The organism is Eubacterium sp. AB3007 (assembly GCF_000688015.1).
Taxonomy (GTDB): domain Bacteria; phylum Bacillota; class Clostridia; order Peptostreptococcales; family Anaerovoracaceae; genus Aminicella.
In genome coordinates this window covers 1,036,909-1,094,579 of record NZ_JIAD01000001.1, presented here as the reverse complement: position 1 = coordinate 1,094,579, position 57,671 = coordinate 1,036,909, and the positions used below count along the sequence as shown (strand labels likewise).

Genomic DNA, 57,671 nt, shown 5'->3' with positions numbered 1-57,671 from the left:
ATTATCAGAAGCTTGCAGATTTACTATTTCCTGAGATCGAGAAAACCCCGGAGGACTACGAGGCGATGTACCCGCCCAGAGATCTGCCGAAGGGGGCCATGGTGACGAGACTTGGCCCGAGTCCCACCGGATTTATTCATTTGGGAAACCTGTACGGGGCCTTCGTGGATGAGCGGTTGGCTCATCAGTCTGGAGGTGTATTCTTTCTTCGCATAGAGGACACCGATGACAAGCGTTATGTAGAGGGCGCTGTGGAGACGGTCATCGATTCGCTGAAGTTCTTCGATATCAACTTCGACGAGGGCGCTACCCGAGATGGAGATGTGGGTGCTTACGGTGACTATACACAAAGCCATCGCGGCGAGATCTATCGCTGTTTTGCCAAGAAGCTGGTGGCAGAAGGGAAGGCCTATCCTTGCTTCCTGGGGGAGGAAGAGATTGGAGAGATCCGCGCCCGCCAGGAGGAGGAAAAGGTGACTCCGGGAATCTACGGTCCCTATGCGGCCTGCCGGGAGTGGACGCTGGATCAGGTGCGAGAAGCGCTGGAAGCCGGAAAACCCTATGTGGTACGCCTGAAGTCAGAGGGCAAAGAGGCTGTGACAGAGGGGGAAGGAGAAGAGTCCAAGACCATTGTCCGCAAGATCTGTGTGGAGGATGCGATCCGAGGCAAGTTGTATATGCCTGAGAATTTCATGGACATCGTACTGCTGAAGACCACCGGCATTCCCACTTATCACTTTGCCCATGTGGTGGATGATCATCTAATGCGGACTACCCATGTGGTGCGTGGCGCAGAGTGGCTCTCTACGCTGCCAGTGCATGTGGAACTGTTTGAGAAGCTGGGATGGGAGCCACCTGTCTATTGTCACACAGCGCAGCTGATGAAACTGGATGAGAACGGAAACAAGCGGAAGCTCTCCAAGAGAGAGGATCCGGAGTTGTCGCTGGATTACTACCGGCATCAGGGGTACCATCCGGCAGCGGTACGGGAATATCTGCTGACCATCCTGAACTCGGACTTCGAAGAGTGGAGAATGGCGAACCCGGAGGCAGACATCGACGAGTTCCAGTTCACCACCCGTAAGATGAGCAATTCAGGCGCTCTGTTTGATCTGAACAAGTTGAACGATATCAGCAAGGACGTGCTCCTGAAGATCTCTGCAGAGGAGCTGTATGACTTCCTGCGGGACTGGGCCGCCGAATGCGCGCCGGAATACATGCCCATGTTTGAGGATCGTGCCTATATGGTGAAGATCCTTGATCTTGGACGGGCAGACAAGAAACCCAGAAAGGATCTGATCTACGCCAGACAGATCGTGGACTTTGTCAGTTATTTCTTTGACGAATTCTACCGGACGGAGGATGACATGCCGGCTGAGGTGCCGGAGGAAGACATCCCAAAGATCCTGGATGCGTATATGGCGACGTACGATCACAGCGATGATCAGAGTCAGTGGTTCGACAAGATCCGGACCATCGCCACAGACCTGGGATATGCCGCCAAACCGAAGGATTTCAAAAAACATCCGGAGGACTACAAGGGTCACGTGGGGCATGTCAGCACCGTGATCCGCATCACATTGATGGGCAGGGCCCAATCACCGGACGTATGGACCATCCAGCAGATCATGGGCGAAGAGATGGTTCGCAGGAGATTTGGTCGATAAGCGTGAGGGTGTGTCAAAAAGAACCGTCCCCTTTGACACACTTTGAGGGATTCTTATGAGAAAAGCTCTGATTGAACTGAAAAACATTACCAAAACCTTCGAGGATGGGAATACCGTCCTCGATGATTTTAGCTTGCGGATAAATGAGAACGAGTTTATCACCCTGCTGGGGCCATCTGGCTGTGGCAAGACCACCACGCTTCGGATCGTGGGCGGTTTTGAGCGGCCAGACAGCGGCAGGGTGTTTTTTGAAGGGAGGGACATCACCGATATGCCTCCAAACAAGCGGCCCATCAACACCGTTTTCCAGAAATACGCCCTGTTCCCACACATGAATGTGGGAGACAACATCGCTTTTGGGCTCAGGGTCAGTGGCAAGAGCGAGTCTTTCATTCGGGACAAGGTAAGGGAAACACTGAAGATGGTGAATCTGTCCGGGTTTCAGAAACGCAGGATCTCCTCTCTTTCCGGTGGCCAACAGCAGCGAGTAGCCATGGCACGGGCTATCGTCAACGAGCCGAAGCTGCTTCTACTGGATGAGCCTTTGGGTGCACTGGACCTGAAACTCCGGGAAGAAATGGCCTACGAACTGATCCGATTGAAGAACGAGCTGGGGATCACCTTCCTCTACGTGACTCACGATCAGGAGGAGGCATTGACCATGAGCGACAAGGTGGTGGTGATGAACGGTGGATACATCCAGCAGATGGGCACACCGGAGGAGATCTACAACGAGCCCCAGAACGCTTTTGTGGCAGACTTCATCGGGGACAGCAATATTATCGATGGAGTGATGGTGAGAGACCGGGAAGTGCGGCTTTGTGGCCGGGTCTTCCCCTGTGTGGACGAGGGATTCGGCCAGGAGAACCCGGTCGATGTGGTAGTGAGGCCGGAGGATGTGATCATCGGCATGCCAGGCGAAGGGGCGCTGGATGGAGTGGTATCCCACAACGTGTTCATCGGCGTCCACTACGAGATGGAGATCCAGGCCGGCGGATTTGAATGGCTGGTGCAGAACACTGTCAGTTATGTGCCCGGCACCCGTGTGAGCATCGACGTGCTTCCGGAAAACATACAGATTATGCACAAACCCACCAGAGCGGAAGAGGAGGCTATGTACAAGGATGTCTAGGAAGTTTCTGGCGGCCCCCTTCCTGGTATGGATGCTGGGCGGGACGCTGATCCCCTTGTGCCTGATCATGTACTACGGGTTCACGGACCGGGAGGGACAGTTCACACTGCGAAACATTACAGCCATTGCGGAGCCTGTACACGCAGAGGCTCTGGCCCTGGCGTTGCTTCTGGCGCTGGCCAGTACAATCATCTGCTTTCTGATCGCCTTTCCTCTGGCGCTGATTCTGAAGGACAGCCGGCTTGGGAAGGCGGGTTTTATGGTGTTTATTTTCATCCTTCCCATGTGGATGAACTTCCTGCTGCGCACCATGGCCTGGCAGGTCATTCTGGAGAAGGAGGGGCTGTTCGACACGGCTTTGTCCTTCATTGGACTCTCCATGCCACAGATCATCAACACACCGGCCGCCGTGGTCTTGGGTATGGTGTACGATTTTCTGCCCTTCATGATCCTTCCCATCTACAACGCGTTGATGAAACTGGACGACAGCATCATCGAGGCGGCTTATGACCTGGGGGCGGAGAAACCGGTGGTGCTCGGCCGCATCGTTCTGCCGCTGATCGTGCCCGGCATCGCCAGCGGTGTGACCATGGTGTTTGTGCCGTCGCTGACCACCTTTGTGATCTCCAACATCCTGGGAGGAGGCAAGATCTATCTCATCGGCAACATCATTGAGCAGGAGTTCACCACCAGTGCCAACTGGAACCTGGGCTCCGGCCTGTCCCTGGTGATGATGGTGTTTGTTCTGGGCAGCATGGCCATCCTTAGCGCCCTGGACAAGAGTGGAGAGGGGGTGAGCCTGTGAAAGCGATCCGAACCATCTACCTCATGCTGGTCATGCTTTTCCTGTACCTGCCCATCCTGACACTGATGGTGTTTTCCTTCAATGAGAGCAAGTCCATGTTCAAGTGGAGCGGCTTTTCTCTGAAATGGTACGGGGAGATGTTTCGAGACGGACAGATCCTGTCTGCCATCGGAAACACCTTCCTCATCGCACTGCTGTCGGCGGCCATCGCTGTGGTGATCGGGGTGCTGGCCTGCATCGGCATCGATGCCATGAGCCGACAGAGCCGGAATCTCATCATGGGTCTGAACAACATTCCGCTGCTAAACGCGGACATCGTCACTGGCATTTCTCTGATGCTTACCTTTATCGCCTTCGGTTTCTATCTGAACCTGGGGACGGTGTTGCTGGCGCATATCACCTTCAACATTCCCTATGTGATTCTGTCGGTGATGCCGCGGATCCGGCAGTTGGGCCCCAGCAGTTACGAAGCGGCGCTGGATCTGGGCGCCTCTCCGGCCTACGCCTTCCGCAAGGTGATCATCCCGGAGATTCGTCCAGGGATCATTTCCGGGTTTCTGCTGGCATTCACCATGTCGGTGGACGATTTTGTGGTGACCCATTTCACAAGGGGCGCCGGCATCAACACCATCTCCACCCTGATCTACAGCCAGGTGAAGGTGGGTATACGTCCCACGCTGTTCGCTTTGTCCACCGTAATCTTTCTGACTGTGCTTGTGGTGCTGGTGATCGTGAATATTGCGTCGGATAGAGAGCCTAACGAGGAGGAATTTTTCCATGAGATCGCACAGGGGTAAGAAAGCATTGGTCCTGGCGTTGGCGCTTTTGGCAGCGCTGTTTATCACGCTGCTTACGGCCTGCGACCACAGCGACGAGAAGGAGGTCCGCGTCTACTGCTACGGGGATTACATGGATCCTGCGGTGATCGATGGCTTTGAGAAGGAGACCGGCATCAAGGTTATCCTGGACACCTACGACACGGTGGAAGAGATGTACCCAGTGATCAAAAACCGAGCCGGTGTCTACGATGTGCTCTGTCCGTCGGATTACATGGTGGAACGAATGATCGCGGAGGATCTCCTGGCGCCTTTGCACAAAGCCAATCTCCCGCATTTGAAAAACATTGGAAAACGATACCTGACCATGGCGTCCCAGAGTTACGACCCGGGAAATCGCTATGCGGTTCCCTACCAGTGGGGTACCATGGGAATCATGTATAACTCCAAGGCTCTTGCTGGCAGAGAGCCCTCCTCCTGGAATGACCTGTGGGATCCATCCTACAGCGGGAGCATCCTTATGCAGGACAGCATGCGGGATACCATGGGGGCCAGCCTGAAGGCCCAGGGGCTATCCATCAACAGCACCCGAAAGAAGGACCTGAACGCGGCAGCTGAGTACCTGATCCGCCAGAAACCGCTGGTCTACAAGTACGCCAACGACTCCGCCCGGGATCTGCTCATCGGAAATTCCGCGAATCTGGGGGTGGTCTGGAATGGGGAGGTCCTGTACAGTCAGGAACTGAACCGGGATCTGGACTTTGTGATCCCGAAGGAGGGGACGGAGGTGTTCATCGACAACTGGGTGATCCCCGCGGGCGCCTTTCATCCTGAGAACGCGGAGAAGTTCATCGACTATATGTGCCGCGGTGACGTGGCCTATACCAACTACGAGTACCTGACCTACAGTACCCCCAACGAGGCAGCGCGGGCCATGCTCCCAAAGTCACTCCAAAACAGCCCGGTGCTCTTTCCCTCGGATGAGCTGTTGGCCCGCTCCGAGGTGCTCCGGGACCTGGGGCCCGAAGGGAACGATCTGGTGACAAAGTACTGGAAGAAGTTCAAGGCAGAATAAAAACGGGGGTGCCTCAAAAAAAGCACCCCTTGCAGCATGACGTGCGCGCTAAAGGAGCTGCCCTCAGCGTCCTGCAACGCTTTGTGCAACAGCCCTCAGATCTGGTTCCTTCCGAAAGAGACAGACTACACTTTTCCGGCTTGAGCAGGATTTTGTAGTAGGTTTATGAGCGACCTGCTACAAAAACAGTAAGTCTGATGAATCTTGTAGTAGATTATTGTCCGATTTACTTCAAAATCATCAAGTCTCGCGAATCTTGTAGTAGGTCCCAGCAGGAGATTTCCAATAGATGGAAGATCTCGGCTGTTATCAGTGGGAAAACGACTACAAAAACGCCGGTCTCCCATGAAAGTGTAGTCGCCTCCTCGAAAACCTACTACAAAATACCGTCCCGGAGCTTTTTTTGTAGTCCTCAGTTTGGAGGGCGATGTCTATCGGCCAGCGGCCAACTAGCCGCCGGCGGCCTGCAAGCCTCCCCGTGCGTCCCAAAGAAAAAGGGCTGCTGCCCTCAGCGTTCTTCAACGCTGAGGGCAGCAGCCTCCGTTTAAATTGCGCGCTATTTCACCAGCACATTCCCGGTCATCTCCTCCGGGATCGGGATATCCATCAGCGTCAGCATGGTGGGGGCCAGGTCGGCCAGTTTGCCACCTGCTGCCAATTCCCGAGGCGTATCGGAGATGTAGACCAGGGGGACCTGGTTCAGGGAGTGAGCAGTGACCACGTTGTTGTCGTGGTCAAGCATCACGTCCGCGTTGCCGTGGTCCGCGGTGAGGAGCACCTGGCCGCCCTGAGCCAGGACTGCATTCACCACGCGGGGCACGCAGTCGTTCAGGGTCTCGATCGCCTTGATGGCAGCCTCCATCACTCCGGTGTGACCGACCATGTCCGCGTTCGCAAAGTTCAGAATGATCATATCGTACTTGCCGGTCTCAATCTGCTCCACCACCTTGTCGGTGACACCATAGGCGCTCATCTCCGGTTGCAGGTCGTAGGTGGCCACCTTGGGGGAGGGCACCAGAATCCGGTCTTCACCGGGGTTAGGCTCCTCCACGCCGCCGTTGAAGAAGAAGGTGACGTGCGCGTACTTCTCTGTCTCCGCGATGCGCAGCTGCGAGAGTCCCAGACTGGAGATATATTCCCCCAGGGTGTTCTTGTAGGATTCAGGCGGGTAGGCGATCTCCACGCCCGGCATGGTGGCATCGTAGGTGGTCATGCAGATGTAGCACAGATCATCCGCCACCTTCTCCCGCTCAAACCCGTCAAAGTCCTTGTCCACGAAGGTGCGGGTGATCTCTCTGGCGCGATCCGGCCGGAAATTGAACATGATCACGGAGTCACCATTGTTCACGGTCGCCGGGTTACCGGCATCGTCCAGGATCACGGTGGGTTTCACGAACTCGTCGTTCTCGTCCCGGTCATAGGCGGCGGCCAGCGCTTCCGCGGCGGTGGCTGCAGTATATCCCTTCCCCAGGGTCAGGGCATCGTAGGCCAGCTGAACTCTCTCCCAACGCTTGTCACGGTCCATGGCGTAGTAGCGCCCCGCGATGGAAGCGAGCCGTCCGATCCCGATGGTTGTCAGTTTCTCTTCCAACTGCTGGATATAGGTGCCGGCACAGCGAGGCGGCACGTCACGGCCATCCAGAAATCCGTGCACAAAGATCTTCTCCACGCCCTTGCCTGCTGCCATATCGAGCAGAGCGAACAGGTGGTTGATGTGGCTATGGACACCGCCATCGGACAGAAGACCCCACAAGTGCAGGGCACCACCGGTTGCCTTGACGTGGTCGATAGCATGGTTCAGCCGCTCGTTCTCAAGCATGTTGCCGCTTTCCGCATCCTTGGTGATGCGAGTCAGTTCCTGATAGACGATGCGGCCAGCGCCGATGTTCAGATGGCCTACCTCCGAGTTGCCCATCTGGCCATCCGGAAGGCCCACCGCCTCTCCGCAGGCATCAATACGGGTCATAGGGTATTTGGAAAAGATCTCATCCAGTGCAGGCTTGTTGGCCTGGGCGATGGCGTTGCCAAAGGTCTCGTCATTCATTCCAAATCCGTCCATGATCAAAAGCATGGTCGGTCGCTTGTTATTCATAATGATCATCTCCTTATTATGCACACGGTCTCGTGTCAGAGTATTCATCCCAATCATACCACAGGATTCTGAAATCAGCAATGTTACATGAATGAATTCTGTGTTAAAATAACGAGAGGAAGGAGTCAATATGAACTGGACAGAGAAACAGAGAGAAACCATCGAAACCAGAGGGAAGAACATTCTGGTGGCGGCCGCAGCCGGGTCTGGAAAGACAGCGGTATTGGTGGAACGTATACGGCGCATGGCCATGGAAGAGGGGATTCCGCTGGACAGCATGTTGATCGTCACCTTCACAAGAGCCGCTGCTGCTGAAATGAAGGAGAAGATCCGCCGCTCCCTGAAAGCAAAGCTGGAAGAGGATCCTTCCGCCAGAGAGCAGCTCGAACGGCTTTCCAGAGCACAGATCAGCACCTTCCACTCCTTCTCCCTGGACGTGGTAAGGCACTTCTTCTTCCTGACAGATCTGGAGCCAGACATCAGCATCTGTGATGACACCAAGAGCAAGCTGATGAAAGAAGAAGCATTGGATGAGCTCTTCCAGGAGGCTTTTGCACGGGATGATGAGGCGTTCTACACCCTGCTGGATTGGTATGGGAACGAAAAGAACGATGGACGTGTGCGGGAGATCATAAGCTCTCTGTACGATACGCTGATGGCACTGCCATCCCCTTTCGAAACACTGGATGAGAAGATACAGGAACTCACTGATTACAGAAGGTCCGAAGGATGGGCATACAGGAAACAGATCATCCGAGGCAAGTTGGAGCGAGCTGCAGAGGCCAGCGAGAAGGCCTGGGAGGTTCTGGTCGAGGCGGGGTTGGATCGCCTGGCTGAGAAGTATGAGGATGAGAGGAAAACCTACCGTTGCATGGCTACAATGGCTGAGGCGGAGGATTACAGCGGGCTTGCCCGGCTGGCCGCGGAGTTCCCGCGTATGTCACTTCGGGGCAAGAAGGATGAAGAGGAGACCTGGAAGGAGGTCAAGCCATATTACGATGCTCGCAGAGAAGTGGCGAAAAAACTTCGGGGAGAGGTGACGAAGGGATTTCTGGGTGACGAAGAAACAGAACTGGCGGAGATCGCTTCTCTGGTGCCAGTGGCAAAGACACTTTGCCGTGTCCTGAAGGACTTCCACCTCAGGTTTAAAACCAGGAAGATGGAACAGAAACTGGTGGACTTTAACGACATCGAGCACTACTGCCTGGAGATCCTGCAGGATCCTGATGCCCGCAGATACTATAGAGAGAAACTACGGTATATCTTTGTGGACGAATACCAGGATACCAGCGTGATGCAGGAGGCGATCATCGATGCCATCTCCGGCAAGGACAATGTGTTCATGGTTGGTGATGTCAAACAAAGCATCTACAAGTTCCGACTGGCGGAGCCAGAGATCTTCCGAGAGAGGTACGAGAGGTATGGAGAAGGCGCGGAGGATGCGGTGCGCATCGATCTGAACCGCAACTTTCGATCCAAGCCGGTGATCCTTGACTGGATCAATGACCGGTTCACGCCCCTGATGGAAGGGTATGACGAGGCGGCCCGGCTGTATCCGGGAATCGACTGCCCTGAGGAATTCGCCTTTCGACCTGAGATACGGCTTCTGGCAGAGGAGGAAGAGTCCGAGAATCTGGATGAAGAGCTGCAGGAGATGCAGAAGGACGAGAAGGAAGCACATCTGGTCTGCAATATCATCGAGGAGAACCTGGGAAAACCATTTTTCGACAGCAAGGCTCCAGGAGGAGGATGTGTCCGTCCCATGGCGTACCGTGATATGGCGGTTCTTATGCGCTCCGTAGCGAACACCGGCCCGGTGTTCCAGGATGTGATGAGGCAGAGGGGGATCCCCGTGTTCGTAGACGATAACAAGGGATACTACGACACCATCGAGATAGGTGTGATGATGAACCTCCTTTCGGTCATCGATAACCGTTACAGAGATGTGCCTCTTCTCTCCGTGCTTCGCTCCGAGATTTTCGGGTTCAGCACGGAGGAGCTGGCGGATATTCGGTTGCGGTGTCCGGAGGGGAGTTACGCCGAGGCGTTTCTGCAGGTAGCCGGCGGGCAGGGAGATGCACTGGCAGAGAAAGCGGGCCGAGTGGCAGGGCTGCTGGAGCGCTGGAGGGGGCTGGCCAACACCATGCCGCTGCCGGACTATGTCTGGATGCTGCTGCGGGAGTCCGGATACTACATTTTGACAGGTACAATGCCGCGGGGAGATCTCAGGCAGGCCAATCTGCGCAGGCTGGTGGATCTCACCGTGGAGTTTGGAAAGACCGGACAGGCCTCCCTGTATGGCTTTGTGAAATATATCGATAGCGTTCGAAAGGACAAGAAGATCGACATCGGACAGGTGCGGCTTCTGTCGGAGAATGACGATGTGGTCAGGATGATGACCATCCACAAGAGTAAGGGGCTGGAGTTCCCCCTGGTGATCGTAGCGGGAATCTGCAAGCGCCTGCAGTACACTGACTCCAAGCAGAAGGTCCGCTTCCACAAGGACGTGGGACTGGGAATGTTTCTGGAAGATCCAGAACACCGGATGGAAAAGAAAACCCTGGCATACCGCCTGGTGTTGGAGAAACTGAAGGAAGAGGAACGGGAGGAGCACAAGCGCGTCCTTTATGTAGCCATGACAAGGGCGCGGGATCGTCTCTACCTGACCGGCGTGCCTGAGAGAGGCGCCGACCTGCTGGATGACAAGGAGGCGGGAAACCTGAGTGACACCACTTATCTGGGGATGATGCCCTCGGTGGAGGATGTGGTCTTTGTGGAGGCATCGGAGCTGTTGGAGCAGGAAAAGCCTGTGCCGGAGCATGATCCCGATCCGTTCCCGGAAGAAGGCCCGCTGGAAGGGGAACTCCGCAGCCGCCTCGCCTATCGGTATCCCTACGAGGAAAGTGCCAGGATCCGCTCCAAGTACTCGGTCAGCGCCCTGAACGCGCAGGCACACAGACCTGCCGCTTCCATGGAAGAACCGGAAGAGGAACTGCCCGATGCACTTGGAGAGTTCCACGAGCCCCCGGAGGAGATCCCCGTGCCGCATTTCCTGGCACCGAAACAGAAACTGACCGGTGCGGAACGAGGTACGATTTACCATAAGATCATGGAGACCATCGATTTCCAAGAGGTGGCAGAAGGCGGCGGCGAAGCGCTGGCCGCTTCCCTGGAGCGCATGGAGAAGGAGGAGATCCTGTTGCCGAATGAACGGAAGGCGGTGGATCCGATGCAGGTGCTGCGATTTTTTGATAGTCCCCTGGGGAAGCGATGCGTTCGGGCTGCGGCACAAGGGATGCTATACAGGGAACAAAGCTTTGTGCTCTCCATGGAAAGATGCGGCGAGCAGACCGGGGTGCAGGGCGTCATCGATGCGTTCTTCCTGGAGGGAGAGCAGATCGTGCTTCTGGACTACAAGACCAACCGTGTGGATCCGGAGAAGCCGTTTGAAGATGAGGCTGCCAGGATTGCTGAGATGTATAGGGAGCAGCAAGCAATTTACGCAGAGGCACTGGAGAAGGCCACCGGCCTTGCGGTAGCGGAGAAATGGCTCTACCTGTCCGCAGCTGGGAAAGCGATCAGGTTGTAGGTGCTAACGAAATAGAAACAGGGGATAGTTTTCCGTTAACAGGCAACGTGATCTGTGGTAAGATATAGGGTGATGAACGAAAGGAGACCAGTCATGGGGAATATACAGAAGGAGCTCGACTGGATCGAGCGTGCGATCGATGATTTCGCGGAGACATCCATCCGAGGCGGAGAGTACTGGCGCGCCTCCTATACCGAGGAAGACCGGATGGGGATCGAGATGCTCACCTCCTGGATGGAGGAGGCTGGCATGGAAGTGTATATGGACGATATATGCAATCTGTTCGGCAGGATCGAGGGAGAATCCGACGCCATTATCATGACCGGGTCCAACCGGGACACGGTCAAGCACGCCGGCAAATATGGGGGTGCTCTGGGCATCCTGTGCTCACTGGAAGCCGTGCGGGCCCTCTACGAGGAGTTCGGCAAACCGAAGAAATCTGTGGAAGTCGTGGCCACAGTAGAGGAAGAAGCCAGTCGTTTCAACCGGGGATATAACCTTGGGAGCCGTGGAATAGTGGGAGAACTGGTGGAGGAAGACCTCCGCTCAACGGACATGAACGGGATCACCCTGCGGGAAGCCATCGCAGACATGAGCGATTCTGCGGACATAGAGGGGGTGCCTGAGGGGAGAACAGATATCGAGCATTTCGTGGAGTTGTCTGCGGAGATGGGCGGTGTCATGGAGAAATCCCTCAAGAAGGTGGGACTCGTCCAGTCCATCGCTGGCAATATGATCGGAGAGATCGTGATCACCGGTGAGCAGAACCACGCAGGCACTACGCCTATGAGCATGCGGAGAGATCCGGTGCCCGTTGCGGCAAAACTCATTGACGAGATCACCAGCTGGGCTGAGGACAGAAATGACAGGGTGGTATGCACCTTCGGAAACATCGAGGTCTACCCTGGGAAACAGAACATCATCGCAGAGAAGGTGCGTATGACCTTTGACATCCGGTCCACCAATGCCTCGCTGCTGAGCGAGGCCAGGTCTATCATGAAAGACCATGAGAACGCTATGGGAGACATTAACGTTGAGGTGACCGTAACAGGCACCGATGATCCGGCGGATATGGATCTGGATGGGGTGCTGGTGATGCGGGACATCGCTGCTGCGCATGACATGAAGTACATGCGGATCGACAGCGGCGCCGGGCATGATGCCCAGGTGTTCGCCGATGTAACAAAGAGCAATATGATCTTTGTCCCCAGCGAGAAGGGAATCGCCCATTCTCCGTTGGAGTATACGTCCAGAGAGGATCTGGAGCAGGGCTATGTCCTGCTGAAGGAGTATTTGAAGAAACTAGCTTGGTAGAGGAGAGGCAGACAGGGAGATGTGCATGGAGGGAACGACATCCCACAAGTTAATCGACACAGGTGGGAACGTGCTGTTGCAGCGCGTTCCCATCCAGACATCCACGTGGACGAACGCGCTGGTGGATATCCGAAGAGGGATGGGGCGCATCCAGGCCGGAACCAGAGACATCATGGCGGAACAGGTGCCCATCGATACCTGCACTCTTTTCAATCTGTTATGTGATCTGCGGCAGTGGATAGGGGCACTGCTTGAGGGGATTCGATGGGTCTGTAAAGCCTCGGTCCCTGTGGAGAACGGCCTTTCGGAGGACCGCCGGTGGTTTCTCATGGTGTTGCTTCCGTTGCTGTGTACGGTACTGGTCTGCGTAGATCGTGAGATGGTCCCCCCGCCGGAGCAGGTGCCGGTTCAGATAGAGGAAAAGGCATCCCCTGCACAGGAGGGGACTTCATTTCGCATGCTTCCCCAAAATGTGCTGGGAGCGGTAAAGGTGACCAGCACAGCGGTGTATGCGGCAGCGGACAGAGAGAGTCCGCAGAGGCTTACTCTGGCCTTTGGAAACAAGGTGGATCCCGTGGACGCTTCGGGAGAATGGGTCAGCGTGAAGGCTGGCGAGACGGAAGGCTTTGTGCCCCGGGCGGATCTGGTGCTGTTCCATAGGGATCGAAAACGCATCGCGCTCACTTTTGACGATGGTCCTGCTGTGCAAGGCACAAAGCACGTTTTGGACGTGTTCCAGAAGAATGGGGCACGGGGCACGTTCTTCGTGATTGGAAACCGAATCGATGGAAGTACAGCCCATCTACTGAAACGAGCGAGCGCCTTGGGATGTGAGATAGGCAACCACTCCTGGGATCATGCGTATCTCCCAGGCCTGAAAAAGAAAAAGATCCAAAAGCAGCTAGCGACCACAGATGGGAAGATCCGACAGCTGATCGGTCATAACGCGACGGTGATCCGGCCACCGTACGGGGCCGTCGATCACAGAGTGAAAGCCATCGCGGGGAGACCGCTGATCCTATGGTCCATCGACACGCTGGACTGGAAATATCGCAGGACGGACCGGTTGATAAAATACGTCAGGAAGCATAAGCGTGATGGAGCAGTGGTCCTGATGCACGATATCCATCCCAGTACTGTGCGGGCAGTGGATGCGATCGTCTGGGATCTTCAAAGATCCGGCTATGAGCTGGTCACGATCACTGAGCTTGCGGCGATCCGAGGCGAGAAGTTCGGACCGGGGACGGTATATATAGGCAAGTAATGTACCATAGGAGGTGCGTGATGAACAACGACAGCAGAGTCACAGAGAATCTGTTAAAGGACGGAAGCACACTGGTGTTTCTGAAGAAACGCTATCTCTCCAAGGAGACGAAGGAGCAGCTGGACTGGGTGCTCTCCTGCATGAAAGATTCCATTCTCATCGTGCCCACATTGCCGGGCAGTGGCAAACCGGATATGCTGGAACGCGACGATGGAGCCAGATTTCTGCCGGTGTTTTCCAATATGGGGGAGATCCCGGCGGACTATGCGGATGAGTTCATCCTGAAGGAGATGGATATCGAGGCGTGTCTGGAACTGATGCGAGAGACGGAAGGATGCCGTGGACTAGCACTGGACGGCTTGACGGAGCCGCTGGTGCTGGAGAGTAATCTGGCCGAGTCCATACGTACAAAGCCTTCGCGCAAGGAGGAAGGATCCGTGTAGCGGGTCCTGTGTCAGGAAGAAAGCTGTGGCGGTTTGCCGCGGCTTTTTTTTGTGTTTCGAATGGGCGAAAGAAAGATTACTGACAATATTGTAAACAGATGGCGGGCCTTGTCCAGATTTCCAGAGGGTCCGGGGGCGCAAGGCTCGCGCGGGTACCCGAAGAGATCAGCTTCTTTGATATCTATTCGGCGGTGATGGAACAGGAGATGCTGGACTTTGTACGCGACTATAACGTGGACGCCAAGCCGGAGAAGATATTCTCTCTGGAGCAGGTGCCTGACGCCCATCGTTATCTGGAAAGCAGCGATAGCTACGGAAAGGTGGTCTGTGTGGTGGCCTCCTGCGTATGATGATGGAGCCGTCACTATCATTTCACCCCATCCTCCACATTGTGCCTTGACAAATCGGAGTCGGGTGGTATACTTATACAAGACAAGTGAATAGATCTTCAGGGCAGGGTGAAATTCCCTACCGGCGGTACAGCCCGCGAGCCGAGAGGCATGATCCGGTGAGATTCCGGAGCCGACAGTATAGTCTGGATGGGAGAAGATAGAATAGTTGAGAAACATATTGCTCTGGGATTTTTTGTTCCAGAGTTTTTGTTTCATAACGAGCGCCAGAGGATCCCCCGCTTCTATGGCGGCGGGTTCCACTTCCGCCTTTAAGAGTGTTTTTTCATACGCCCCGGAGAATGGTCTTCGGGGCGAAAGTGTTTTTTGGAGGTTGAGGCTGTGTTGTCAAAAGACGAAACATATATGCAGCGTGCCATTGAGATCGCAGCTCGCGGGGAGGGGCGTGTGAGTCCCAATCCCCTGGTGGGGGCGGTGATCGTAAAGAATGGGAGAGTCATCGGAGAGGGAGCACACGAACGCTGTGGGGATCTGCATGCGGAACGAAACGCACTGAAGGATTGCCAGGCGAGGGGGGAGGATCCTTTCGGGGCAACCATCTACGTGACACTGGAACCCTGCTGTCATCAGGGGCGGCAGCCGCCCTGTACGAGCGCTATTCTGGAGGCGGGGATCGCTCGAGTGGTGGTGGGAGCAGGAGATCCCAACCCGCAGGTGGCGGGGAAGGGGATCCGGATATTGAGAGACGCGGGCATAAAAGTGGAGACCGGATGTATGGAACATGAGTGCCGGCGTCTTGCCCGGATCTTTCTGCACTACGTAGAGACCGGGCACCCACTGGTGGTGCTGAAGTACGCCATGACCATGGATGGGAAGATCGCTGCCTATACAGGAGAATCCAAATGGATCACCGGGAAGAAGGCACGGGCCCATGTACACAGGGTACGGAATCGCTGCAAGGCGATCATGGTCGGACTGGGCACGGTGCTTGCCGATGATCCAATGCTGAACGCAAGGTTTGAGAGCGCAGTGGATCCCATCCGGATCGTCTGCGATTCCCATCTGCGCACACCTCTTGATGCCAAGGTGGTGACCACGGCAAGAGAGATCCCAACGATCCTGGCCACCTGTGAGAAGGACTCTTCCCGTCAGGCACCATACCTGGAAACCGGGTGCGAAGTGCTTTGTGTGGCGGAGAAGGGGGGCCGTGTGGATCTGGCGGATCTTGTGATGAAGTTGGGCCGCCGAGGTGTCGACTCGGTGCTGATTGAAGGCGGTGGGACATTGGCCTGGGCAGCAGCGGAGGCGGGTATCGTCGATCTGGTGTATGCCTACATCGCACCAAAGATCCTGGGCGGCAAGACCGCAAAGACCCCAGTGGAAGGCCAGGGGTTTTCGACACCAGGGATGGGCTTGCAACTGGCGGACGTGCGAGTGACCAGGCTGGGAGAGGACATTTTGATAGAAAGCGAGGTGTTGAAACGTGTTCACGGGAATCGTTGAAGAGGTCGGTACTGTGCGACAGATTCGGCGGGGCAGAGTATCTGCAGTGTTAACTATCGAAGCGACCCGGATCCTGGAGGACATCCACATCGGAGACAGCATCTGCGTCAACGGGGTGTGTCTGACTGTCGTCACCTTTGATCAGAGTGGATTTTCAGCAGACGTGATGCATGAGACGCTGGATCGTTCCTCACTGGCATCGCTTGCGCCGGGTGCTCATGTGAATTTGGAAAGAGCGATGGCGGCAGATGGCCGGTTTGGCGGCCACATCGTCGCCGGACACATAGATGGGACGGCCAGGATACTTGCGGTCGAGAAAGATGACAATGCCATCCGGTACACCTTTTCGGCGGAGGAGGCGTTGCTGCGGTACATCGTGGATAAAGGATCCGTCGCCATCGATGGGATCAGTCTGACGGTGGTGTATGCCAAACCGGACCGTTTTCAGGTGTCCGTCATCCCCCACACGGCCAGTGTGACCGTCCTGGGTGAGAAACGTGCCGGGGATGTGGTGAATGTGGAGAACGATATCATCGGCAAATACGTGGAACGGCTCATGAATGGTGCTCCCGCTGCCGGAGCACAAAGCAATATTACCCGCGCATTCCTTACGGAGCACGGATATGGATAAGGAGGATAAGAATATGGGACAGTTCGGAACCATCGAACAAGCCTTGGAGGATCTGCGACAGGGAAAGATTATTCTGGTGACAGATGCCCAGGATCGGGAGAATGAGGGGGATTTCATCTGCGCAGCGGAGCACGCTACCACGCAGAACATCAACTTCATGGCGATTCACGGAAAGGGCCTCATCTGTATGCCTATGGCGGAGCATTATGTGCAGAAACTGCGGTTTCCCCAGATGGTCATGGAGAACACAGACAACCACGAGACTGCCTTTACAGTCTCCATCGATCACGTGTCTACCACTACCGGCATCTCTGCCGCAGAGCGGTCAATGACGGCGCTTGCCTGTGTGTCGGAGGATGCCAGGCCGGAGGACTTTCGCAGACCGGGGCATATGTTCCCGTTGCTTGCCAAACGCAACGGTGTGCTGGAACGGGAGGGACACACTGAAGCAACGGTGGATCTCTGTCGTCTTGCCGGGCTCAGGGAATGTGGTCTTTGCTGTGAGATCATGAGGGAGGACGGCACCATGATGCGCACCAGCGAATTGATGGAGTTGGCCGAAAAGTTTGACATCACCTTCATCACCATTGAGGACCTGAAGAACTATCGGAAGTGCCATGATCGTCTGGTGGAGTGTGAGGCCATCGCCAATATGCCCACACGTTACGGGCAGTTCAAGGCGTATGGGTATCGGAATCTGCTCAACGGGGAACACCATGTGGCGCTGGTCAAGGGAGAGATCGGCGAGGGAGAAGATATCCTCTGTCGTGTTCATTCAGAATGCCTCACCGGTGACACCTTCGGTTCCCTGCGCTGTGACTGTGGACAGCAACTTGCTTCTGCCATGACCCAGATCGAAAAGGAGGGCCGGGGGATCCTGCTCTACATGCGCCAGGAAGGCCGGGGAATAGGCCTTTTGAATAAGCTGAAGGCCTATGAACTGCAGGAACAGGGGATGGACACCCTGGAGGCAAATCTGGCGCTGGGGTTCGAAGCCGACCAACGTGAGTATTACATCGGCGCCCAGATTCTTCGCGACCTGGGCGTGAAGAGCATGCGTCTTCTGACCAACAACCCGGACAAAGTCTACCAGCTGGAAGAGTTCGGCATGGAGATTAACCGGCGAGTTGGGATCGAGATGGAAGCCAATGACTACGACCGTTTTTATCTGAAAACAAAGAAACTGAAGATGGGACATATTCTGGATTTTTAAAAAAGGAGGATGACAATGAAGACATATGAAGGTAAACTGGTAGCAGGGAATGAAAAGATCGGAATCGTAGTGGCGCGTTTCAACGAGTTCATTACATCGAAGTTGCTGGCGGGATGCCTGGATGGGCTCACCCGGCATGATGTGGCAGAAGAGGACATCGAGGTTGCTTGGGTACCTGGTGCTTTCGAGATACCGCTGGTGGCTTCCCGCATGGCAAAGAGTGGGAAATATGGAGCAGTGATCTGCCTGGGAGCGGTGATCCGCGGGGCTACCAGTCATTACGATTACGTATGCAATGAGGTCTCCAAGGGTATTGCCCAGGTCTCGTTGCAGAACGACATCCCGGTGATGTTCGGTATCGTTACGACAGAGAATATTGAGCAGGCCATCGAGCGCGCCGGTACCAAGGCGGGCAACAAGGGCTACGATTGTGCCATCGGTGCGCTTGAGATGATGGACCTGCTGAAGTGTGTCGAAGGGTGTGTCAAAGGGGACGGTTCTTTTTGACACACTCGGAAAGTGTGTCAAAAAGAACCGTCCCCTTTGACACACTCATTGACACACTTAGTGAGGAGGGAGCAAATGCAGGTATTGGGAGTGATTACGCTGATCGTCATGGTAGTATTGGGGGTACTGGTGGCGATCCTGTTGCTGCGCTTACAGAGCATGGATGCACGAATGGCGGAGCAGGCAATTGCCGCAGAAGTGCAGAAGAGCAATATTGAGGATATCGAGCGGCTCATCGGTGATATGCGCACAGGGGACATGGTCCAACAACAGTCTATCAACACGATGCATCGAACTCTGGAGCAAATGTCGCTCACTGAAAGAGAACAGTTGGAGCGGATGCTCCGAGATATTTCTGCGGTGAGCACCATGTCCAGAGATTTGGGGGATATCAGGAGGGTGCTCCTGAACGTGAAGACCAATGGGAATCTGGGGGAGGCGCAGCTGGAGAGCATTCTGGCGGATATACTGGCTCCACAGCAATACGAATCTCAGTTTCGACTAGTCCCGGAGGAACGAACCATGGTGGATTTTGCGGTCAGAATGCCTGGGGATGGAAACAATCCTATGTATCTGGTGATCGACTCCAAGAATCCTTCTATTTCCTTTGCCAAGCTGCAGGAAGCCTATGAAAGTGGTGACAGGGCTTTGTGCGAGGGGGCACGGAAGGCTTTTGTAGCTGAGCTTCGCAAGGAAGCGGCGGATATATGCAAGAAGTACGTGAAAGCACCGAATTCTCTGGACTATGGAGTGATGTTCCTGCCCTCAGAGGCGATGTATGCAGAAGCACTGCGGCTGGGTATGGTGGAGGTGCTCAGGAAGGAATCCAATGTAATGATCGCTGGACCCAGTTCCATGGCCGCGCTTCTCAGCAGTTTTCGTGTCGGATTCCAGATGCTGGCGATCAGGGATCGCTCCGAGGATATACGTCGTGTTCTGGAGGAGGTTCGCATAGAGGTGGATCGTTTCGATGAGGTGTTGGCAAGGGCAGAGAACCATTTGGAGATGAGCAGAAAAGACATCACCTCACTCCGGACCACCCGGACGAATGCGTTGAAGAAAAAACTGGAAATCGTGACCGATTCCGCAGAAAAGACATCGTAATTGACCTCAGATGGTGGTCTTTTTGCAAAAATACCGTGTTAGAAGGCAAGAGGCTGTTGCATTTGTGGGCTTTTTGGTGTATATTATTAGTCAGATAATCACGGAAAAGGAGAGAAATACTATGAACAAATCTGAATTAGTAGCAGCAGTCGCAAAGGAAGCCGGCCTGTCCAAGGCTGATGCAGAAAAGGCCGTCAAGGCAACATTCGGTGCTATCGAGGCATCCCTGGTGAAGGGAGACAAGGTTCAGCTGATTGGATTCGGGACCTTTGAGGTCAGAGAGAGAGCTGCAAGAGCCGGAAGAAATCCGCTGACAGGAGAAGAGATCGAGATCAAGGCTGCAAAGGCACCTGCATTCAAGGCAGGAAAGGCACTGAAGGACGCTGTAAACAAATAGACTTTAATTCAGACATAATGAGAGGCTGTTTCCATATGGAGACAGCCTTTTTTTCGTGCGTCGGGCGCATATACCGGAGGGGGCGGAAGTTTTTAATATCTGTATTAAAAATGAATTTATGGTTTGTTTTTCGAGTGTTTATGTGCTATACTTCTGGTATAAAATATGTGAGTTTTTAGACAAATATGTATTTATGATTACAGGAGGCACAATATGGGAAAGCAATGGATTAGCGCGCTCACTCACAGAGCGCTTGCTCTGGCCCTGTCTCTGGTGGTTGGAGTCACCTTTATGCCGATGTTGAATGGGCAGGTGTTTGCCGAGGAGGAGAATGAGCAGAAGGAAGGACAGCAGGTGGAGGTGACCGCGGAAGCATCGGAACCTGATGTGGATGAGACTTTGGGAGAAAAGGAGGACGCAGAGGCAACTGCAAAGGCCGTTCAGGAGAGCCCGGCCAGGGAAGAGGGGGCAGCGCAGAAGACCCCCGATCAGAAAGAAGTCAGTAAATCTGCCCCCACCGTCATTGCAGATGACAAACCAAAAGGGAAAAGTCTGGGAGAAGAACCGGATACTCTGAAGGGCAACACACAGGCAGTATCTTATACCGTTTCTGCACCCAATTCCCGTGGCTTTGTTACCGTGAAGGGGAGCCTGACCGGAATATACAGTGGCTGTACGTTTTATAGTGTGTATGTTGACAACTCGATGGTGAAAGGACCTGGAGAATTAGGTACTTCTACGATCGACATCTCGATCGATATGAAAAAATACCCGGTTGGCTTCCATACGATCACGGTGTATGTCCTGGGGACAGATGGAAAACTGTATCACGACAAAGAACAGAAAGCAGTGCCTACTTATATCTACAGCAGGCCTGCCAATGGATTCAATCAGTATGAGGTGTATTCCAATTACTTCTTTTTCAAGACAGGATCGGCATATGCTGATAACAAGTATCTCACCCAGTACATCGAGTATAGACAGGTGGGGACCAATAACTGGAAGCTTTACAGCATGGATAAAGGGAATAATACCTATCAATTCAAAGGGCTGAAGCCGAACACGAACTATCAGGCCAGAGTTTACTACGGAACCAGTTTCACCTACGGAGGAAAGGATTACTTCTGGAAGAGTCCTTACTCTCCCGTCCGCTCCTTCAAGACCGGTGTCGCTACCACACCGATCAAGTCATTCAAGCTGAAGGCGTATAAGGTGAAGAAGCACAAAGTCAAGAACACCCATTACTATGTCGGATATTTCCGCACGTATAAATACAAGACTAAGTACGTATACTACACATACAGGCTTAAGGCCATCGTCACATTCAAGAAAAAGCCTGGTGCATCCGGCGTCAACATCTGTGGAGTCTGGGTGAAGGGAAACAAGAAGAAATACACAGTCAAACTCGGCGGGACCTGGACCAGTTACGTCAAACCCAAGAAGCTCAAAAAAACAGTATCCGTGTACACCTACCAGAACAGGGCCTATGGCGGATACTCCCCCCTCTACAAGGCAACAAAGAAACAGAAATAAAGCAACCGTCAAAAAGGCCGCAAGAGCGATTTTGGCTGCGCGGTGGACCTGCAAGGTCCACCGCTTTTTTGTGCTGAGAGAGGCGCCACTATTTCCTTCCTGTGCGATGGAACCGCCGGTACATATATAGATTGAAATCCGTACCCTTTCTATGGTATACTTTCTATGTATGAGTTGCATCTTAAGGAGTGGAGAACGACAATGGAGATCAAGGAATATGCGAGGACCCTGGCGGCTTCGGACAGCGCCGTTCGCGAGGTCATCGAACAGAGAGAGACCCTGTGGTTGAACCCGCGTCTCCTGCCTTTCGAGGTGGTGGATGGCGTGACCCAACTGGTTGTTTCGGATGAGGATATCCAGGATGCGGAGGCCAGGCTGGCCCGATTTGCTCCCTACATCCGCAAGTGTTTTCCGGAAACCGAGGAGACAGAGGGGCTGATCGAGTCCCCGTTGGCGGAGATCCCTGCCATGCAGCAGGCTTTGTGTGGGGAAGAAGGATGCGAGATCCCAGGGCGCCTTTTTCTTAAGATGGACAGTCATCTCGCAATTGCTGGTTCAGTGAAGGCTCGCGGGGGTATCTATGAAGTACTGAAGCATGCGGAGGAGTTGGCGCTGGCGGCGGGCAAGCTCACTGTCACAGACAACTACGAGAAACTGGCGGCGCCAGAGATGAAAGAATTCTTTGGAAAGTACACCGTACAGGTGGGTTCCACCGGGAATCTGGGGCTTTCCATCGGTATCATGAGCGCTTTTCTGGGATTCAATGTGAAAGTACATATGTCGGCAGACGCCAAGCAGTGGAAGAAGGACATGCTCCGCAGCAAGGGGGTCAACGTGATCGAGTATGAGGATGACTACTCCCGTGCCGTAGCGGAGGGACGCAGGCAGTCTGATGCCGATCCCATGAGTTATTTTGTGGATGACGAGTATTCCGTGGATCTCTTCCTGGGGTATGCGGTGGCGGCTGGACGGCTGGCAGAGCAGTTTGAGGAGCAGGGGCTCACCGTAGATGAGGAGCATCCCTTGATCGTCTATGTGCCTGCTGGTGTGGGCGGTGCTCCCGGGGGAGTGTGTTACGGGCTGAAGAGGCGTTTTGGCGATAATGTGCATGTGTTCTTTACGGAGCCGGTGATGTGCCCGTCGCTTTTGGTGGGGTTTGCCTCACAAAGATATGAACAGGCGAATGTACACGATTTTGGCATCAGTGGGGAGACCCATGCGGATGGATTGGCCTGCGCTAGCCCCTCTGGGTTCGTGACACGGATCTGCAACAACCTTGTAGCGGGGGATTTCACCGTAGCGGACTATCGGCTGTATGACTACATGCGTATGCTGATGGAGACAGAAAGCATCAGGATCGAGCCATCCAGCTGCGCTTCCTTCGTCGGGCCGGTTAACCTAATGGGAAAAGGGGTTGCCTACCTGGAGAAGGAGGGAATCACCTCGGAGAAGTTGGCAAGGAGCACCCAGATCTGCTGGGCTACAGGCGGCAGGCTTGTACCAGAAGAGGTCTGGGAACAGTATCTGAATACACATCTGAAATAGGAGACAGGTATGATAGGAAAGAGAAAAAGCATCGCCGTGGGTGCGGTTTTGCTGGCATTCTGTACCATCGTAGCCATGAGCGCACAGTTTTTGCCGGATAAGGCAGAGGCGAACAGCGTGGTATCCAAGAACAGTCTGCGGATTACATGGTTCAACGTGGGACCGGGGGATTCCATTCTGATCCGGACGCCCCACAACAAGGTTGTTCTGGTGGATGGAGGTCTGCCGGGATATGGTCCGGGCATCGTCAAGAAGCTGAAGGGAATGGGCATCAGCCGGATCGATTACATGATCTCTACCCACCTCCACGATGATCATGTTGGTGGGCTGATCAATGTTGCCAAGGCGTTTCCGGTGGGGCAGTTCTGGTACTCCCAAGGACCCTCCTACAAGAAGAGCAAGCTGAGCAAGAAGCTTATGAAGACCATCAAAGCCAGAAAGATCAGGCGCGTCAAGGGCAAGCGTGGGAAAACCATCAAACTGGATGGAGTGACACTGAAGTTTGTTCAGGACAAGAAGAAATACAAGAGCGCCAAGACCAACGATCGGGGGAACATGGGGAGTCTGGCTATTTACATTACGTATGGCAAACGTACCGCCCTCCTGACCGGCGACAACATGAAGAAGTCACTGCCAAAGATGGAGCGTCACAACGTGGAATTGATGGATCATCCACACCACGGTGCCGGAGGAAAAAAGGCAACAACACCTCAGTTCTATAAATGGTTCGATCCGGAGTACGTGGTGGTGAGCGCGGATGGCCATACCTGGGGACACCCTGGGGTGGAGACATTCCGGAACCTGCGCGCCTATGATCCGAATATCCTGGTGTTCCGTACAGATAAACTGGGAGACATCACAGCTACAGCTACGGCCACGGGCTGGGTGTTCGATAAGACCGGCCAGAAACCGGCCAAGTACTGTTAGTTAACTTTGGCCTCAGAGAAAGGGCCTTTAATGAATTAAACGCGGAGGAACAACTATGAGAAAAGCAGTTAAGGGAAACGTAAGCTGGGTCGGCTATTTGGATTGGGAACTGAAGACCTTCCATGGTGACGAGCTGTCTACCTTCAATGGATCGAGCCAGAATGCGTATCTGATCGAGGAGGAGAAGACCATCCTGATGGACACCGTCTGGACCCCTCACAGAGAATGGTGGCTGAACAATCTGAAGTCTGAGATCGATCTTTCTAAGATCGATGCCATCGTCATGCAGCACGGTGAGCAGGATCACACAGGCTCCCTGCCGGCACTGATGGCGGAGATCCCGAATACACCGATCTACTGCACCGAGGAGGCTGTTAAGAGTCTGGAGGGACAGTACGGCAAGCATGGCTGGGATTTCCATCCCGTGCACACAGGAGATGAGCTTGACATCGGAAATGGCAAGAAACTTATCTTTGTGGAGATGAAGATGCTTCATTGGCCAGATTCCATGGCTACCTATATGACCGGGGATAACATCCTCTTCTCCATGGATGCATTTGGACAGCACTTTGCATGCGGCGAACTGTTCAACGACCTGGTGGCAGACCAGACGCTGCTGTACAGAGAGGCGGAGAAATACTTTGTGAACATCCTGAATCCCTTCGCTTCCTTTATCAAGCCGAAGATCGACGAGATCGTGGCATTGAACCTGCCCATCGATATGATCTGTCCATCCCATGGCGTCATCTGGAGAGATGACCCGATGCAGATTGTGGAGACCTATGTGAAGTGGGCAGAGAACAAGCCGGATAACCAGATCACCATCGCCTATGATACCATGTGGGATGGCACCAAGAAACTGGCCCATGCGATCGCTGATGAGATCAACAGACAGAGCCCATCCACCATCGTGAAGATGTTCAACACCGCTAAGGAGGACAAGAATGAAATCATGACAGAGGTGTTCCGCTCCAAGGCGATCGCTGTCGGATCGCCGACCTGCGTCAACGATGTGTTGGTGAGCATCGCTGGCTGGCTGTCCTTCCTGAAGTCCCTGAAATTCAAGGGCAAGAAGGCCGCAGCCTTCGGTTGCTACGGCTGGAGCGGCGAATCGGTAGGCATCATCCAGGACGAGCTCAAGAAAGCCGGTTTCGCTGTGGTGAATGAGAAACTGAAGTGCAACTGGAACCCGGATGAGGATGATTTTGCCAAGGTGCCGGCATTGGTAGAGGCGCTGCTGGCCGAGGGCGCAGAGAAGGAGGAAGAAATGGTCGAGGTTACAGGAAACGCAGCAGGCAGCCGCATGTTCGTATGTTCTGTCTGTGGATGGACCTATAACGAGGCAGAGGGTGCACCCGACATGGGAATCGCTCCGGGAACCAAGTGGGAGGATATCGCCGATGACTTCCGTTGCCCCATCTGCAAGGTGCCAAAGAGCAAGTTTGAGCAGCAGGGCGGTGCAGAGGCTGAGGATGAGGTGGAAGAGGTCACCGGAAATGCTCCGGGCAGCCGCGTGTTCACCTGCTCCGTCTGTGGATGGTCCTACAGTGAGGCAGAGGGTGCTCCCGACATGGGCATCAAGGCCGGCACGCTCTGGGAAGATGTGGCTGATGACTTCCGTTGCCCCGTCTGCAAGGTGCCAAAGAGCAAGTTCGAAGAAGCCTGAACAAAAAACATTTGATTTTTGGTCGCGCTATGTGATACAATACTCTCCGGTTGAGTAGTAAATCAAGATTTGCGTAAGTCCGAACTACGGGCTTACGCTTTTTTTTTGGAGGTAGGTATGAACGGTTTTTTCAGGAAACACAGACGAAGCAAGCTTATGGTGGCCATCCTGTCGCTGTCTCTTCTGACGGTGATGGCGGGAGCGGCGGTGGCCCCAGCCCTGGATCTGATCGCCGCCCATTTTCGGGGGACAGACCCGGTGCTGGTACAGATGATCATCAGCATTCCGGCGCTCTTTATCTTCCTGACAAACATGTTTTTCCAGAAACTGTGCCGGAGGTTCCGGGCAAAGACGCTGGTGCTGGCAGGTCTGCTTCTGTACGTGGTATTCGGGAGCATTGCCGGGATCTTCAGCAACATCTGGCTGATCCTGCTTTGCCGTGCCCTGGTGGGCGTCGGGGTGGGGATCCTGATGCCCATGTCCACCGGTCTCATCGCCTTCTATTTCACGAAGGATAAGCAGGATGTCCTCATGGGTTACGCCTCGGCCATGAACATGATGGGAGGCGTGGTGGCCATGCTCATCGTCGGCGGGCTGTTGACCATCAGTTGGCGGGCCAGTTTCCTTGTCTACCTGCTGGGGCTTGGGAGCATGCTTTTGGTATGGAAGTGGATGCCAAACGAATACATAGGTGACCGTAGCAGGGGAGGCATGGCATGCAATGGGGATCCGGCAGAGACATCCCGTCCAAGCGCCTTTCGCGAATACTACCCATTCATCGTGGGGATGTTCCTTCTAATGACCGTGTTCTTCGTGTACCCGGCCGATTTTGCTCTGGAGACTGCAGAAGACGGGATCATCCACAGACATTTCATTGCCTTCATTATGGCTGCCATGGACATCCTTGGGTTTTTCGGTGGGATGATGTATGTCCACGTGCGAAAGATCGTTCGAGGAGGAACAAAGCTGGTCGCGCCGATCCTCTTTCTGGTGGGGTATGCGTTTCTGGAGTTTTTCCCAGGCTGGTGCGGAACCGTGGGCGGATCCATGCTGGTAGGCTTTGCCAATGGAGTAGGCGTACCCTTTATCATGACCACCGCTTCGACGTTGGCCGGGAAAGACGCGCCCACCAGGGTGATGCCTCGTCTTTCCATGGCTTTGTATCTGGCGCAGTTTCTGGCGCCCTTCCTGATCGCCGTCTGCAAGGGGTGTGCGGAAGTAGCCGGAGTGGATTTGTCCTCCTATGGGGTGGCCATGGGGATCGCGATCTTGCTGGCGCTTTGGTCTGCGATGACGATCAAGAATTGACAAATAAACTCATATAGTGTAATATTACACTATATGGGAGGCGAGATATGGAAAGGGAAGAATTAATTAACAGAGTGAATGGACTTCTGAAATTGATCCGGACGGAGTATGGGCTGACCCAGGACAAGATGGCCCTGATCCTGGGGATCTCCAAGAAGACTCTGGTGGAGAGCGAGAAGGGACGCCGCAGACTGGGCTGGACGGAGGTGGTTGCATTGACCACGATCTTTTCCAAGAGTCAGGTCCTCCAGAATGCCTTCGGTGGAGAGGTCTCGGATATCATTGCTGCAGTGGCTTTTCAGGATGTGGATGTGCATTTCCCGGACACCATGGGTGGCAAGATCTGGTGGAGAGATATCCGAGAGGAACAGGGATACCGGATTCAGCAGAACATCATATCTCTGCATTACCGGTTGCTGAACGAGCAAGACCAGCGAATTCTGTCTTCCTTTGACCGTGACGTGGTGGAGGAGCACCTTGCGATGCTTTGTGCAGGGAGGGAGGTATGAGGAAAGACATCACTATCTTCAATGTGATCATGCCATTATGGATGCTGATCTTTCTACCTAGTCCATTGTGGCTCTTTCTGATTCCGGCCAATTATCTGGTGGACTATCTGGTGTTGCGTTACAGCCTCAGGAAAGTGGAAGGACACCGTAGATTTTGTCGGCGTTACACGCTGCCCATTTGCTTTATGGGGTTTCTCTGTGATTTTATCGGGACTTTTCCGCTGTTCGTGATCACAGAGCCAGATAGTGATCGTCTGCAGAAGATCCAAGAGGCAGTCATGTTGAATCCATTTAGTCACCCGTTGGGTTTTCTTGTCGTGGCCAGCGGGATCTTGCTGGCAGGTATCATAATCTTTCAGTTTGACCGTCGCATCCTTGAGACGGCGGGACTGGCCTCGGAACATGCCCGGCGGGCCGCCCGCAATCTGGCTGTTTTGACGGCGCCCTATCTATTTCTGCTTCCGTTGGAATGGTTCTCATAGTGATCGCGCAGGCAAGTTGACAGGGCGATCAGGAATACCTTATAATTAAGCAAAAACTCATTATCCGGTTACGGGAGGTTTCCATGAAAGCAGCAATTATAGGCGCAGGCAATGTCGGCAAGACCATATTTCATGATCTTCAGAGAGTTCGCATGATTGAAGAGATCACACTTGTGGGGAGAAGTCTTGATAAGATCCGCGCGGAGGTGGAGGACGCCCGGGATGCAGCCGTGGTCAGGGAAGAATACGGACCTCGTCTCCATTACGGCGGCTATGAGGCTACGGCAGGGGCGGATATCATCATCTTTACGGCCGGCTCTTCTAAGGTCGTGAGTAGTGATCGCATGGCGATGCTCCATGACAATGTGGCCATCGCTCGGGAGATTTTCTCAGAAGTCGTTCGCTATAACGAGGACGCCATCATAATCAACGCTACCAATCCCCTGGATCCGATTACCATGAAGATCCAGCAGGTCACTGGGCAGGATCCACGGAAGGTCATCGGTTCCGGCACATTGCTGGAGACAGCTCGTCTGGTGCGATATATCGCAGAACTTCTGGACTTGTCAGACAGATCCGTCCACATGTCTGTGGTTGGTGAGCATGGGGCTTCGGCGGTGGCGCTGCTCAGTACGGTCAGGGTTCTGGGCATGACACTTCAGGAATACCTGGCCAGCGTTACCGGTGAGTCGCTGCCGCTTAACGCAGAGAAACTCAATGAGACTTTCAAGAAAGAAGCCTTTCGCATATTTCATGGTAAGGGATATACCAGTACAGGGGTCTCCGCAACGGTATGCAGGATCGCGGCAGCAATCGCTGCAGACAGCAGAGAGATATTCCCGGTGTCCACCGTTCTGCAGGGAGAATACGGCGTACAGGGCGTGGCCGTATCTGTGCCATCGGTGATCGGTCGCAGTGGTGTTGAGGATATCCGGGAGGTGGTGATGAGCGATGAAGAGAATGCCGCATTTCTGTCCTCTGTGGATATCATTCGAAAGGCGGCGTTGACGGAGGGGTTGCTATAGTTATTCGGATGAATTATCTGAAAATTCATTCTGCGGCCACAATGAAATGAAGGTCTATTTGTGGAATGGCACAAAAAATGGTTGACAACCTTCTGCTTAAGTGTTAGTATAGCAATGTAATTTCATAAAACCAAAGACTTTGACGGAGACAGTAGGTTTACGTAGAAAGGCAGGAGCGAGCCGGGGAGGGTGAGAGCCCGGTGCTGAGTAAGCGTTCACTGAACATCACTCCCGAGTTGCCGAACCGAAAGCCGGCAGGTGAGTAAGTGAGGACGGGCCTTCCCCGTGATCGGAAGAGCATATGATGGTATGCGTGCATGTAGCAGGTGGTTTATAAGCGAGTATTCTATATCCTCGTCCTGATACAGGGCGAGGATTTGTCATATTCTGGGCCTGGCGCGCGTGGAGAACAGTAACAGGAGGATAGAAGTATGGGCAATACAGTAGAGATCAGATGGCACGGAAGAGGCGGCCAGGGAGCCAAGACGGCGTGTCTGTTGCTGGCGGATGCGGCATTCAGTTCCGGCAAGCAGGTGCAGGGGTTCCCTGAGTACGGCCCCGAGCGGATGGGTGCCCCCATCACCGCCTACAATCGGATCTCTGACGACAAGAACAGAGTTCACTCCAACATCTACCACCCGGATTATGTGGTGGTGGTGGACGAGACTCTGCTTCACTCCGTCGATGTGACAGCCGGCCTGTCCGAGGATGGAGCGATCATCGTCAACAGCAAGCGGAGCCCGGAAGATGTGAGAGCACAGTTGGGTGGCTATGAGGGAAAGGTCTGCACAGTGGATGCCGGGACTATTTCCAGAGAAGCGTTGGGAAGGAATTTCCCCAACACCCCTATGCTGGCGGCGGCCGTCAAGGTCAGCAATGTCATTGAGAAAGATCGTTTTCTGAAGGATATGGAGGAATCCTTCCGCCACAAGTTTGCCTCAAAGCCACAGGTGGTAGAAGGAAATATGAAAGCGCTGAAGATGTCCATGGACCAGGTGAAGGTGGCACCGGCCCCGGCACGCGGGTCCAAACTGAACGCAGCACGGAGAGGATAGGAATGAGTGAAAGAATAATGCAGAGCTTTGTCTCTGCGGAGGATATACACGAGAATAGCAAATGGTATGAACTGACACCGGGAGCGGAGATCTACGAGCCCGGCACGTCCAGACAGGTGATGACCGGGGAATGGAGAGTCCTGACCCCGGTATTTGACGCAGCGAAATGCAAGCAGTGCCTCCTGTGTGTTCCCTTCTGTCCGGACATGTCCATTCCGGTTGAGAACGGCAAGCGGCTTGACACAGATCTGGATCACTGCAAAGGGTGCGGTATATGTGCCAAGGTCTGCCATTTCGATGCCATCAAGATGGGAAGTGAGGTGTAGCATGGCCAGAGACAGAATGAGCGGCAACGAGGCAGTGGCCTACGCCATGAAACAGATCGATCCAGATGTGATGGGCGCATTTCCAATCACTCCATCCACAGAGATCCCGCAATATTTTTCCAAGTACATCGCTGACGGCAAGGTGCATACGGAGTTCGTGGCGGTGGAGTCGGAGCATTCTGCTATGTCCACATGCATCGGTGCAGAGGCGGCGGGAGCACGTGCCATCACAGCCACGTCCTCCGCAGGACTTGCGTTCATGTGGGAACTCCTCTACGTGGCGGCTTCCAGCCGGCTGCCCATCACCCTGGCGGTGGTAAATCGGGCACTGACCGGCCCCATCAATATCAACAACGACCATTCTGACTCCATGGGTTGCCGGGACAGCGGCTGGATCCAGATCTATGCTGAGAACAACCAGGAGGTTTACGACAACTACCTTCAGGCCATGCCCATCGCAGAGCACTGCAGACTTCCTATTATGATCTGTCAGGATGGGTTCATCACCAGCCATGCGGTGGAGAATATCGAACTGTGTGCGGATGAGGATGTGAAGGGATTCGTGGGGCAGTATCAGCCGGAGCACTACCTGCTGAATGAACAGGAGCCACTGGCGGTAGGGCCCTACGGCGTCTCTCCTTATTATATGGAGATCAAGAAAGCCCAGGCGGAAGCCATGAAAGCTGCCCGGGAACGTATCTACCAGGTGGCAGAGGCCTTCGAGGAGATGACCGGCCGCCATTACGGTATGGTCGAGGAATATCAGATGGAGGATGCGGAGTACGCGGTGGTGCTCATCGGCTCCTCGGCAGGCACCGCCAAGGAAGCCTGCAACATGCTCCGGGAGCAGGGGCACAAGGTAGGTGTCGTAAAAGTCCGTGTTTTCCGTCCCTTCCCCTGGGAGGAACTGCAGAAGGCCCTGGCCGGACGGAAGGCGGTTGCCGTCATGGATAAGTGTGAGGGGTTCTCTGCCTGCGGCGGTCCACTGTTCGCAGAGACCAGGTCCGCCCTGTACGACTGCCCGGCGCGGCCCAGAATGGTCAGCTTTGTGTACGGACTGGGGGGAAGAGATGTGACCACGGATACTTTCCGAGCGATCTACGAGGATCTGGCGAAGGGAGAGAACGACCAGGTATACAGACATGTTGGCGTGAGAGGAGACGAAGATGGCATACAGGCTTAGGGAACAATTGAATAAGAAGGGCCGGTTTGCCCCGGGGCACAGGCTTTGTGCGGGGTGCGGCGCGGGTGTCGCGGTGAATGCGGTGCTCCGGGCGCTGGAGCCAGAGGACAAAGCCGTCATCTCCAATGCCACCAGTTGTCTGGAGGTATCCACCTTCATCTATCCGGATACCGCCTATGAGGACAGTTACATCCACAGCGCCTTTGAGAACGCGGCGGCCATGACCGGCGGTGTAGAAGCCGCTTACCGGGTGCTCCGCAAGGCAGGCAAGGTGAAGGAAGATTACAAGTTCATCTGCTTTGGCGGCGATGGAGGGACCTATGACATCGGACTGCAGTCACTTTCCGGTGCCATGGAGCGTGGGCATGACATGGTCTATGTGTGCTACGACAACGAGGCCTATATGAACACAGGGATCCAGCGGTCCAGCGCCACACCGCGGTTTGCGGATGCTACCACCTCACCGGTGGGGCTGGAGAGTTATGGAAAGACCCAGACCAAGAAAGACCTGACAGCCATCATTGCGGCACACGGCGTGCCCTATGTGGCGCAGACCACTACCTTCGGTGATTTTCGTGACATACACGAGAAGGCGCATCGGGCAATCTACACGGAGGGTCCTTGCTTCCTGAATGTGCTCTCCCCCTGTCCCAGAGGCTGGCGGTACGAGATGGAAGACCTGGCGGAGATCTGCAAGTTGGCGGTGGATACCTGTGTATGGCCGCTGTACGAAGTCATCGATGGAGAATGGCACCTGTCCTACGAGCCGAAACAGAAACGACCGGTGGAGGATTTTCTGGTACGGCAGGGGCGGTTCGCCCACATGTTCCGCAAGGGGAACGAGTGGATGATCGAAGACGCCCAAGCGTACGTCGACCGGAAATGGGAAGCGCTTCTGGAGAAATGCAAATAAACTTCAGCGGCGGAGTACCGAGCGATAGTGAGAGGATTTACATCAGGGGCTGTCTCAAAAGACGGCCTCTGTTCTTTCGTAAAGGGGCGGTTGCCCAAATGGGGAATGGTCGGGTTGCAGGGTCGAAGATGTGGACAAAATAAAAAAACAGCATTGAAACGTTGAAATTTCAATGCTATAATGGCGGAGAGACCGGGATTCGAACCCGGGGCCCGGTGAAGGGCACGGCATTTCGAGTGCCGCACGATCGACCACTCTGACATCTCTCCAGAATCGTTAGCTCATATATTGTAACACAGGATCGCCCACCAGGCAAGGAAAATATAAAGGAGGAACCATGGATCCAAGAGACAAGAAACTGGCTGACCTGCTGGTCAACTATTCCTGCCATCTGCAGGAAGGGGAGAATATACTGATCGAGTACGAAGGGAATGAGTGCGTGCCGTTGGTGCGTCAGATCGTGAAGGACGTATACAAAGCAGGAGGACAGCCTTTTGTTAACCGGTCGGAGGCTTCCGTGACCAGGGAGCTCCTGCTGGGCGCCAGTGAGGAGCAGCTGTCTTTCATGAATGACTATTCTCTTTACCAGATGAAGGGGATGGATGCCTATATCGCGGTGCGGGCGGGGGCGAACAACGCAGAGCTTTCCGATGTGCCGGTAGATAAGCTGAATATGTACAACAGACTGCTGACGCCCACGCTGGACTGGCGGGTGGATAAGACCAAGTGGGTGATCCTGCGGTACCCGGCGCCTTCTATTGCCCAGCTGGCGGGACGGAGTACGGAGGCTTTCCAGGAGTTCTTCTATGATGTGTGCACCTTGGATTACAGCAAGATGAGCAGGGCCATGGATCCGCTGAAGGAACTGATGGAACGGACGGACCGGGTACGCATTCTGGGACCGGACACAGATCTGACATTCTCTATCAAGGGGATCCCGGCGGTGAAGTGTGCCGGAGAATGCAATATCCCGGATGGAGAACTGTATACAGCACCGGTAAGAAACTCTATGAACGGTGTGATCCATTACAACACCGTGTCCCTGGAACAGGGGTTTACCTTCGAAGATATCCGGTTCGAGATCGAGAATGGAAAGATCGTGAAAGCCACCGCCAACGACAACGAGCGGATCAACCAGATCCTGGATACAGATGAAGGGGCCAGGTATTTCGGTGAGTTCTCCTTCGGATTCAATCCATACATTCTGGATCCCATGAAGGATACCCTGTTTGACGAAAAGATCGCCGGCAGTTTCCACCTGACACCTGGGATGTGCTACGAGGATGCGCCTAACGGCAACAAATCCGCTGTCCACTGGGATCTCGTGATGATACAGCGGCCCGAGTACGGCGGCGGGGAGATCTGGATGGATGACGTGCTGGTCAGAAAGGATGGCCTGTTCGTGTTGCCGGAACTGGAAGGTCTCAATCCAGAGAACCTGAAGTAGGAGACAGGCCGCCGGGCTTTGGGCGAGAGGGTTGAGAAAGTGCAGGGTTTGTGATAAACTATACTTTGTATATATATTAGACAGGAGGCCGTACAAGTGCCAATCAAAGTACCGAACAATCTGCCGGCGGTAGACACACTGACCAAGGAAAACGTGTTTGTCATGACGGATTCCAGGGCGATCACCCAGGATATCCGGCCGCTGCATATCCTATTATTGAACCTGATGCCCACCAAGATCGATACGGAGACACAGCTCACCAGATTGCTTGGAAACACGCCGCTGCAGATCGAGCTGGAGCTTCTGCAGACCAGCAGCCATAAGGCGGCACATACCTCCCAGGAGCACATGATCGCCTTTTACAAGACATTTGAGGATGTTCGAAACCGATATTACGATGGGATGATCATTACTGGTGCGCCCATCGAGCTTTTGGAGTTCGAGGAGGTGGAATACTGGGATGAGCTCTGTGAGATCATGGAGTGGAGCAAGAGCCATGTCCATAGTACCTTCCACATCTGCTGGGGGGCCCAGGCAGCGCTGTACTACCACTACGGGATCCAGAAACATCTGCTCCCGGAGAAACTATCGGGTGTATACGAGCATCATCTGGACTATCAGAACGGGATGCTGTTCCGCGGGTTCGATGACACCTTCTATGTACCTCATTCCCGGAACACTACCAACTACCGGGAAGATATCGAGGCGGTGCCGGAACTGAAGATCGTGGCCAGCTCGGATGAGGCAGGGGTGTTCGCCGTGAAGAGCACCAACGATCGCCAGATCTTCATCATGGGCCACTCGGAGTACGATTGGAATACCTTGATGAATGAGTACGAGCGGGACAAGGCGGCGGGCATCCATCCGAAGGTCCCCAAGAACTACTTCCCGGACGATGATGACACCAAGACACCCATCGTGCGGTGGCGGTCCTGCGCCAATCTGCTTTATTCCAACTGGCTGAACTACTTTGTGTACCAGTCTACCCCTTACGATATCCAGCAGATCAGCAGCGAGGACCTGTTGGCACCGCTGGACGGCAAGGCGGATTTCAAGGTGGTGAAGTTCGGCGGGACCTCGCTGGCGACGGCGGCCCAGTTCAAGAAGGCGGCAGCCATCGTGCGGGAGGAAGAGGCGAGGCACTATGTTGTGGTGTCCGCTCCCGGAAAGCGCAACAAGGAAGATATCAAGGTCACCGATCTTTTCATCAAGGCCACGGAAGAGGGACAGTTTGATTCCATGATGATCAAGATCATCACCCGATTCCGAAGCATCGTGCGGGGACTGGGACTGGATTTTGATCTTGACAGCGAGATCGACCGGATCCGTAATACCTACCGCGACGGCGCCGGAGAGGACTACCTGGTGAGCCGGGGAGAATACCTGGCTGCCAAGATCATGGCAGCCTATCTCGGGTATGACTTTGTGGATGCGGAAGAGATGATCCTCTTCGATGAGAAAGGGGACCTGCAATATAAGGAAACAGTGGCGAGGATCGCGACTGTCATGGATCCCCACGATAACGCGGTGGTGCCCGGATTCTACGGAAAGGATACAGAGGGCCGGATCCGTACTTTCTCCCGGGGAGGATCGGACATTACCGGCGCGCTTGTAGCGGCGGCAGTGAAGGGAGATGTATACGAGAACTGGACGGATGTCAGCGGACTCCTCATGGCAGACCCGGGGATCGTGCGCAACCCGTTGACTGTACCTGTGATTACCTACAAGGAACTGCGGGAGATCACTGCACGAGGGACAGAGGTGATGCACGAGGATGCAGTCTATCCGGTACGCAAGGTGGGTATTCCGGTGAATATCCGGAACACTGATAAGCCGGAAGAGGCGGGAACCCTCATCGTAAAGAACGCTGACTACTATCCTTCTATCCTGAAGATCTCCGGCATCTCCGGGGAGACCGGGCATGCCAGCATCATGGTGGAGAAGGATCGTCTGAACGCAGACAGCGACATTCGCACCAAGCTTCTCCAGGTGTTTGCCCAGGAAGAGATCACTGTGAACAGCATGCTGGCTGGAGTGGACACCCTGAATGTTCTGGTGGATGAAGAGCAGGTGAAGGGGCGTAAGCGTGAGCTCAGCGAGAAGCTTCGGACGGCCATCGACGCGGACAAAGTCAGCATCACGGATGGTCTTGCGACCATCGCCATCGTCAGCCGGCACATGGCAGTCTCTCCGGGAGTCAGCGTGAGGATCCTGACAGCGCTGGCGGCTGAGCAGATCAACGTGAAGCTGCTTGACTATGGCGTGGATGGGATCAGTATGCTGATCGGAATCGAAGAGAACAACTTCCGAGAAGCCATCAAGGCCATCTACTCGGAATTCGTCAAGAAATAGAATGCCTTGCGCGCCGCGACACCCACAGTGCGGCGCGCTTTCAACAGGGGACAGACATGGAATATACGGCAGAGCAACAGAAGAATACTCTACGAATGACAGTGGTGACAGCACTTATCACCACTTTTCTGGGAAGCGCCATCAATCTCTGTGTTCCGACTTTGGAAGCAGAGTTTCATACCAGTGCCGTGACGATTGGATGGATCGTAACCGCCTATATGTTGACGGTGAGTTCCCTCAGCGTTCCGATGGGGAAACTGGCGGATGCCACTGGCCGAAAACGCATCCTCATGATCGGGATCAGCTTGATGGGCCTCGTATCTCTGGCCAGTTGCTTTGCTGTCTCTATCCGAATGCTGCTTGTACTGCGTGTTTTGCAGGGGGTGGCAGGATCGATGATCTTCTCTACCAACAACGCCATGCTGATTGCCTCCTATCCGCCGCAGGAACGGGGCAGGGTACTGGGACTGTCCACGGCAGCGGTATACACCGGACTATCACTGGGACCGGTGCTGGGAGGAGTTCTGAACCACAACCTGGGGTGGCGGTCTATCTTCGCGGTGACAGCCATCGCCTGCGTGGCGTCTTTCCTGCTGTCGCTGCGGGCGGCGCCAGCGGACAGACCACAGAGCAAGACCCGGCCGGATGTAACAGGGAGTCTGCTGTTCATCGGCTCCGTGGGGATGAGCCTGTATGGGTTCAGCACCTTTACCGGAGGTCTGATGAGTAAGCTCTTTCTGGTAACAGGACTCCTTCTCTTCGTGTTGTTTATCTTTGTGGAGAACCGAGCAGTGGAGCCGGTGATCCGACTTTCCATGTTCACCAGAGACAGGGTTTATACGCTCTCCAATTTTGCTGCTATGCTGAACTATGGGGCCACCTTTGCCATCAGTTACCTGGTCAGTATCTATCTGCAGGTGGATATGGGGTACAATTCACAGACAGCCGGGTTGATCCTGATCACCATGCCTGTTGTGCAGGCTATATTCTCTCCGATGATGGGGAAACTTTCAGATCGGGTACCGCCCTGGAAACTGGCCAGTACGGGCATGTGCTTCTGTGTGATAGGACTGATCCTGTTTGCTTTTCTGAAGACAGAGACACCCCTGTGGTATGTGCTCATCGCACTGGTCATCGAGGGGTTTGGGTTTGCGCTCTTCTCCTCACCCAATACCAATGCTATCATGGCACGTGTGGAGAAGAAGGATCTGAGTGTGGCCAACTCCATCCTGGCTACCATGCGGACCTATGGGCACGCTTCCAGCATGGCTATCGTCACATTGGTGGCTGGCAGTTATCTGGGAAACAGGGCGTTGGACGCGGTCAGTGCGCAGGAACTGGTTCAGACACTGCATGTGACCTTCTGTATTTTCATCGCGCTGGGGGTGGCAGCGGTGTTCATGTCCATGGCGAGGGGACAAGATTGAGGGTGTGACGACCCGTCTAAAAAATCTGCCATCTGGCAGTTTTTTTTTACGATAATGATTAGAAAAATGACTTGCGGTGTATGTCTTATTAATAACTAAAGGATGTCTATTTTGTGCTGATTGTGTTGGTATAATTGACTTCAACGTGTAAATCGAGGAGGTGCCGAAAATGTTGGTCCTGATCGGCCTTACAGATTACAACGAAGCCGAGTATATGAAGAACATCATCATGAGAAGAGGATGCTCGGTCCACATCGCGCGTGATGTGAACAGTATGTTGAAGAGGACGGTGGAGAGTCCCTATGAGTATATTTTTTTCGATGCGGAATGGATCGAAAACGGTTGTCCGTCATTGGAAGAAAGGATCGTTGAAGTCTCCAGACAAACGAGGGTCGTGGTGCTGGCTGGAAACGAAAAGTACACGATGAAGGCATTTCAACTTCACGTGTCCGGATATATCGTAAGGCCTGTCACGGAAGAAAAGATCAACTGGGAGTTCCACTGGAATCAGGAGTACGGTGTGGAGCAGCGATCGAAGGAGAAACCGGATTTCTATATTCGGACTTTCGGGGCTTTTGAATGCTTTGTGGAGGGGAGGCCTGTCGCTTTCCGTTACCAGAAAACTAAGGAACTTCTGGCGTATCTGATCGATCGGCGCGGCGCCATGTGTACGAACCAGGAACTCGTGTCTGTACTGTGGGGGGATCAGGATCTTCGGAAGAAGGCATCTTATCTGAAGAATCTGAAGACGGATCTGGCGCAGGTCTTCTCGCGTGTTGACCGAAGCGAAGCATTGATCAGGCAACGCGGCATGATCGGTGTGGTGCCGGACAAGATTCCTTGTGATTATTTTGAACTGGAAAAAAACGGGGGATCGTTCTTCGATGTATACCGGGGGGAATATATGAGCCTGTTACAGAGCCTGTTACGGAAACTGAGGTGAAGGGAGTCGATCAGGATAAGGAGAAGAAAGGGGTCACCGGAGGTAAAAAGAAGAAAGCGAAGAGATCTGCCACATATGTGAAGACCGGCGACAGAACGCCCTTCTCCATCTGGATCGGACTTGTTCTGGTGGCACTGATCCTACTGACGGCCATGCTTGTTTGGCATAGAAAAAGAATGGCGAAGAGAGAGGGGCATCCAGCTGAGCTGGATTGACTTCAGGGATAGTGAGACTTCCTCGTTTTATGGGGCTGCTGCCATCGGCATGTTTCAATGCTTTGGGAAGCAGCCCCATGTTGAAGGCAGACAGAACCTTACACCGCAGATACCTGAGGCAGGCATTTCCTCGCCTCGGCCAGTTCCTCGTCCGTCGGGATGTGGTCGGTCATGGTGCCGTCATTGAACTGTTCGTAGGCCTTCAGATCGAAGTAGCCGGTGCCGGTGAGGCCGAAGACGATGGTCTTCTCTTCGCCGGTTTCCTTGCATTTCAGAGCTTCGTCGATGGCGGCCTTGATGGCGTGGCTGCTCTCCGGGGCGGGAAGGATCCCCTCGATACGGGCGAATTGCTCAGCCGCTGCAAACACCTCTGTCTGCTCGTAGGCTCTGGCACTCATCAGGCCCTGATCATACAGCTCAGACAAAGTCGTGCTCATCCCGTGGAACCTGAGGCCGCCTGCGTGGTTGGCCGAGGGGATGAACTGGCTGCCCAACGTATACATCTTGGCCAGGGGGCAGATCTCCCCGGTGTCGCAAAAGTCATAGGCATAGATCCCTCTGGTAAAGCTGGGGCAGGAGGCTGGTTCGATGGCCAGGATCTCATAATCTGCTTCTCCCCTGAGTTTTTCTCCCATAAAGGGCGCAATGAGTCCACCCAGATTGGATCCTCCACCGGCACATCCGATGATCATGTCGGGCTTGATCCCGTACTTGTCCAGCGCCGCCTTGGTCTCCAGACCGATGACACTCTGGTGCAGGAGGACCTGATTCAGCACACTGCCCAGCACATATCTGTAACCCTCATGGGAGACAGCATATTCTACCGCCTCAGAGATGGCGCAGCCAAGTGATCCGGTGGTGCCCGGATGCTCCGCGTTGATCTTCTTTCCGATCTCCGTGGTCATGGATGGAGAGGGCGTGACCTCTGCGCCATAGGTGCGCATGACCTCTCTGCGGAAGGGCTTTTGCTCATAACTCACCTTCACCATATACACCTTCAGATCCATGTCCAGGTAGCTGCAGGCCATGGAAAGGGCGGTGCCCCACTGGCCGGCACCGGTCTCCGTGGTGACTCCCTTGAGTCCCTGCTTCTTAGCATAGTAAGCCTGGGCGATGGCGGAATTCAGCTTATGGGAGCCGCTGGTGTTATTCCCCTCGAACTTATAGTAGATGTGGGCCGGTGTGTCCAGTTTCTCCTCCAGACAGTAAGCGCGCACCAGGGGAGAAGGCCGATACATCTTGTAAAAGTCCCGGATTTCCTTAGGGATCTCGATGAACGGTGTGGTATCATCCAGTTCCTGCTCCACCAGTTCCTCGCAGAAGACTCCGCAGAGTTCTTCTCTGGTCATCGGCTGCCCTGTACCCGGATTCACCAGAGGGGCCGGTTTCTTCTTCATGTCCGCCCGCATGTTGTAGTACTGGGTCGGCATCTCGCTCTCTTCGAGATAGATCTTGTATGGAATGGTGCTAGTTTTCTTTGACATTTCTTACCTCCTTGTAAAGCAAAAACCCCTGTCCCAACGATCTGCTGGGACAGGGGTATAGTTCTCCTGCGGTGCCACCCGGCTTGGCGCTTGACACGCCCGCTCTTGCGCATACCATCATATGCTCAGTTTGGTCACGAAGTTTGTTCTCCGTCTCGCCTACTTGGGATCCTGCCCGTTCGGTTCGCCCTCAGGAGTCCATTCAGCCTTGCTCTTACCTACCGCCATCTCACCGTCGGCGGCTCTCTCAGAAGCAGGGCACAAAGCCTACTCACTCTCCCTCATTGGTTTAGGGGTTATTGAATTATGTATGTATGTTACATCAATGGACGAAGAATGTCAATAGTTTTTGTGAAAAATCACAAAATAACTGGTATGTGTGGAAAACGGCTTCCTAGAGCTCATCCAACAGCGTTCTGGTATGCGGACTGTCGATGAGGACCGGGATCATGGCGCGCTCATCGCCGTTGAGTATCTTGTAGTAACGGGATTTAGGTGCCTTGGCGTTTCCGTACTGGTACACGAATTTGTATTTCTTTCCAGAATCGTTTTTGGTGAACATCGTGCTCACATAGGCGCCGTTCATCTTGTAGGTGACCGTCTCACGGATTCCGAACCTGGTCAGAAGGTTGTTCTTGTAATGGAGGGTTTCAGAATAGCCTTCTTCGGTATATATCTTCGCTTTGACCAGGGCTTTCTTTTTGTAAGAAAAGACGTACTTGTCATATTCTCCGCCTTTTTCACCAAATGAGAACCATTTATTCTTCTTGCCATAGCGGTATACGGTGGTATCACCATCGCTGTCCCTGAACTTCTTGATCCGTCCCTTCTTGTCGAAGGTGAAAGTGCCGGCTATGCCGTTGCCCGTGACGGTCGCCTTGGTCTTCTTCCCCTTCTTGTATTTGTAGGAAACCTTGAAATGGTAGTCCTTGTCCGATCCGCTGATCACATCGCCCTTGCTGTTGTAGCTGTAGGTGAGGGTGTTCTGCGCTGCCCATTTGCCGCCCGTGTAGGCGTAGCAGGTGATCTTGGTGGGGAGCTTCATTTTCTTTGTCTTTGCAGCCGACGTTTCCGTAGACAAAGCCATGCTGAAGACAAGGGTGATGGCAACAACGAGAAAGATGAAAGGAATTCTTTTTGTCTGTGTTCTCATGATGATCCTCCTGGAAAAATTTGAATATCGCTAGCGTATCTGTCCATTCCCGCACAGGGTGTACTTGTAGGTTACCAGTTGGTTGACCCCCATGGGACCGCGGGCATGAAGCTTTTGGGTGGAGATCCCGATCTCTGCCCCCAGGCCCATCTCCCCGCCGTCGGTAAATCTGGTGGAAGCGTTGTGATAGACGGCAGCGGAGTCCACACCAGCCAGGAACCGGTCGGCCGCCTCCTGGTCATCCGTTACGATGCAGTCACTGTGGTGCGTAGACCAGCGTTCGATGTGGTCGACGGCTTCCTCCAGTGAATCTACGATCTTGATGCCCATGGTCAGGGCGATGTATTCGGTGCCCCAATCTGCATCGGTGGCGGGGAGCACGTCGGATCCGCCACGAAGGATCGCGCCCGCCGCAGCATCCACATGAAGTTCGACATCCTTCTCCCGAAGTCTGGAAGCGATCACCGGGAGCGCCTCTTCGGCGATGTCCCGATGCACCAGCAGGTGCTCCGCCGCATTGCAAACGGAAGGCCGGGAGGTCTTGGCATTCACCACGATGTCGGCAGCCATTTCGATGTTCGCGGCTTTGTCCACATAGATGTGGCAGTTGCCTGCTCCGGTTTCGATCACGGGGACCTTGGCGTTGTCCACCACGCTGCGGATCAGTCCGGCTCCGCCGCGGGGGATCAGTACATCGATATAGCCAGTCATTTCCATCAGTTCCTTGGCAGAACGGCGGTCTGTATCCATGACCAGCTGCACCGCGTCCTCTGGGATGTCGGTGACTGCCAGGGCATTTCGCATGATCTCAGTGATCTTGCTGTTTGATTGAAAGGCTTCCTTGCCGCCGCGCAGGATGCAGGCATTGCCAGCCCGAATGCAGAGGGCGGCACAGTCACTGGTGACGTTGGGGCGGGACTCAAAGATGATTCCCACAACGCCAAGAGGTACGCTGACCTTGCGAACAAGAATGCCGTTTGGTAGCGTATACTCTTCCTGGATGTGGCCCACTGGATCCGGCCAATCGGCCACCGCTTCTACACCATCAGCCATCCCCTGGATCCGATCCCGGGAGAGGGCCAGACGATCCAACATAGATTGGCTCATACCGGTTTCTCTGGCAGCAGACAGGTCTTTCGCATTGGCCGCCAGGATCTCGTCGGTATGCTCGATCAACGCTTGGGCGATGGAACGGAGCGCTGAGGATTTGGCTCCGTCGCTCGCGACACGAAGAAGGCGAGCGGCTTCTCTGGCGCGGTTGCCCATGGTCGTAAGTTCGCTCATTGGTTACTCCTTTGGTAAAAACAGAGTACCGATCTCTTCGCCGTCGAAGAGACGGTACAGGTTATCTGTGTCGTTTCCCGCCAGCACACAGCAGGGGATCCCTGCCATGGTCGTAATATCTGCTGCGCTCACCTTGGTGGCCATTCCACCGGTTCCCAGCCGGGAACCGGGTTTGCCGGCCAGCTTGATGATTTCCGGAGTGATCTCCGGTACGACGGGGATCAATCTGGCAGTGGGATCCTTGGCGGGATTCTTGTCGAAAAGCCCGTCGATGTCCGTCAGGATAGCCAGCGCGTCTGCATCGATCAGCGTGGCTACGATGGCGGATAGAGTATCGTTATCCCCGATGCTGTGTCCATCCAGCTCCGCGGTGCCGACGGTGTCGTTTTCGTTTACGATTGGGATGACACCGATCTCCAACAACTGCTCAAAGGTATTCAGCACGTTCTGCCTGGAGACAGGCTCGTCCACCGCTTCTGCGTTCACCAGCACCTGGGCGACCGTCTGGTTGAATTCTCCGAAAAGTTTGTCATAGATAAACATCAGCTCGCACTGTCCAACTGCCGCCAGCGCCTGGCGCTGGATCCGGCTCACCGGACGCCGCTCGATCCCCAGCTTGCCCATGCCCACGCCGATGGCGCCGGAGGTGACCAGGATGATGTCCCGGCCGGCGTTGTGCAGATCGGTGATCACACGACATAGATCGCCGATCCGGCGGAGGTTCAGTTTCCCGTTTTCGTGGGTCAGGGTGCTGGTGCCTACTTTGATGACAATGCGTTTGCTGTCTTTGATCATGTTTCTATACATATTTCTCCTGTATGGCAGGCTCTGGTGCCTGAAAAAAGGCCCGCCGCGGGGCGGGCTGAAAAAACTAGTTGGAAGTGATGATGTAAGGGTTCAGTGCGCCTGCTACGGCGTTGATCGGCATGGTCTGCAGAAGAACTCTGCCAGGACCGTGGACCACGGTGTTGAAGATCCCCTCTCCGCCCAGCAGCATGTTCTTCACGCCGGGAACCGACTGAATATCCATGGTGCAGGTGGCATCCATGCCGGCCAGGTAACCGGTGTCGATGACGATGCTCTGGCCAGCAGCCAGTGTGTACTCGTGGAGGGCACCGTCGATCTCGATGAAGCAGATTCCCTGTCCAGACAGTTTCTGCATGATGAATCCCTCGCCGCCGAAAAGGCCAGCGCCTAATTTCTTGCGGAAGAAGATGTCCAGATTGACACCGGTCTCGCTGGCCAGGAAGGCAGACTTCTGAACGATGAATTCCATGCCTGGTTTGAGCTCAATGGGGACGATCTTGCCAGGGAAGGAGGAGGCGAAGGCAATCTCACCAGGCCCGCCCTGCGCGGTATAGTGGTTCTGGAACAGTGTGTCGCCGGAGAACATACGTCCAAGGGCTTTCTTGACGCCGCCGCCAACAGTTTCCATCTTCATGTTGGGACTCATCCATGCCATGGCACCACTCTCGGTGATCATTTTCTCTCCTGCGTTCAGATTGCAGATGACGGTAGGGAAGTTGTCCCCGATGATTTTATATTGCATAATGACTCCTTTCGGTCGGAACGTTATCTTATATGCTTAAGTATACCATGTTCTGGAAGCTAGGTGAAGTAAAATATGAGGGAAGAAATTGTGAAACCGCATGGAATGTGATAGAATAGGTGCAGATGAGATTACAAAGGAGTGTCAGTATGGGTAAGTATTATGATGATCATTTCGATCCTGTTCGTGTCAAGGATGAGATCGTACAGTGGATAAGAGACTTTTTTGAAGAGAACGGACCGGGCTGCAATGCGGTGGTGGCGATCAGCGGCGGCAAGGACAGTTCTGTGGTCGCAGGGCTTTGTGTAGAAGCGCTGGGCAGGGAGCGAGTGTTCGGCGTGCTGCTCCCTAATGGAGAGCAGGCGGATATCGACGCCAGCCAGAAACTGGTGGCGCATCTGGGCATCGACCACGTGATCCTGAACATCCGCGCGGCTTTTGATGGAATCCTGGAGGAGATGCGTACACAGATGGGGGCAGAGCCTTCTGCGCAGACCATTACCAATCTGCCGGCCAGGCTGCGGATGGCGGCGACCTATGCAGTAGCACAGTCCAGAAATGGCAGGGTAGCCAACACCTGCAATTTGTCAGAAGACTGGGTGGGCTACAACACCCGCTACGGCGACGGCGCCGGAGATTTCTCTCCACTTTGCAGACTGACGGTTCAGGAGGTGCGTGCGGTGGGCGAAGTCCTGGGGCTGCCTCACGACCTGGTCTACAAAGTTCCCATTGACGGTCTGACCCCTCTTACGGATGAAGAGAACCTGGGCTTCACCTATGATGCTCTGGATCGCTACATCCGGACCGGTGTCTGCGAGGATCCGGAGGTGAAGGCCAACATCGACCATCGTCACAAAGTAAACCTGTTCAAGCTCTCCCTGATGCCGGCATTTGAGTACGCCGGGAGCATCAAGGCGAAGTAGGAGGGAACCTATGTATCTTAGCGAAATGTTTGAGGGAGCACCGGCCCTGGAGGTGACCGGTCTCTCTGTGGATTCCCGGAGTGTAAGACCCGGGAACATATTCTTTGCCATCAAGGGTACGGCTCTGGACGGACATAAGTTCATCGGAAGTGCTGTCAAAAACGGGGCTGTTGCCGTGGTGCATAGTGAGCCGGTAGACGTTTCTCAGTACGGGGGCGGGGTAATGCCAGTGTTCTTTCAGTGTGACGATGTGAAGGGGGAGCAGGGGCGGCTCAGTGATCTTTTCTACGGAAGTCCCAGCCGGGAGATGACCGTGTTCGGGGTCACCGGCACCAATGGCAAGACCACTGTATCCAGCATAATCGAGTGGATCTACGGTGGTTATGCGCCCTGTGGCTACATGGGGACAAACGGTGTGCGGTTCGGGGACATGGACGTGCTTCCGTCTCTGACCACCCCGGATGTGATCGAGGTCCACAGCGATCTGGCAGAGATGCGCAAACGGGGCGCGGAGGCCGTGGCCATGGAGGTCAGTTCTCACGGGCTGGCCATGCGGCGTGTGGAGAAGGTGGATTTTGACTGCGCTATCTTCACCAACATGACCTGGGATCATCTGGATTACCACAAGACCATGGAAAACTACATGCAGGCGAAGAGCCTGCTGTTCCGCGGTATCAAGCCTTCTGGTGTGGCGGTGCTGAATGCGGATGATGCAGCCAGTATCGATCTGTTGAAGGAGGTCTGTGCCTGCCGGTATGTGACCTATGGTATTGATACGCCGGCGGACTATGTGGCAAGGGAACTGGAATATGGACAGCGGGGGACGTCCTTCGTGCTGGAGCACGGCGGTGAGCATTATCCGGTGAAGACCAACCTGCTTGCCAAGTACAACGTGAGCAATCTGCTGTCAGCCATGGCCGCCATGCATGAGATGGGTATGCCTCTGGCAGATATCATCGCCCGGGCAGACTCTATCCCCCAGGTGGAGGGGCGTATGGAGATTATTGACGAGGGCCAGGACTTTATGGCCATCGTGGACTATGCACACACCCCGGATGGCTATGAGAAGATCTTTCAGTTTGCCAGGGAAATAGCCGGAAAGGACGGTCACATCTACGCGGGGTTCGGATGCCCCGGCAAACGGGATATCGAGAAACGCCCTGTTATGGGGGAGATTGCGGGGCGCTACTGTGACGGGATCGTGCTGACTCTGGAGGATCCTCGGGATGCAGATCCCGCAGAGGTGGCCAGAGAATTAGCTGTGGGCGTGGAAAGGGCAGGCTGTCCTTATCAGGTGATCCTGGATCGGGAGGAGGCCATCGGCGCCTTGCTGGATATGGCCAATACCGGCGATGTGGTGTTGATTCTGGGCAAAGGGGACGAACCTTACATGTATATGGAAGAGGGACGTGCTCCCTGGGATGGAGATCACATTGTGATGCGTCGGCAATTGAAGAAGCGGCTTGGTTAGGCAATGCGAGGGTCTGACTGCGCTGCATGACCAATATGTGAAGTATGTCTGATTTGACCATGAGGGGATGTCTCGGTTACACAACTTTTTAGTTGCGAAACTGAGACATGTTGTTTTTTTGCGACTGCCTGATAGGTGTGAGGATAGGTGAAAAGGTTGAAATCTGAAGGAACCGGTCCGTTGGCATGGTGGTTGCTTATATAAGTAAATAAGAATATATATGAAGGATCGTTGGGTTGGTGGATTCGCCGGACCCGGAAAGGTAGGAACATGAAGGATATTAAGAATGTACTGGTCGTTGGCGGCGGACTGATGGGCAAGAATATCGCCTATGTCGTGTCTTCTGTGGCCGAGTATCAGGTCGTGATCTATGATGTGCGCCCGGTGGACGTACAGGACGGAATCCGCCAGAACACCCGTCAGCTGGTAGAGGCCGGTGTATTGTCTGAAGAAGAACTGGAAGAACGACTGCGCCGGATCTCCTTCACCGAGGATCTGGACAGCGACGGTGTCAGGAATGCGGATCTGGTCATTGAGGCCGTCTTTGAGAACATGGATCTCAAGAGAGAGACCTTCGCCAAACTGGAAGAGCGTTGCCGTCCGGACTGCATCTTCTGCACCAATACTTCTGTCATGAGTCCGTCTGAGATCAGTCAGGAACTGAAATACCGCGAGCGGTTTGCCGGAACGCACTTCTGGAATCCGGGACATCTGATCCCCCTGGTGGAAGTGGTCCGTACCGATGCCACCAGCCAGGAGACCGCGGATACCGTCATGGAGTTCATGACAAAGATCGGAAAGAAGCCCTGCTTGTGCAATAAGGATGTGCCAGGGTTCATCGCAAACCGGTTGCAGCATGCTTTGTGGAGGGAGGCTATCTCCATCGTAGAGAATGGCATCGCCGACGCGGCCACCGTCGATACGGCCATCAAGAACTCTTTTGGGCTGCGGTTGCCCCAGTTGGCACCCCTTGAGAATTCTGACATGGTCGGTACTGATCTGACTTACAACATTCATGATTATGTGTTGGAACACATCGAGGACAGCCACCGTCCGTCTCCACTCCTGGTCAAGATGAAGGAAGAGGGGAAGATGGGATTCAAGAGCGGAGAAGGGTTTTATAAGTGGTCTCAGGAAGACATCAAGAAGTGCAACGAGGACCTGAACGCCTATCTGATCAAAATGTTATATAAATAAGGAGGAAATATACAATGGATAAAGCTTTGAAGAACAAGAGAATCATCACCGCTGCTGTCACTGGCGCATGGCCGAAGAAGGAGAATAACCCGAACGTGCCGATGACACCGTCTGAAATCGCCGACGATGTTTATGAGTGCTGGAAGGCAGGCGCTGCTATCGCTCATCTGCACATGAGAGATGAGAATGGTGACGGAACCATGGACCACAACCTGTTCCGTGAGACCGTGGAACTGATCCACGAGCGTTATCCTGACTGCGATATCATTCTGAACCTGACCACATCCGGTGACATCAACGCTACCGACGAGACCAGAATGGAGCACGTGAAGGAACTGAAGCCGGAGATGGCTTCCTATGACTGCGGTTCCATGAACTGGCTGAACAGCGGCCTGTTCCTGAACAGCCCGAAGTTCCTGGAGGAACTGGGTGCCCTGTTCCAGGAGACCAACACCAAGCCGGAGATCGAAGCGTTCGATCCGGGCATGATCGCCAATGCTGCTTATTACGTCAAGAAGGGCGTCCTGAAGACCCCGTTGCACTTCCAGTTCTGCATGGGATGTGCTAATGGTATCCCAGGAAACACCAAGAACCTGGTATTCATGAAAGAAACCATGGACCAGCTGTGCCCGGGTTCCACATGGTCCTGCTTCGGAGTTGGCCACAGTGCAATGGAGATCATGTACGCTGCCATCGCTCTGGGCGGAAACATCCGTGTTGGAATGGAAGACAACGTTATGTATGCTAAGGGACAGCTTGCTGACAGCAACAAGCAGTTCATCGAGAGAGCTGTTCGCGTAATCCGTGAGTTCGGATGCGAGCCTGCTACTCCGGATGAAGCACGTCAGATCCTGGGCCTGAAATAGTGGTTTCAGACAGTTGTGGGACTGGCCCTGCAGCTGCGGATCAAAAGTAAGGAGGAAGACCTATGACCTGGGGACCTGGATTTATGTACTATCACTGCCCGAAGTGTGGCAGAAAGTTCAAATATGCCATCGATCTGATCCCGGAATTCGGGGATGACTTCGGACATTGTCCGGTGTGCGATGAACCTGGTATCTATGAGAAGGACGGAGCACGCACACTGGATGACGCAGATTATGAAGAAGTAGAGTAGGTAATAGGGTAGTCAGAATCTTTCTGAAAATTGAAGTTACAAGGCAATATCAGACCTCCTGCAGCAGCAGGAGGTCTGAATGCTTTACTGAAGGGTTGGAAAACCTGCTACCTGACTGCAGCCTCCAGCGCCAGTTCCATCATGTCGGTGAAGGTCTTCTGACGCTCTTCCGCGGTGGCTTTGTCGCCGGTGACGAAGTGGTCGCTGATGGTCATGATAGCCAGGGCGTTCTTACCGGTGTAGGCGGCGTTCATGTAGAGAGCTGCCGCTTCCATCTCCACAGCCATGACACCCATATTGGCCCAGCGCTTCCACCAGTCGTCGGTGGTCTCATAGAAAACGTCGCAGGATACGATGTTGCCAGCGGTGAAGGGGATGCCGCTGTCCTCGCTGGCAGCCTGAAGCTTCTGCAGAAGACCATAACTGGCGCAGGGGGCGTATAGACCGGGCACATCAAAAGCGTGCTGGTAGTTGGAATCGGTGGAGGCGGCAAGACCACAGACGATATCGCCTACCTTGATGGTCGGGTTGAAGGAACCGGCGGTGCCGATTCGGATGATGTTCTCAACGCCATGCGCTGTGAAAAGCTCGTAGGAGTAGATGCCCATGGAAGGCATGCCCATGCCGCTTCCCTGAACAGAAACAGGGACACCCTTGTAGGTGCCGGTATATCCATACATGTTACGGATCTCGGAGTAGCGCACGGCGCCATCCAGGTAATTCTCAGCGATGAACTGCGCCCGAAGGGGATCTCCCGGCATCAGTACGGATGGGGCGGGTTTTGCCTGAGGGCTGGTGGAAATATGTAATGACATAGCGGTCTCCTTTCTTTCTATTCGGTTCTCCCCTGGAACCTGTCTGTTTACAGTGTATCATAAGGGAGTCAGTTTGGGAACTCAGAAGGTCAGATTCCTAAGGATAAAGCTTCGGATCTGTTCCTTCAGAAATGGATAGTCGAGGCTGCCGCCGGGACCTTCGAAAGTGTAAAGGATATCGGTGAAGGCAGGCTCGTACCGGATCAGGACGCCAAATTCGTCATACAGATCAGCATAGATATCCATCAAACCGGCCTCGATACGCGAGCGCACCAGCGTCCCCTGTTTGGAACGAATGATCAGGCTTTCGGGATGGTTTTCATTTTTCTCGTAAGGCGCAGTTGCCCAGTTCCTCGCATCCTGAAAGCCCATCGCCCTAAAGATCTCCGTGCTTGGGTGCTGGTAGACACGTGATATGGACGGCAAGAGTAGGTTTGGATCAAATACGATCGGTTCGATTTTTCCCCGCTCCAGAGAGTGGATCTTTCTGGAAATGGCTTTTTGGGTGGCTGCGACGAGATGCCTGTCAGAAAACGCTGTAATCCGGGGGTCGTCCCGCTTCAGGGTGAACCGCTGGCCGTCCACAAAGCCTTCGTAGTAAAGCTGCCCGTTCTTTTCAGAGCTTGCAAGACGTCCGACAGGTAGGCAGGACATAGCGTTATCACAAAGCTCTTTTCTATGAAATAGTTCCGTCAACGGATCCACAAGTATATCGTTAGTAGTGATCATGCCTGCCTCCTTTCCTTTCGGTATCAGGATTATACTCCGACGCGTATGGAATGTCAAGGAATATATGGAATAATATGTAATATAAGGTAATAGTCTGAAAAGTATTATTAGGAAGTAAAGAGAGAATCGTTTTTTACACGTTGCCCTATACACTTTAGCTCTGCAGGCAGCGAAGGAAGGCCTTCCTGGACACCTTGGAACTCCCAGAATTCCGTTGATTATTGTACTTGAGGCATATGACGGAAGAATGTGCATGGAAGGGCGTGCGGCCGACTGGGGCAAGCAAGGGGCGGCCGCCATGACAAAGACGATTTACAATTACCTGTCGCTGGTGTATAATCAATGTTGGAAATACCTACAGGGAGCCAATGAAGAGGAGGGAAAGGTGCCCTGTTCTTGTTGTGCCTAAGGGAGGGAGAATGTGAAGAACACCAAGAGGCTGGGAATCGTCATCATCATAGGGCTTGTGCTCATTGCATTGGCTTCTGCGGCTACCTGGGCAGCAAGCAGTGCGGCTGCCTCTGCCAAGGCATTTAACGCTGTGGATCTGCCCGATGGAGAATACACACCTGACAACTTCGCCTGGTCCGGCGGCTCAGGACGACTGGAGTACATCCGATGTAACAGCATTCTGGTAGAGAACGGAGGTGCCTATGCGGAACTGGAGTTTGCCAGCGCTCATTATGACTACTTGAAGGTCATGGGGAAGAGTTTTGCACGCACTGGGGCCAGCGACGACACGGCTACCTTCCGGGTACCGGTGAAACTGAATACCAACCTGGAGATCGAGGGGCGCACGACCGCCATGTCTCAGCCACATTGGATTCCATATAAGATATATATAGGGAAGAAAGGCGTGAAAGCAGATGGTACAGAGGCATTCGATACCGCAAGTCTGCAGAAGCAGCACGCTGCGATGAAGAGAAAACTGCTTGAAGAGGCTCCGATGATCCCCGGATTTCCGAAAGGCGAACAGATTGCCCGCGCGCAGCATCTTCGACTCTTTCGATATGCAGAAGAGGGCACTGTGATCCAGGTAGAACGAGGGAAGGCCGACGGAGAAGGGGTATATGGGCAGAAGGTGGTCAACTACCTGATACTACCCGAGAAGATCGAAGCACCGGCAGGGATCGAGAAGGATTTTGTGATCATTCCCGAGGGGGCGGCCCCGGTCTATGTCTACGGATCCGATGCCATTGCGTTTCTGTCGAAGTTGGGGGTAAAGACAGCCCCTGGTGGAGGGTTCGATGCGGCGAAAGTCGTGCGTGTAGGCACAAAGCTTTGTGTACTTCCAGAAGCGGCCGCGACCCCGGAGGTGACAGGGAAACTCATCACTCTTGGGATTCCCCTGTTTCTGGATAGAGCAGAGACAGATGAACGGGGGGCATGGGCGCTGGCCTATGGTGAGATCTTTGGGAGACAGGAGGAAGCTGTGGCGCAGGCCGCACGCGAACAGAAACAGCAACGGTCCGCGGCAGCGATTCTTTTGATTGCGGTCGCAGCGGCAATGTTGATCATTCCGGCAGCAGCAAAGAGAGGATAGACGATGGCTTTTGAGCATTACATGAGGAGCGGGGACAAAGTCCTGCGCATGGGATACACCACCGGGACCTGTGCGGCTCTGGCGACCCAGGGGGCGGTCAGGCTTTTGCTTGGCGCTGAAGAGCCGGGTCTTCTTAGCGTCATGACTGCCAAGGGGATCCTGGTGGAAGTGGAACCAGAGACCTGGCATGTAACAGAGGCGACCGCAAGTTGCACCGTACGGAAGGATGCGGGAGACGATTCCGACGTCACCGACGGCATGCTGGTGACCGCCACGGTGCGGTGGAGCCCGGAGCTGGGGATCCATATCGACGGCGGCAGCGGTGTAGGCCGGGTCACCAAGCCCGGGCTGGATCAGCCGGTGGGAAATGCAGCCATCAACCACGTTCCCCGGCAGATGATCAGAGACGCTGCCATAGCAGAGCTGGAGCTGGCCGGCCGAGAAGAGGAGGGTGGTCTGGAGGTGACCATCTCCGTTCCGGACGGAGAGGAGAGAGCCCGGAAGACCTTCAACCCTATGCTGGGGGTAGTGGGAGGGATCTCCATCATCGGCACCTCTGGAATCGTAGCGCCTATGAGCGAACAGGCCCTCATCGACACAATAGAAGTGGAGTTGCGGCAGAAGAGGACGGAGTCTGACCGCCTCATCATCACCCCGGGGAACTACGGAAAGGATTTTCTGACCACCTATGGGTTGGCCGGAGGACAGATCCCGGTGCTGATGTTCAGCAATTTTCTGGGAGAGACTTTGGACATGATGGCCACCATGGAATTTAGAGAAGTGCTCCTGGTGGGACACATTGGCAAGCTGGTGAAAGTGGCAGGCGGGGTGATGAACACCCACTCCAGGTCAGCCGATTGCAGGAAGGAGATCATCACCGCCCATGCGGCGGCAGCCGGCGCCGATACGGAAGTCTGCCGCCGGCTCATGACCGCTGCCACCACCGATTCCTGCATCGAGATCATGCAGGCGGCAAGTGTGGCAGAACAGACCATGGCCAGTATCGTGGACAGCATTCAATGGCAGCTGGATCACCGGGTACGGGATAACTTCCGGATCGGAGCGATGACCTTCTCCAATGTCTACGGAGTGTTGGGCATTACCGATACAGGACAAGAGTTAATGGATAAGTGGCGCCGGGAGGGCGCCTTGCAATAGAGGGAGGAACAGATATGGTACATTTTGTTGGGGCAGGCCCTGGAGCGCCGGATCTCATCACCATGAGAGGCGCAGAACTTTTGAAGAAGGCAGACAGTATTATCTTTGCAGGAAGCCTGGTGAATCCGGCCCTGCTGGATATGGCCAAGGAAGGCTGCGACATCTATGACAGCGCCGTCATGACGCTGGAGGAGGTGCTGCAGGTCATGAAGGACAACGAGCAGAACGGCAAGGAGACCGTTCGCCTGCACACCGGAGACATGAGCCTGTATGGGGCCATTCGGGAGCAGATGGACAGGTTGGATGAGATGGGGATCCAATACGACGATACACCCGGTGTCTCCGCTTTTTCCGGAGCAGCTTCTGCCATCTGCGCCGAGTACACCCTTCCTGGCATCAGTCAGAGCGTGATCATCACCCGTATGGAGGGAAAGACGCCGGTTCCGGAGGGCGAGAGCATCGCCAGTTTTGCGGAACACGGGGCTACTATGGTCCTCTTCCTGAGTTCCGGGATGATTCCCAAGCTGCGGGAAGAACTGCTGAAGGGAGCTTACACCGAGGATACCCCGGTGGCCATTGTCTACAAAGCAACCTGGCCGGACCAGAAGGTGATCCGCTGTACCCTGAAGGACATGGCCCAGCGCGCTGAAGAGGAGAACATCACCCGTCTGGCGCTGATCATGGTAGGGGATTTTCTGGGAAAGGAATACGACCGCAGCCTGCTCTACCATCCTAAGTTCGCCACCGGCTATAGAGAGGCCTCGGAATAATGAAACTTAAGTATCTGGCTTTTTCTGAGCAGGGCGAGGTCTTGGCCCGGCGGATCGCAGAAACACTGGGCGGGGAGGTGACCCGAAGCCGCAAGTCTTACGGCAGCTACGCGTGGACAGCGGATAATTTCAGGTGTGCGGATGGGCTGGTCTACGTGGGAGCATCCGGTATCGCGGTGCGGAGCATCGCCCCTCATCTGGTAGACAAAGCCCACGATCCCGCGGTGATCGTCATCGACGAAAGAGGGAACTTCGTGATTTCCCTGGTGTCAGGACATCTGGGCGGTGCCAACGATCTGGCCCGCAGGATCGCAGCGCTGATCGACGGTTTGCCGGTGATCACCACGGCCACTGATGTAAACGGTGTATTTGCGGTAGATGCCTGGGCGAGGGTACAGGGATGCCATCTGTTGGAGAAGGAACGGATCCTGGGTATCGCCACCCGGCTCCTGGCAGGGAAGAGTGTGCGGTTTGCCAGCCCGTTTACAGTTGGCGGAGAGGTGCCGGATGGTATACAGGTGATACCGGCCGGGGAGCCGGCGGACATCTGCCTGGATGTTTTTGTGCAGGGGAAGGCACTGCATATCGTGCCGCAGGTGGTGACTTTGGGCATCGGTTGCCGACGGGGGACAGTGCAGGAGAAGATCGAAGCCGCCTGGAGGGCAATGTGTACGGAGACAGGGCTCGCAGAAGAGGCAGTCGTCGGCGTTGCCAGCATCGACCTGAAAAAGGACGAGAAGGGACTGCAGGCGTTTTGCCGGGAGCATGGGTGGCCTTTCCGGACGTATAGTGCCGGGGAACTGAAGGAAGTCCCCGGAGAATTCACCGCTTCGGAGCTGGTAAAGAAGGTGACCGGTGTGGACAATGTGTGTGAGCGGAGCGCTCTGGCGGAGGCCGGAGGGCAGTTACTGCTCAGGAAGTTTGCTAAGGATGGTGTGACCATTGCCGCTGCGGCAAGGGCGTTCACACCGGATTGGAGAGACAAGGATGACTAGATTGTATGCGGTGGGGCTGGGCCCCGGCGGCGAGGAGTATATGACACAGCAGGCAAGGAAGGCCATGGAGGTCTCTGACGTGATCTGCGGGTATACGGTGTATGTGGATCTTGTGAAAGATCTGTATCCTGGAAAAGAGTTTTTTACCACTCCCATGATGCAGGAACAGAAGCGCTGTGAGATGGCGCTGGAGAAAGCCCAGGAGGGGAAGACCGTGGCCATGGTCTGCAGCGGCGATGCCGGCGTGTATGGGATGGCGGGGTTGCTGCTCCAGCTTCTTCCGGATTATCCGGATGTAGAGATCGAGGTAGTGCCTGGTGTGACTGCGGCCTCTTCCGGCGCGGCAGTACTGGGAGCACCCCTTGGGCATGATTTCTGTGTGATCTCTTTGTCGGATCTGTTGACAGACTGGGAAGTGATCGAGCAGCGTCTGCGGCTGGCGGCAAAAGGGGATTTTGCCATCTGCCTCTATAACCCAAGATCGCACAAGAGAACAGAGCATCTGAAGCGGGCCTGCGAGATTCTGATGGAATGGAAGGAGCCGGAAACGCTTTGTGGTTGGGTGAAGAACATTGGCAGAGAGGGACAGGAGAAGGGGCTCTCTACTCTGGAAGATCTGCCGAAAGAGCCCATCGACATGTTCACCACTGTGTTCATTGGGTCTTCCAATACCATTGATTGTGGCGGGAGAATGGTGACCCCCAGAGGATACGAGAAGAAGAGATGAAGGTATTGATATTCAGCGGGACTTCGGACGGTCGGGAACTATCGGAGATCCTGGTAGAGGAGGGTCACCAGGTAATCGTTTCTGTGGCCACCGAATATGGCGAAGAAGAACAGGCCTCGGTTGTGGGAGTATCTGTGGTAACAGGACGAAGAGACCGGGAAGATATGGTGTCCATGCTCCGTGGTATAGATCTGTGTGTGGATGCCACCCATCCCTATGCGGTAGAGGTGTCGGAGAACATCCGGGCGGCCTGTCAGGAGGCAGGCGTGCTTTTGAAAAGGCTGGTGCGTCCTGCAGAAAAGACTTCGGACAGGTGCGCCATGACAATCGTGCCCTCGGTAGAGGCGGCGGTAGCTTACCTGACGCAGCATCCAGGGCGTGTGCTCCTGACCACTGGTTCCAAGGATCTGCCGGCTTACGGAGTGCTGGGAGGAGAGCGGTTATATCCCCGGGTGCTTCCGACAGCATCCAGTCTGGCTTCCTGCGAGGCCGCGGGGATCCCGCACCGCAACATCATCGCCATGCAAGGTCCCTTTTCGGATCGCCTGAACCGGGCGCTGATGGACCAGTTCTGCATCGATCTTATGGTCACCAAGGAGAGCGGCAAGGCCGGCGGGTTCATGGACAAAGTCCGGGCCGCAGAGGAGGAAGGGGTGTTCACCATCGTGATCGCCCGGCCTCAGGACAGCGGCGAATCCATGGAAGAGATCGTTGCGTATTGCAGGAGAAGAATATGAAAGAAATAATACTGGCAGGGATGGGCAGCGGCCGGGAGGACATGACCACCCTGGGAGTGAACAAAGCCATATTAAGTGCTGATCTGGTGATCGGAGCAGCGCGGCTTCTAGAGGATCTGGAAGAGATCATTCAGGGAAGAACACAGAAGGCGGTCATCGCCAGAGATGTGATGGCAGCCATCGAAGCAGCACCGGAGAAGAACATCACCGTGGTGTACAGCGGGGATACAGGGTTTTACTCTGGGAGCAAGCAGCTGATCCCCCTGCTGCGGGAGAAGGGCTATTCATTTGAGGTGCGTCCAGGCCTCTCCAGCATCCAGCTGTTGGCGGCCGCCTTGGGCGAGTCCTGGCAGGACTGGAATCTGTTCTCCGCCCATGGACGCCAGCTGGATCCTGTGGGAGCGGTGATGCAGGGGAAACCCGCTTTCTTTCTGACGGGAGGGGAGCTGACGCCAGAGGTTCTCTGCAGGCAGCTTACGGAGGCCGGTCTGGGCGATCTGCCGGTGGCGGTGGGTGAACAGCTGGGAACCGGGTATCAAAGAATCATACGGGGGTCAGCGGCGGAGCTGGCTGACCAGACCTTTGATTCCCTGTCAGTGATGCTGATAGAAAAGGCATCGGCTGCAGAAGTGGTGACATTCGGCCCGGGGATCCCGGATGAGAAGTTTCTCCGAGGCAAGGTGCCCATGACAAAACGGGACGTGCGGGCTGCCATCCTTGCACGCCTGCAGCCCGCTGCAGGGGAGACCCTGTGGGACGTGGGGGCCGGCACGGGAAGCGTATCGGTAGAGATGGCCCTTGCCACACAGATGGGACAGGTCTATGCGGTGGAAACCAACCCGGAAGGGGTGGAACTGATCGAACAGAATCGACGCCGGTTTGGCGCCTGGAATATCCATGTTACCGCCGGGATGGCGCCGGCAGCACTCTCTGACCTGCCGGCGCCGGATGCAGTGTTCCTGGGAGGCACCAAAGGGAGCATGCTCCCAAGCATTGAGTGTGCCCTGTCAAAGAATCCGAAGGCGAGGTTTTGTGTCACCGCCATCCTGCTGGAGACAGCTATGGAAGCGATTGATATTCTCCAGAAGAAGGGACTGGCTGTGGAGGTGACCCAGATCCAGGTCACAGAAGGGAAGCCGGTGGCTGGTAAACACATGATGCTGGCCAACAACCCGGTGTTTGTCATCAGTGGGAGATGGGAGGAACCGGAAGGAGAATGCCATGCGTAAAATCATGTTCGCCGCGCCTGCCTCCGGTACCGGAAAGACCGCTGTCACCTGCGGAATGCTCACCATTCTGGC

General features: G+C 54.7%; 54 protein-coding genes, 1 tRNA gene, 1 pseudogene and 1 riboswitch (2 of these 57 only partly in view). Of the genes and pseudogenes, 47 read left to right on the top strand and 9 right to left on the bottom strand.

The window, feature by feature from the left end; genetic code table 11:
- The 5 genes in view from P156_RS0105455 to P156_RS0105435 are tightly spaced (at most 55 nt apart) and all read left to right on the top strand, a layout consistent with a single transcriptional unit that may run on beyond the window.
- On the top strand, positions 1–1,667 hold the 3' portion of the coding sequence (locus P156_RS0105455) for a glutamate--tRNA ligase (protein WP_027869267.1). 4 nt of this gene lie to the left of the window's left edge; 1,667 of the gene's 1,671 nt are visible here — the last part of the coding sequence; the start codon falls outside the window, past its left edge; the stop codon is at positions 1,665–1,667.
- A gap of 55 nt (positions 1,668–1,722) precedes the next feature.
- Entirely contained in the window at positions 1,723–2,799 is a 1,077-nt protein-coding gene (locus P156_RS0105450; RefSeq protein WP_027869266.1) for an ABC transporter ATP-binding protein, read from the top strand.
- The gene (locus P156_RS0105445) at positions 2,792–3,604 is read left to right on the top strand and encodes an ABC transporter permease (RefSeq protein WP_027869265.1); all 813 of its coding nucleotides are present in this window, start codon (positions 2,792–2,794) and stop codon (positions 3,602–3,604) included. The genes P156_RS0105450 and P156_RS0105445 overlap by 8 nt, the downstream gene beginning before the upstream one ends.
- Entirely contained in the window at positions 3,601–4,401 is an 801-nt protein-coding gene (locus P156_RS0105440; RefSeq protein WP_027869264.1) for an ABC transporter permease subunit, read from the top strand. Before P156_RS0105445 ends, P156_RS0105440 begins: the two co-directional genes overlap by 4 nt.
- Positions 4,382–5,455 (top strand): PotD/PotF family extracellular solute-binding protein, encoded by a 1,074-nt coding sequence (locus tag P156_RS0105435; protein ID WP_034802274.1) that lies wholly within the window; start codon positions 4,382–4,384, stop codon positions 5,453–5,455. Before P156_RS0105440 ends, P156_RS0105435 begins: the two co-directional genes overlap by 20 nt.
- Before the next feature lie 556 nt (positions 5,456–6,011).
- Here P156_RS0105435 and gpmI read toward each other — a convergent pair.
- The gene (gene gpmI, locus P156_RS0105430; protein ID WP_034802270.1) at positions 6,012–7,547 is read right to left on the bottom strand and encodes a 2,3-bisphosphoglycerate-independent phosphoglycerate mutase; all 1,536 of its coding nucleotides are present in this window, start codon (positions 7,545–7,547) and stop codon (positions 6,012–6,014) included.
- Between the two features lie 130 nt (positions 7,548–7,677).
- Here gpmI and addA point away from each other — a divergent pair, with 130 nt between their 5' ends.
- From addA to P156_RS0105315, 23 genes are all read left to right on the top strand, one after another.
- Positions 7,678–11,136 carry a helicase-exonuclease AddAB subunit AddA gene (addA, locus tag P156_RS0105425; protein ID WP_027869261.1) on the top strand — a complete coding sequence of 1,153 codons (3,459 nt, stop codon included), beginning with the start codon at positions 7,678–7,680 and terminating at the stop codon, positions 11,134–11,136.
- 93 nt (positions 11,137–11,229) lie between these two features.
- Positions 11,230–12,450, top strand: a complete 1,221-nt coding sequence (locus P156_RS0105420) for a hydantoinase/carbamoylase family amidase (RefSeq protein ID WP_027869260.1) — start codon at positions 11,230–11,232, stop codon at positions 12,448–12,450.
- Positions 12,451–12,475: 25 nt separating this feature from the next.
- Positions 12,476–13,714 carry a polysaccharide deacetylase family protein gene (locus tag P156_RS12750; protein WP_185752145.1) on the top strand — a complete coding sequence of 413 codons (1,239 nt, stop codon included), beginning with the start codon at positions 12,476–12,478 and terminating at the stop codon, positions 13,712–13,714.
- Positions 13,715–13,734: 20 nt separating this feature from the next.
- The gene (locus tag P156_RS0105410; RefSeq protein ID WP_027869259.1) at positions 13,735–14,157 is read left to right on the top strand and encodes an SseB family protein; all 423 of its coding nucleotides are present in this window, start codon (positions 13,735–13,737) and stop codon (positions 14,155–14,157) included.
- A 98-nt stretch (positions 14,158–14,255) separates the two neighbouring features.
- A complete protein-coding gene (locus P156_RS0105405; RefSeq protein WP_027869258.1) occupies positions 14,256–14,507 on the top strand; it encodes a zinc-binding dehydrogenase in 252 nt (83 codons plus the stop codon).
- A 90-nt stretch (positions 14,508–14,597) separates the two neighbouring features.
- Positions 14,598–14,712, top strand: a riboswitch (FMN riboswitch).
- Between the two features lie 200 nt (positions 14,713–14,912).
- Positions 14,913–16,010 carry a bifunctional diaminohydroxyphosphoribosylaminopyrimidine deaminase/5-amino-6-(5-phosphoribosylamino)uracil reductase RibD gene (gene ribD / locus P156_RS0105400; RefSeq protein WP_027869257.1) on the top strand — a complete coding sequence of 366 codons (1,098 nt, stop codon included), beginning with the start codon at positions 14,913–14,915 and terminating at the stop codon, positions 16,008–16,010.
- On the top strand, positions 15,991–16,641 hold the full coding sequence (locus P156_RS0105395; protein WP_027869256.1) for a riboflavin synthase: 651 nt from the start codon (positions 15,991–15,993) through the stop codon (positions 16,639–16,641). Before ribD ends, P156_RS0105395 begins: the two co-directional genes overlap by 20 nt.
- Before the next feature lie 13 nt (positions 16,642–16,654).
- Complete coding sequence (locus P156_RS0105390) at positions 16,655–17,854, top strand: bifunctional 3,4-dihydroxy-2-butanone-4-phosphate synthase/GTP cyclohydrolase II (protein ID WP_027869255.1); 1,200 nt, start codon at positions 16,655–16,657, stop codon at positions 17,852–17,854.
- Positions 17,855–17,869: 15 nt separating this feature from the next.
- Positions 17,870–18,361, top strand: coding sequence for a 6,7-dimethyl-8-ribityllumazine synthase (gene ribE / locus P156_RS0105385; protein ID WP_027869254.1), 492 nt, complete (start codon positions 17,870–17,872; stop codon positions 18,359–18,361).
- Between the two features lie 75 nt (positions 18,362–18,436).
- Complete coding sequence (locus P156_RS11675) at positions 18,437–19,465, top strand: DNA recombination protein RmuC (RefSeq protein WP_051600680.1); 1,029 nt, start codon at positions 18,437–18,439, stop codon at positions 19,463–19,465.
- 121 nt (positions 19,466–19,586) lie between these two features.
- Positions 19,587–19,862, top strand: a complete 276-nt coding sequence (locus tag P156_RS0105375; RefSeq protein ID WP_027869253.1) for an HU family DNA-binding protein — start codon at positions 19,587–19,589, stop codon at positions 19,860–19,862.
- A gap of 213 nt (positions 19,863–20,075) precedes the next feature.
- Positions 20,076–21,395 carry a fibronectin type III domain-containing protein gene (locus P156_RS0105370; protein ID WP_027869252.1) on the top strand — a complete coding sequence of 440 codons (1,320 nt, stop codon included), beginning with the start codon at positions 20,076–20,078 and terminating at the stop codon, positions 21,393–21,395.
- Positions 21,396–21,596: 201 nt separating this feature from the next.
- Entirely contained in the window at positions 21,597–22,940 is a 1,344-nt protein-coding gene (dsdA, locus tag P156_RS0105365) for a D-serine ammonia-lyase (protein WP_027869251.1), read from the top strand.
- A gap of 9 nt (positions 22,941–22,949) precedes the next feature.
- Positions 22,950–23,867: a ComEC/Rec2 family competence protein gene (locus tag P156_RS0105360; RefSeq protein WP_027869250.1), complete on the top strand. Its 918-nt coding sequence runs from the start codon at positions 22,950–22,952 to the stop codon at positions 23,865–23,867.
- Positions 23,868–23,922: 55 nt separating this feature from the next.
- Positions 23,923–25,533 (top strand): rubredoxin, encoded by a 1,611-nt coding sequence (locus P156_RS11670; protein WP_081818457.1) that lies wholly within the window; start codon positions 23,923–23,925, stop codon positions 25,531–25,533.
- 117 nt (positions 25,534–25,650) lie between these two features.
- A complete protein-coding gene (locus P156_RS12745) occupies positions 25,651–26,841 on the top strand; it encodes an MFS transporter (protein ID WP_051600678.1) in 1,191 nt (396 codons plus the stop codon).
- Between the two features lie 47 nt (positions 26,842–26,888).
- Complete coding sequence (locus P156_RS0105345) at positions 26,889–27,350, top strand: DNA-binding transcriptional regulator (protein WP_027869249.1); 462 nt, start codon at positions 26,889–26,891, stop codon at positions 27,348–27,350.
- On the top strand, positions 27,347–27,832 hold the full coding sequence (locus P156_RS0105340) for a hypothetical protein (protein ID WP_027869248.1): 486 nt from the start codon (positions 27,347–27,349) through the stop codon (positions 27,830–27,832). The genes P156_RS0105345 and P156_RS0105340 overlap by 4 nt, the downstream gene beginning before the upstream one ends.
- 83 nt (positions 27,833–27,915) lie before the next feature.
- On the top strand, positions 27,916–28,857 hold the full coding sequence (locus tag P156_RS0105335; RefSeq protein ID WP_027869247.1) for a saccharopine dehydrogenase NADP-binding domain-containing protein: 942 nt from the start codon (positions 27,916–27,918) through the stop codon (positions 28,855–28,857).
- Positions 28,858–29,288: 431 nt separating this feature from the next.
- Positions 29,289–29,912 carry a 2-oxoacid:acceptor oxidoreductase family protein gene (locus P156_RS11660; RefSeq protein ID WP_051600676.1) on the top strand — a complete coding sequence of 208 codons (624 nt, stop codon included), beginning with the start codon at positions 29,289–29,291 and terminating at the stop codon, positions 29,910–29,912.
- A gap of 2 nt (positions 29,913–29,914) precedes the next feature.
- Positions 29,915–30,238, top strand: a complete 324-nt coding sequence (locus P156_RS0105325) for a 4Fe-4S binding protein (protein ID WP_242838699.1) — start codon at positions 29,915–29,917, stop codon at positions 30,236–30,238.
- 1 nt (position 30,239) lies between these two features.
- Positions 30,240–31,421, top strand: a complete 1,182-nt coding sequence (gene porA / locus P156_RS0105320; protein WP_027869245.1) for a pyruvate ferredoxin oxidoreductase — start codon at positions 30,240–30,242, stop codon at positions 31,419–31,421.
- Complete coding sequence (locus P156_RS0105315; protein ID WP_027869244.1) at positions 31,405–32,334, top strand: thiamine pyrophosphate-dependent enzyme; 930 nt, start codon at positions 31,405–31,407, stop codon at positions 32,332–32,334. The genes porA and P156_RS0105315 overlap by 17 nt, the downstream gene beginning before the upstream one ends.
- 181 nt (positions 32,335–32,515) lie before the next feature.
- On the opposite strand, the gene P156_RS0105310 is transcribed toward P156_RS0105315, so the two are convergent.
- Positions 32,516–32,603, bottom strand: a tRNA-Ser gene (locus P156_RS0105310).
- Between the two features lie 68 nt (positions 32,604–32,671).
- On the opposite strand from P156_RS0105310, the gene P156_RS0105305 reads away from it, so the two are divergent.
- The 6 genes and pseudogenes from P156_RS0105305 to P156_RS0105285 all read left to right on the top strand — a co-directional run bounded on the left by P156_RS0105305 (position 32,672) and on the right by P156_RS0105285 (position 38,718).
- A complete protein-coding gene (locus P156_RS0105305) occupies positions 32,672–33,781 on the top strand; it encodes an aminopeptidase (RefSeq protein WP_027869243.1) in 1,110 nt (369 codons plus the stop codon).
- Positions 33,782–33,877: 96 nt separating this feature from the next.
- Positions 33,878–34,789, top strand: a pseudogene (gene metA, locus P156_RS13725) (homoserine O-succinyltransferase); the annotation flags it as partial.
- A 48-nt stretch (positions 34,790–34,837) separates the two neighbouring features.
- Positions 34,838–36,133: an aspartate kinase gene (locus P156_RS13720; RefSeq protein ID WP_369770557.1), complete on the top strand. Its 1,296-nt coding sequence runs from the start codon at positions 34,838–34,840 to the stop codon at positions 36,131–36,133.
- 56 nt (positions 36,134–36,189) lie between these two features.
- Positions 36,190–37,560, top strand: coding sequence for an MFS transporter (locus tag P156_RS0105295; protein WP_027869241.1), 1,371 nt, complete (start codon positions 36,190–36,192; stop codon positions 37,558–37,560).
- Between the two features lie 169 nt (positions 37,561–37,729).
- Entirely contained in the window at positions 37,730–38,503 is a 774-nt protein-coding gene (locus tag P156_RS0105290; RefSeq protein WP_027869240.1) for a response regulator, read from the top strand.
- Complete coding sequence (locus tag P156_RS0105285) at positions 38,500–38,718, top strand: LPXTG cell wall anchor domain-containing protein (RefSeq protein ID WP_027869239.1); 219 nt, start codon at positions 38,500–38,502, stop codon at positions 38,716–38,718. Before P156_RS0105290 ends, P156_RS0105285 begins: the two co-directional genes overlap by 4 nt.
- Positions 38,719–38,816: 98 nt before the next feature.
- On the opposite strand, the gene P156_RS0105280 is transcribed toward P156_RS0105285, so the two are convergent.
- The 5 genes from P156_RS0105280 to P156_RS0105260 all read right to left on the bottom strand — a co-directional run bounded on the left by P156_RS0105280 (position 38,817) and on the right by P156_RS0105260 (position 44,188).
- Positions 38,817–40,202: a TrpB-like pyridoxal phosphate-dependent enzyme gene (locus tag P156_RS0105280; RefSeq protein ID WP_027869238.1), complete on the bottom strand. Its 1,386-nt coding sequence runs from the start codon at positions 40,200–40,202 to the stop codon at positions 38,817–38,819.
- Positions 40,203–40,596: 394 nt separating this feature from the next.
- Entirely contained in the window at positions 40,597–41,355 is a 759-nt protein-coding gene (locus P156_RS0105275; protein ID WP_027869237.1) for a hypothetical protein, read from the bottom strand.
- Between the two features lie 30 nt (positions 41,356–41,385).
- Positions 41,386–42,639: a glutamate-5-semialdehyde dehydrogenase gene (locus P156_RS0105270; RefSeq protein WP_027869236.1), complete on the bottom strand. Its 1,254-nt coding sequence runs from the start codon at positions 42,637–42,639 to the stop codon at positions 41,386–41,388.
- A gap of 3 nt (positions 42,640–42,642) precedes the next feature.
- The gene (gene proB, locus P156_RS0105265; RefSeq protein WP_034802264.1) at positions 42,643–43,446 is read right to left on the bottom strand and encodes a glutamate 5-kinase; all 804 of its coding nucleotides are present in this window, start codon (positions 43,444–43,446) and stop codon (positions 42,643–42,645) included.
- A gap of 64 nt (positions 43,447–43,510) precedes the next feature.
- Positions 43,511–44,188 carry a TIGR00266 family protein gene (locus tag P156_RS0105260; protein ID WP_027869234.1) on the bottom strand — a complete coding sequence of 226 codons (678 nt, stop codon included), beginning with the start codon at positions 44,186–44,188 and terminating at the stop codon, positions 43,511–43,513.
- A gap of 149 nt (positions 44,189–44,337) precedes the next feature.
- Here P156_RS0105260 and nadE point away from each other — a divergent pair, with 149 nt between their 5' ends.
- The 5 genes from nadE to P156_RS0105235 all read left to right on the top strand — a co-directional run bounded on the left by nadE (position 44,338) and on the right by P156_RS0105235 (position 48,896).
- Positions 44,338–45,111 (top strand): NAD(+) synthase, encoded by a 774-nt coding sequence (gene nadE / locus P156_RS0105255; protein WP_027869233.1) that lies wholly within the window; start codon positions 44,338–44,340, stop codon positions 45,109–45,111.
- 10 nt (positions 45,112–45,121) lie between these two features.
- Entirely contained in the window at positions 45,122–46,582 is a 1,461-nt protein-coding gene (locus P156_RS0105250) for a UDP-N-acetylmuramoyl-L-alanyl-D-glutamate--2,6-diaminopimelate ligase (protein ID WP_027869232.1), read from the top strand.
- 270 nt (positions 46,583–46,852) lie between these two features.
- On the top strand, positions 46,853–47,779 hold the full coding sequence (locus tag P156_RS0105245; protein WP_027869231.1) for a 3-hydroxyacyl-CoA dehydrogenase family protein: 927 nt from the start codon (positions 46,853–46,855) through the stop codon (positions 47,777–47,779).
- Between the two features lie 14 nt (positions 47,780–47,793).
- Positions 47,794–48,645 (top strand): 3-keto-5-aminohexanoate cleavage protein, encoded by an 852-nt coding sequence (locus P156_RS0105240; protein WP_027869230.1) that lies wholly within the window; start codon positions 47,794–47,796, stop codon positions 48,643–48,645.
- Positions 48,646–48,707: 62 nt separating this feature from the next.
- Positions 48,708–48,896 carry a hypothetical protein gene (locus P156_RS0105235; RefSeq protein WP_027869229.1) on the top strand — a complete coding sequence of 63 codons (189 nt, stop codon included), beginning with the start codon at positions 48,708–48,710 and terminating at the stop codon, positions 48,894–48,896.
- 107 nt (positions 48,897–49,003) lie between these two features.
- Here P156_RS0105235 and deoD read toward each other — a convergent pair whose 3' ends face one another.
- Positions 49,004–49,711, bottom strand: coding sequence for a purine-nucleoside phosphorylase (deoD, locus tag P156_RS0105230; RefSeq protein ID WP_027869228.1), 708 nt, complete (start codon positions 49,709–49,711; stop codon positions 49,004–49,006).
- Positions 49,712–49,792: 81 nt separating this feature from the next.
- Positions 49,793–50,440: a hypothetical protein gene (locus tag P156_RS0105225; protein ID WP_027869227.1), complete on the bottom strand. Its 648-nt coding sequence runs from the start codon at positions 50,438–50,440 to the stop codon at positions 49,793–49,795.
- Positions 50,441–50,861: 421 nt separating this feature from the next.
- Between P156_RS0105225 and P156_RS0105215 the strand changes: the two genes are divergently transcribed.
- The 8 genes in view from P156_RS0105215 to P156_RS0105180 are tightly spaced (at most 14 nt apart) and all read left to right on the top strand, a layout consistent with a single transcriptional unit that may run on beyond the window.
- Entirely contained in the window at positions 50,862–51,983 is a 1,122-nt protein-coding gene (locus tag P156_RS0105215; RefSeq protein WP_027869226.1) for a hypothetical protein, read from the top strand.
- 3 nt (positions 51,984–51,986) lie between these two features.
- Positions 51,987–53,141 (top strand): cobalt-precorrin-5B (C(1))-methyltransferase CbiD, encoded by a 1,155-nt coding sequence (cbiD, locus tag P156_RS0105210; protein WP_027869225.1) that lies wholly within the window; start codon positions 51,987–51,989, stop codon positions 53,139–53,141.
- Positions 53,142–53,155: 14 nt separating this feature from the next.
- Positions 53,156–53,911: a precorrin-4 C(11)-methyltransferase gene (gene cobM, locus P156_RS0105205; protein ID WP_027869224.1), complete on the top strand. Its 756-nt coding sequence runs from the start codon at positions 53,156–53,158 to the stop codon at positions 53,909–53,911.
- The gene (locus tag P156_RS0105200; protein WP_027869223.1) at positions 53,911–54,906 is read left to right on the top strand and encodes a cobalt-precorrin 5A hydrolase; all 996 of its coding nucleotides are present in this window, start codon (positions 53,911–53,913) and stop codon (positions 54,904–54,906) included. Before cobM ends, P156_RS0105200 begins: the two co-directional genes overlap by 1 nt.
- Entirely contained in the window at positions 54,899–55,633 is a 735-nt protein-coding gene (gene cobJ / locus P156_RS0105195; protein WP_027869222.1) for a precorrin-3B C(17)-methyltransferase, read from the top strand. Before P156_RS0105200 ends, cobJ begins: the two co-directional genes overlap by 8 nt.
- Positions 55,630–56,370 carry a precorrin-6A reductase gene (gene cobK / locus P156_RS0105190; RefSeq protein WP_027869221.1) on the top strand — a complete coding sequence of 247 codons (741 nt, stop codon included), beginning with the start codon at positions 55,630–55,632 and terminating at the stop codon, positions 56,368–56,370. Before cobJ ends, cobK begins: the two co-directional genes overlap by 4 nt.
- Entirely contained in the window at positions 56,367–57,599 is a 1,233-nt protein-coding gene (cbiE, locus tag P156_RS0105185) for a precorrin-6y C5,15-methyltransferase (decarboxylating) subunit CbiE (RefSeq protein WP_027869220.1), read from the top strand. The genes cobK and cbiE overlap by 4 nt, the downstream gene beginning before the upstream one ends.
- Positions 57,592–57,671, top strand: partial view of a cobyrinate a,c-diamide synthase gene (locus P156_RS0105180; RefSeq protein WP_027869219.1) — the start only. The gene runs 1,285 nt beyond the window's last position; the window shows 80 of its 1,365 coding nt (coding positions 1–80); it begins with the start codon at positions 57,592–57,594; its stop codon lies off the right edge, out of view. Before cbiE ends, P156_RS0105180 begins: the two co-directional genes overlap by 8 nt.

Excerpts from the sequence above, each read along its gene's own strand:
- P156_RS11670 (WP_081818457.1), top strand. The coding sequence starts at position 23,923 with ATGAGAAAAGCAGTTAAGGGAAACGTAAGCTGGGTCGGCTATTTGGAT.
- P156_RS0105260 (WP_027869234.1), bottom strand. The coding sequence starts at position 44,188 with ATGCAATATAAAATCATCGGGGACAACTTCCCTACCGTCATCTGCAAT.
- P156_RS0105275 (WP_027869237.1), bottom strand. The coding sequence starts at position 41,355 with ATGAGAACACAGACAAAAAGAATTCCTTTCATCTTTCTCGTTGTTGCC.
- P156_RS0105340 (WP_027869248.1), top strand. The coding sequence starts at position 27,347 with ATGAGGAAAGACATCACTATCTTCAATGTGATCATGCCATTATGGATG.
- gpmI (WP_034802270.1), bottom strand. The coding sequence starts at position 7,547 with ATGAATAACAAGCGACCGACCATGCTTTTGATCATGGACGGATTTGGA.
- P156_RS0105410 (WP_027869259.1), top strand. The coding sequence starts at position 13,735 with ATGAACAACGACAGCAGAGTCACAGAGAATCTGTTAAAGGACGGAAGC.
- P156_RS0105335 (WP_027869247.1), top strand. The coding sequence starts at position 27,916 with ATGAAAGCAGCAATTATAGGCGCAGGCAATGTCGGCAAGACCATATTT.
- P156_RS0105325 (WP_242838699.1), top strand. The coding sequence starts at position 29,915 with ATGAGTGAAAGAATAATGCAGAGCTTTGTCTCTGCGGAGGATATACAC.
- P156_RS0105290 (WP_027869240.1), top strand. The coding sequence starts at position 37,730 with ATGTTGGTCCTGATCGGCCTTACAGATTACAACGAAGCCGAGTATATG.
- nadE (WP_027869233.1), top strand. The coding sequence starts at position 44,338 with ATGGGTAAGTATTATGATGATCATTTCGATCCTGTTCGTGTCAAGGAT.
- deoD (WP_027869228.1), bottom strand. The coding sequence starts at position 49,711 with ATGTCATTACATATTTCCACCAGCCCTCAGGCAAAACCCGCCCCATCC.
- P156_RS11675 (WP_051600680.1), top strand. The coding sequence starts at position 18,437 with ATGCAGGTATTGGGAGTGATTACGCTGATCGTCATGGTAGTATTGGGG.
- P156_RS0105435 (WP_034802274.1), top strand. The coding sequence starts at position 4,382 with ATGAGATCGCACAGGGGTAAGAAAGCATTGGTCCTGGCGTTGGCGCTT.
- P156_RS12745 (WP_051600678.1), top strand. The coding sequence starts at position 25,651 with ATGAACGGTTTTTTCAGGAAACACAGACGAAGCAAGCTTATGGTGGCC.
- P156_RS0105360 (WP_027869250.1), top strand. The coding sequence starts at position 22,950 with ATGATAGGAAAGAGAAAAAGCATCGCCGTGGGTGCGGTTTTGCTGGCA.
- addA (WP_027869261.1), top strand. The coding sequence starts at position 7,678 with ATGAACTGGACAGAGAAACAGAGAGAAACCATCGAAACCAGAGGGAAG.
- P156_RS0105315 (WP_027869244.1), top strand. The coding sequence starts at position 31,405 with ATGGCATACAGGCTTAGGGAACAATTGAATAAGAAGGGCCGGTTTGCC.
- P156_RS0105240 (WP_027869230.1), top strand. The coding sequence starts at position 47,794 with ATGGATAAAGCTTTGAAGAACAAGAGAATCATCACCGCTGCTGTCACT.
- P156_RS0105280 (WP_027869238.1), bottom strand. The coding sequence starts at position 40,202 with ATGTCAAAGAAAACTAGCACCATTCCATACAAGATCTATCTCGAAGAG.
- P156_RS0105305 (WP_027869243.1), top strand. The coding sequence starts at position 32,672 with ATGGATCCAAGAGACAAGAAACTGGCTGACCTGCTGGTCAACTATTCC.
- cbiE (WP_027869220.1), top strand. The coding sequence starts at position 56,367 with ATGAAAGAAATAATACTGGCAGGGATGGGCAGCGGCCGGGAGGACATG.
- P156_RS0105200 (WP_027869223.1), top strand. The coding sequence starts at position 53,911 with ATGAAACTTAAGTATCTGGCTTTTTCTGAGCAGGGCGAGGTCTTGGCC.
- P156_RS0105345 (WP_027869249.1), top strand. The coding sequence starts at position 26,889 with ATGGAAAGGGAAGAATTAATTAACAGAGTGAATGGACTTCTGAAATTG.
- porA (WP_027869245.1), top strand. The coding sequence starts at position 30,240 with ATGGCCAGAGACAGAATGAGCGGCAACGAGGCAGTGGCCTACGCCATG.
- P156_RS0105445 (WP_027869265.1), top strand. The coding sequence starts at position 2,792 with ATGTCTAGGAAGTTTCTGGCGGCCCCCTTCCTGGTATGGATGCTGGGC.
- P156_RS0105450 (WP_027869266.1), top strand. The coding sequence starts at position 1,723 with ATGAGAAAAGCTCTGATTGAACTGAAAAACATTACCAAAACCTTCGAG.
- cbiD (WP_027869225.1), top strand. The coding sequence starts at position 51,987 with ATGGCTTTTGAGCATTACATGAGGAGCGGGGACAAAGTCCTGCGCATG.
- ribD (WP_027869257.1), top strand. The coding sequence starts at position 14,913 with ATGCAGCGTGCCATTGAGATCGCAGCTCGCGGGGAGGGGCGTGTGAGT.
- P156_RS0105405 (WP_027869258.1), top strand. The coding sequence starts at position 14,256 with ATGGCGGGCCTTGTCCAGATTTCCAGAGGGTCCGGGGGCGCAAGGCTC.
- P156_RS0105270 (WP_027869236.1), bottom strand. The coding sequence starts at position 42,639 with ATGAGCGAACTTACGACCATGGGCAACCGCGCCAGAGAAGCCGCTCGC.
- cobM (WP_027869224.1), top strand. The coding sequence starts at position 53,156 with ATGGTACATTTTGTTGGGGCAGGCCCTGGAGCGCCGGATCTCATCACC.
- dsdA (WP_027869251.1), top strand. The coding sequence starts at position 21,597 with ATGGAGATCAAGGAATATGCGAGGACCCTGGCGGCTTCGGACAGCGCC.
- ribE (WP_027869254.1), top strand. The coding sequence starts at position 17,870 with ATGAAGACATATGAAGGTAAACTGGTAGCAGGGAATGAAAAGATCGGA.
- P156_RS12750 (WP_185752145.1), top strand. The coding sequence starts at position 12,476 with ATGGAGGGAACGACATCCCACAAGTTAATCGACACAGGTGGGAACGTG.
- P156_RS0105375 (WP_027869253.1), top strand. The coding sequence starts at position 19,587 with ATGAACAAATCTGAATTAGTAGCAGCAGTCGCAAAGGAAGCCGGCCTG.
- P156_RS0105245 (WP_027869231.1), top strand. The coding sequence starts at position 46,853 with ATGAAGGATATTAAGAATGTACTGGTCGTTGGCGGCGGACTGATGGGC.
- P156_RS0105390 (WP_027869255.1), top strand. The coding sequence starts at position 16,655 with ATGGGACAGTTCGGAACCATCGAACAAGCCTTGGAGGATCTGCGACAG.
- P156_RS0105250 (WP_027869232.1), top strand. The coding sequence starts at position 45,122 with ATGTATCTTAGCGAAATGTTTGAGGGAGCACCGGCCCTGGAGGTGACC.
- P156_RS0105370 (WP_027869252.1), top strand. The coding sequence starts at position 20,076 with ATGGGAAAGCAATGGATTAGCGCGCTCACTCACAGAGCGCTTGCTCTG.
- P156_RS11660 (WP_051600676.1), top strand. The coding sequence starts at position 29,289 with ATGGGCAATACAGTAGAGATCAGATGGCACGGAAGAGGCGGCCAGGGA.
- P156_RS0105235 (WP_027869229.1), top strand. The coding sequence starts at position 48,708 with ATGACCTGGGGACCTGGATTTATGTACTATCACTGCCCGAAGTGTGGC.
- P156_RS0105225 (WP_027869227.1), bottom strand. The coding sequence starts at position 50,440 with ATGATCACTACTAACGATATACTTGTGGATCCGTTGACGGAACTATTT.
- P156_RS0105295 (WP_027869241.1), top strand. The coding sequence starts at position 36,190 with ATGGAATATACGGCAGAGCAACAGAAGAATACTCTACGAATGACAGTG.
- P156_RS0105420 (WP_027869260.1), top strand. The coding sequence starts at position 11,230 with ATGGGGAATATACAGAAGGAGCTCGACTGGATCGAGCGTGCGATCGAT.
- cobJ (WP_027869222.1), top strand. The coding sequence starts at position 54,899 with ATGACTAGATTGTATGCGGTGGGGCTGGGCCCCGGCGGCGAGGAGTAT.
- cobK (WP_027869221.1), top strand. The coding sequence starts at position 55,630 with ATGAAGGTATTGATATTCAGCGGGACTTCGGACGGTCGGGAACTATCG.
- proB (WP_034802264.1), bottom strand. The coding sequence starts at position 43,446 with ATGTATAGAAACATGATCAAAGACAGCAAACGCATTGTCATCAAAGTA.